Here is a 57,671-nt window from a genome sequence, read left to right on the forward strand (position 1 = left end):
CCAGCGCGGATCAACAGACTGAGCCACGCAGGGCGAGAAGTTCCACATCATATGACAGAGCTTTGCTTCGTCCGCGGTTATAAGTCCCACCTGATATGCAAGCTCCTCATCGTTTGCTGCACCCTGTCCGATATTGTGCGGGAAATATACTGCATCTCTGCAATAATTAACTCCGTGAACATCGTCCTGACCGTAGATATATGGTATACCTGCCTCTGATTCAACAGCTGCATTCTGAAAACTGTCAACGGTTTCGCGCCATGCGTCGGAATCAATACAGCCGACGGTAGAAAGTATGCTGCCGTAGTCATTGTTCTTCATGTCTTCCTCGGTGACATTATAAACGGCAGGCTGGACCATCTGAGCAGCTTTCTGTTTAGGTGTCAACAGTGCCACTATCTCCTCGGGAGTCATAGCAGCGTATGTCTTATACTTCAGCGTATCAGATCCGAACTCTGCCTTAGTCGTATTTTCAATTGCAGTTTCGGAAGCTGCTTCAGTTCCTGCTGCAGATGATTTTGTGCTTTTCTGCGAGCATGATACTGCTGAAGCAAGTAATGCCAGCGGAAGTAATAATGCTGTTGCTTTTTTCATGTTTTTTCCTTTCTGTGTTTTTATAATAATTTCGGACATTATGAATATTTAGTCTGTCAATAAATATTAATTATTATATCATATTTTGAAAATAAATGCAAATAATTGCGTTGTACTGTTATGATCTCCAAATAAGGATCGCCGCATAGCCTGAAGTCGTTAAGCCAAGAGGTGGGATTCTTCTTGCAGGAAGGAGATAAATTAAACCACTAACCGAAAAGTCAAGACCGCAGTCTTCGGGCTGCGGTCTGTTCTTATATGCGTTTCACAATAATCGTCAGTTAAGTTGAAGCTTATGCATTCGCACTGTTTGCAGCAGCTGCCGACGCAGCAACAGCAACACACAATACAGCTTCCTGTGCTGCAATGATTGCAAGTGCAGAAGTAGATACAGCAGCCTGCGTATTATCGGTATCTCCGTAAAGGTCAGCTGTAAGCATGGCTGCGTGCATGAGTCTTGTCTTCTTATCGAGGCTTAATGTTCCGTAGCCCTTCTGACCGCTGAGCTGACTGTCTATATCTATAACAGTATCTATAAGTTCCTTTTCGTCTGCTTCTATCAGGGATATTGCCGCAAGTGCCAACAACTCATAGTGCTTGCCGAACTTATGGCCTGATTTCGCTGACATATCAAACATTCTCAGCATTCTGCCCACCTTTTCCTCAGGGACTCCGTCTGTTATTGCAAGTATATGTGATACCGTCTGAACAGCATTCTTGTCGGAGAACTTCTTTCTGAGAAGATCATAGCACTTTTCAGCGTCGTCTGTGAGTTCATTATCGCTTTTTTCCGAAAATGCCATAAATCCAGCCATTATACTGTCCTCACTTGATGTGAGTATCGGGTGCTCTTTTTTCATCATGTCATAAATAGCACGTCCTCTTGCCGCAATACGGTCAGCTTCTTCCGTTGTTGCCTTCTCAGCAAGGAGAGCAGCCAGTAATGCAAGGTATTCCGATCTCCTGAAGTGACTCTTGAGTATACCGTACATATCCATTACCTTTTCAAACTGAGCTTCGGGCTCATCAGCAACACAAAGTTTTGCTGCAAGCACAGGAAGTATAGTTCCTTTAAGGTAAGACGCAAAACCTGCATTTTTCTTAATGATATTCCTGCATTCGCGAAGCTTTTCAGTGTCAGCCCTGACACCTGCCGCACAGAATACATTTGCTGCAACAGGGTAGATATATGAGCTTTCAAGTTTTATAGCCTTTCTGATAGTATCTCTGTTTTCTATAAATTCCTTTGTGATCTGCATTGCATTATCTTTCATTTTAATTACTCCTTTAAGCATCGTAAGTTTTCTGCCTCTGTGATCATAGTATACCACATCATTGCGATGTTGTCCTTTTTTTAATATTACCGTATATTACAATTCTGAAAGGATCCCGTCAGCGGCTATGATAAAAATACGGTCTCCTCATAGCTGACGCACCTGAAAAATGTGCAAGCTCTGAGGAAATCATTCCGTTTAAGGAGCAATTTGGAGATTACAATATGGTATTTTTGGGGAAAAGCAGCTAATATCTTACCGTCACTGCCGCGGATATAAAAATGCGGAACTGAACCAGGAGTTATGATCTTAACGACGCTTTCCAGCGTACCAGAAAGCAGAGCGGGACGGAAGTCCCATATATCATAGTCCTCATAATGTTGTTACCACTATAAAAATATTCTTCTTTGTGCGGTATGAATAGAGCTTTGTCATATAAAGTCAGATTTATGAATATTATTCAGTGACTAAATCGCTGCAAATGCGAAAGGAGCAACTGAAATGAGAAAGACACACAGAAAAATAGTCAGCGGAGCATTACTGTGCGGCTGTGCTTTGTTCACACTGTACGGAGCATCACGAATAGCTGAGAGAGCCGAGAACGGAGCATTGCCCGTATCAATTACAGATATGGAAAATGAAACACCCGTCGTGATTTTGGACGCCGGGCACGGAGGCATAGACGGCGGCTGTACCTCGGCTGAGGGCGTTCCCGAAAAGGGGATAAACCTTGACATACTGCTTCGGCTTCGTGATATGCTGGAAGTCAGCGGCTACGAGGTCAGGGTGACCCGTGACAGTGACAGATCGATACACGATGAGGGGATAGAGGGTATAGCGGCGCAGAAGAGCTCGGATATGGACAATCGCCTTGCTATTTTCAACGGTAGCAGCAATGCTGTGTGCGTGTCCATACATCAGAACCAGTTCACAGACCCTAAGTACAGCGGAGCACAGATGTTTTACTCCGGCAGCAACAGTACCAGCGAAGTTCTTGCGCGAATGCTCCAGGACCGCTTCAGGAGTCTTTTGCAGCCTGGCAATGACCGTGAGATAAAGCTTTGCGGCAAGGAGCTCTTTCTGTGCTATTTCAGTGAAAATCCCACAGTTATGGCTGAATGCGGCTTTTTGTCAAATCCTGAGGAGGCGGCTCTGCTGAATACGGAGGAGTACAGAGGCAAGGTAGCATTCACGCTTTTCAGCGGCATAAGCGATTTTATCAACAGGAAGAAATAGTCATTCGGGGAGCTGCTGTACATTCTTAAAACAGCTTTTTATTGACAAATAGGCGTAAAATGATATATAATGTTAGCAGAATCACACGGAATGCAGAGGTGACACTGTTGGAAGCATTTATCAAGTACCATGCAAAAGAGCTGATTATTGACGGACTGAAAACATATATTATTTCGCCTGAATATTATGAAAGCATTTTAAATGATGAGGATTTGTTTGAAAAGCTGGGTATTTGCGGCACTTTTAAGGACATGGTTCCCGTTCTGATAGGAAATGCAGGGCAGATAAGCTCGCCTGATGTAGGTTTTGCGTTTGTTAGGCATGAAAACCGGAAAAAGTTTATCTGGGAAGCGACAAATGTATGCGAATACAATGGACATTATTATCATGTGAGTATAGGAAACGGCTGGATGTGCAGAAAATGCGGATACGTCCACAAGGAAATGATGATAATGCCAAAGGCTGAATCCGAGCCGTCATTTCTTGAAATGAAATATCTTTCAGCTTTTGAGGTCCCTGATATTTTTCGGAAGCTTCCCTGCAAAAAATGCGGGAATATATTGCAGAATCATTTGCTGATTATCGGATAAACGCTGATTTACGCCAAAAGAAAGCGAAGGTGAAAGCTATGGGAATCAAATTTGTTACAATAGGCTATTATATCTGCGCCAAAACGGAAACGCCCTCATATTTGGGGATAAATTCCGACAGCTTCATTTCCGTGAGCGACTGCCTTTGTGACCATGAACCGCAGATAGTTTACAGTCACGGCTGGAAGCCCAACGGTGACAAGCCCGAATACATAAACAGTTATTTTTCCGACAAGGAAGAGTACTTGAAAATGAGTGATGAGGCAGAAACGCTTTTTGAAAATGATCTTCTGGGTATGGACGGAAGATTTATGCGTAAAAAGGACGCGGTTTACTTCTATGAGAAGTATTTCGCAAAATCCGGCTTTACGCTGGTCTCTGCAAGTACTAAAGAAGAGTATGCCGGACTTACTGCCGGAAATTTAGATATCAAAGTCTTTGAAAGCTGCACAGCCGAGGGAGAGCTTATCGGCTGCGACATAATAGGCTGGGATATATCGGGATTTCACTCATTCATGTGCAATTCTATACATAAGGACTTTGACGATATCAGCTTCAACAGATACGGTCTGCTTGAGGAAAGCTTTGAAAAAGCGGAACAAATATCAGAAAAGATACAGGGAAAGGGCGAACCTGTGGACTGGATACCGGTAATTATTCATAAGCTATAGCTTCAGGAGTAAAAAATGGGAAAACAGGTAAATTACTACATGGATTTCAATGATTTCCTTACGCTTGCCAAAACTGCACTGGACTGCGGCTGTCTGGCATACAAACAGGTGATGTCGGACGGAAAAGTCAAGATAATCGGCGGAAAGACCATGGATATGTTCACACCCGATCACAGCAACTATTATTTTCAGGTTCCCGGTACAGGTGGTATGGACATAGATGAATGCTTTGAAACTGAGGATATTTCCATGATAATGAGTCCTGATCTGATCCAGGCAGGCTTTTCTGTACCTATATTTTCAAAGCTTGAACTTTATAGGAACAGGATATATGTCAGCTCCGGAGCATACGATCAGAACGGCATCTGGATACCCCGTCCTGAAATTGTTACGAAGGTGTATGACAAGCTTGCAGGATCAGCAAAGAAAATAGCGCCCTATACAGAATTTGAGCATTACGTGGTCAACTCAATGTTTGAGGGGAAGCTTTTTAAAACCAGGACATACATTTCGCCTTCGATTTTAGAGCTTGTTGTAAAAAACAATTTCAAATTGGGCTGAAATAACAGCAAAGCCGCTCTGTATGTACAGAACGGCTTTGATTTTTATCCCTTATACATCAGCGCCACCGCATGAGCTGACATTCCAAGCTTTTCGCCTGTGAAGCCGAGGTGCTCCTCGGTGGTTGCCTTGACGCTTATCTGCGAAACGTCGCAGCCGCATACTTTTGCGATATTCTCGCGCATTGTCAGTATGTGGGGCGCAAGCTTCGGCGCCTGAGCGATAACAGTAGCGTCGATATTGCCGATCTCCCAGCCCTCGGCTCTGACTCTGCGGCAAACCTCTTCCATGAGCTTCATACTGTCCGCGTCCTTGAAGCTGTCGTCGTTGTCGGGGAAGAGATGACCGATATCGCCCATAGCGAGAGCTCCCAGCATTGCGTCCATAATGGCGTGAGCAAGAACGTCCGCGTCCGAGTGTCCGAGAAGTCCCGTGACGTGAGGTATCTCAACTCCTCCGAGGATAAGTTTTCTGCCCTCAACGAGCTTGTGAACATCATAACCGTGGCCTATTCTGAACATTTTTTTCTCCTTTCGTGGTCGTTTACCTGATGAGTATTCCTGTGGTAAATAAAACTTAACGCATTAATTATGCCGTGTCCAAGGCAAAGGGTTCATAACCCTTTGGACAGTCCTTGCAGAGTCCGGAGCAGCGCTCCGAATACGAAGGCGCCTTGCAGACAACAGAATCTTAGCTAATTCTTTGCTGTTTCAACTGCTTTTTCCGGGGCATTGTCCGTTTTCCCGAAAAGCAGCTTCAGAACTATCGGCGTTACAATGCTTGAAACTATGATAAGCAGTATAACTGCCGTAAAATACGAGGAATCTATGATACCGAGACCAAGTCCCTTGTTTGTGATGATAAGAGCAACTTCTCCTCTTGTCATCATGCCTGCGCCTATTTTGAGGCAATCCACCCAGCTGTACCTGAAACACTTTGATGCAAGTCCGCAGCCGATGATCTTACTGAGCATTGCCACAATGACAAATCCTATGGAAAAGACTATCATACTCGAGTCGATATTGCTGAAATCGGTCTTTAGTCCGATACTTACGAAGAAAACCGGAGCAAAGAACATATATCCGTTGATATTTACACGGCGGTCTATGTACTCAGCGTCACGGACGTTGCAGAGGATAATGCCTGCGATGTACGCGCCTGTGATGTCGGCGATACCGAAGTATTTCTCGGCAACATACGCCATGAGGAAGCAGAGGGTTATAGCGATTATAGGTATGCGCCTTGTATGAGTATGCCTGTCGTCGTAAAGCTTGAAGAGCTTATAGATAACGAAGCCAAGCACAACTGAAAGCACGAGGAACAGGAATATCTTTCCCGTAACAAGGAGAGTGTTGCTGTCAGGATCCTTGAAGCCCAGCACGAATGTGAGCACGATGATACCGATAACGTCGTCGATTATAGCGGCGCTGAGGATCGTCTGTCCCACACGGCTCGTGAGCTTGCCCATTTCCTTGAGCACCTCCACGGTTATGCCAACAGAAGTCGCCGTCATGATACAGCCGATGAACACAGCCTTGAAGAACTCGTCCGTACCGAATCCCGAGAAGCCGTAAACGCACATATACAGCAGACTTCCGCCCACAAGCGGGACAAAGACTCCCACGCAGGCGATAAGAAAGGCGGCAAAGCCCGACTTTTTCAGTTCCTGCAGATTTGTCTCCAGACCTGCTGAGAACATGATGAGTATAACGCCTATCTCAGCCATCTGACTGATGAATTCCGTTGGCTGTACCAGATTGAGCGTAAGACACGGACCGATAACAAGACCCGCTATTATCTCGCCCACCACCATAGGAGCCTTGCATTTTCTTGCAAGAAGTCCGGCGGCTTTGGCGAAAATGAAAATAAGTGCAAGATCCTTGAGGACCTTATAGGTTTCCATACATATTCATATCCTTTCACAAATAAAAGGAGCAAAAAGCTCCCCATTACTCCTTATTATACTATTAAACCTTACGTTTGTCAACATTAGTGAACAGTTAACAGCGAGTTTGGTGACCAGCAGGGAACGCCGCCATGCTTAGCTCTTGAATCTTAGTTCTTGGCTCTTTGTTATTAATTCTGAAATCTTTTTTTCTCAATGGACAAAAAAAGCTTGACAAGCTCCGGAAGAAATGATATAATAATTGAGTATCGTGTAAAAACGCTACTATTATTATCCTTGCCCGCAGTAAGTTGTCGGGCATGATCCCAGAAGGAGGTGTGCTAAATGGCAAAGGTATCCGCTAAGTATGAAGTAATGGTTGTTTTCAGCCTCAAGAACGGCGAGGAGCCTATGAAGGCTCTCGTAACCAAGTTCAAGGAGAGAATCGAGCGTCACGCCGAAGCTGTTGAAGTCAACGAGGATTGGGGTAAGCGTAAGCTTGCATATCCTATCGAGGACGAGACAGAGGGTTACTATGTGATCTATACATTCCAGTCACAGCCCGATTATCCCGCTGAGCTTTCAAGACGTCTCAACATCACAGACGGCGTTCTTCGTTCACTCGTAACAGTTGTTGAATAATTCTACTTCATTATTTAGGAGGCGGTCAGATGAATAAGGTCATTTTAATTGGAAGGCTCACTGCCGATCCTGAGCTCAGACAAACACAGAGCGGAATCGCTTCATGCAGATTCACCGTAGCTTGCGACAGAAGATTTGCCGACAAGAATACAGGTGAGAGACAGGCTGATTTTATCAGCTGTACAGCATGGAGACAGACTGCTGAGTTCGTTTCGAGATATTTCAGCAAGGGTAAGCTCATCTGCGTAGAGGGCTCCCTCAGAAATAACAACTATCAGGATAAGAACCACCCCGACGTAACACACTACACTACTGATGTGCAGGTGGATAATGTCGAGTTCGTAGGCGGCAAGGGCGAAAGCGGCGGCAATGGCGGCGGCTACCAGAACGGCGGCGGCTACAGCGCTCCCCAGAACAATTACAATAACAATTATTCCGCTCCTCCGCAGCAGGCAGCTCCACAGCAGCCCGCAGCAGGTAATGACAGTATGTCTTACGGCAACCTCAGCGATTTTGAGGAAATACTCAGCGACGGCGACGTTCCGTTCTGAGTGAGTTAACTTTACTTTATTACGATAGGAGGAAAAGTCATGGAAAAGGAAAGAAATGCCCGTCCTGCAAAGAAGCCCCGCAAGAAGGTTTGTATGTTCTGCGCAGACAGGATCGAAAAGATCGATTACAAGGATCTTACAAAGCTCAGAAAGTGCATGACTGAAAGAGCTAAGATTCTTCCAAGACGAGTAACAGGCACTTGCGCTTACCATCAGCGTGAGCTCACAGTTGCTATCAAGAGAGCAAGACACATCGCTCTGCTTCCTTATATCAGCGACTAATTCATAAATTCAAGGGAGGCATTTTGCCTCCCTTTTTGCATATTCATTTCTTTTGACGTTTTTATCATATGTATCCGCTCCTTACGGCATCGTTGAAGGAGCGTATTCGACAGGTCTATCGGTCGATATTCTGTACGGCGAGCTCTCCGTCCCTGCGGAAGAGAAGAGAGATGCACCATACTGCCGAGATAGCTACAAGAATGTAGACGGCACGGCTGAGAATGCTTCCTGCGCCTCCGAAGAGCCATGCTACCATATCAAACTCGAAAATACCGACCAATCCCCAGTTTATTCCTCCGATCACCAGAAGAATAAGAGCAATTTTGTCCCACATACTGAGAACACCTCTTGATTCGGGATTTCTGACGCACAGCGTCAGTGACCGCTGACTGCGGCATAGTGCGCGTTTCAGCGGTACAAAGGTATTATCACCGAAAAAATTCCGTCTATTCATTTTTGAAGGAGAAAATTATGGTTTCATCAATTTTTTCATTAACTGATATTGACAAAAAGACATGGATACTCATAGCAGTCGCCGCCGCAGCCGCTCTGCTCCTTGTTCTTTACATATGCGTCCACTTCAGCAAGGGCAAGCGAAAGGGAAGGGCTGCCGAGAAAAAGGTGGGAAAATTCCTGAAAAAGCTGGGGAAATCCGACCATATCAGGATAATAAACAATGCCTACCTCCCTCTTTACAACAAAGCCTGCGAGGTGGATCATCTCGTTTTCGGACGCTTCGGAGTCCTTGTTGTGGAGACTAAGGGCATTTCGGGCAAGGTAACAGGCAGCGGCAAGAACCTCACCCATACCATAGGCAGCAAGACCCACAAGCTCTACAATCCGCAGATGCAGAACAAGACCCATATCGACAATGTGGTACATCATCTGAAAAAGGGCGGTTTCGACAAGACTCCCGTAAACGGCGCGGTAGTCTTTGCCGCAAAGGATATCGAGTTTCCCTCAGAGCTCGGAACAGACCTGAAAGGACTGGAAAAGCTGTACAAGTCGCTTCCCGACGCAGGCTGCAACCAGGACGTGCTGTACAACTACTTCCACGATATGCAGGTAAGGAACCCTCTCAAAAAGGCGTGGATAAAGACCCGCAAGAAAAACGACTGATACAGGCAGTATGCCAAAGGAGTTTATTATGAAAGCAAAAAGGTTAATAGCAGCCGCAGCAGCTGCACTTATCGCGATTCCCTCAGCTTTTCACGCTGACTGTCTGAAAAAGACAGCAGATGCCGCAAATATCCCCTCAGTCACATTCACAAATTTTGACAGCCGCATAAACGGCGGCGAACCCATTCGCGGAGTTGATATATCGTCTGTTATCTCCGTTGAGGAAGCTGGCGTGAAGTTCTATGACGACAAGGGCAATGAACAGGATATCTTTCAGACCCTTGCCGACCACGGCGTTAACTATATCCGCGTAAGGATATGGAACGAACCTCACGACGACAACGGAAATACCTACGGCGGCGGACACTCAGACCTGGAAACTGCCGCAAAGATAGGCAAGAGAGCTGCCGAGCACGGTATGAAGCTCCTTGCGGATATACACTATTCCGACTTCTGGGCAGACCCCTCAAAGCAGACCCGTCCAAAGTACTGGCAGCCCCATGACCATAACAAGCTAAAGGGCGAGATATACAACTGGACATCATGGGTAGTGAAGTATCTTACCGAAAACGGCAGCGATATCGGCATGGTACAGGTGGGCAACGAGACCGAGTGCTTCTTCTGCGGAGAAAAGGATATGTACAAGATATGCGACCTTTTCTCCAGCGGCGAAAAAGCTATACGCGACTTCGACAAGAATATCCTCATAGCTCATCATTTTGCCAATGCAGGCAACGGACACTTCGGCTGGTATGCACAGGTAATGGACGAGTGCAAGCTCGATTATGATATTTTTGCCTGCTCGTACTACTCCTACTGGCACGGCTCTCTGGATAATCTGCAAAAAACTCTCACGGACATCGGAAACAAGTACAACAAGTACGTTATGGTAGTCGAGACCGCCTATCCCTACACTGATAACGACGGCGACGATTTCGGAAACAGTGTAAGCTCAAGCACCGGCGGAATCGACCTGAGATACGATATATCGGTTGACGGACAGGCAAAGGCTCTTGCAGACGTATTCCAAACCGTGGCAAACTGTAACGGACACGGTATCGGCGTTTTCTACTGGGAGCCTGCATGGCTTGGAGTTCCCGATATCTCATGGCAGGAGCAGAAGCAGCACTGGGAGCAGCAGGGCTCGGGCTGGGCGACAGTCTACGCTAAGGACTACGACAGCGGAGCTACAGAAACAGGAGGCTCCTCATTTGACAATCAGGCGCTTTTCGACTTCCACGGCAAGCCGCTGGAGTCCCTTGACCTGTTCCTCAACATCTATCCTCAGAAAAAGCCTGAAACAACAACTACTACGACAACGACCACTACCACTACGACAACAACAACTACTACAACGACAACAACGACCACTACTACCGCCGAGCCTACGGAAACAAGGGAGATAATACTCGGCGACATCAACAGCGACGGAGCTATAGACGTATTTGACGTAATAGCGCTGAGGAAGGCAGTACTGAAAGGGGAGAAGTCGGCAGAGCTTGACCTTAACGGTGATAATGAAGTCGGCACAGCAGACCTTGTAAAGCTGCAAAGTTATATCCTCGGAAATAAGGACAATGACCTCACAAAAAAGACCATAATCGTAAAGAAGAACGGATAAACGCAAAGCCGCTGCAATTGCAGCGGCTTTTTGTTACTATAAAATAAAAGCGGGGATATCTGACGGCTTTTCCGCAATAAACACAGCTCCTTCAGCTTCAAGCTCGGCGCGTCCGCGGAAGCCCCATGTACAGCCGATAGAACCGATATCTGCATTTTTGGCGGTCTGTATGTCAACATTGCTGTCGCCTATCATATAAACATCGAACTCCACATCCGGAAGGGCTTCGTATATCTCATATATAACGGCAATATCAGGTTTTTTCGGCCTTTCATCGGTTCCGCCCAGTATACGTATGAAATCTATATCCGGCAGCAGTTTTCCGATCATCTCTTTTGCAACTTTTTCGGGCTTATTGGTAGCTACAGCAAGGACGACTCCGTACTTTTGGAGCAGCCTGAGCGTTTCGTGTATACCGTCGTAGAGCCTGGTCTTGTCGAGATAATGGACTCCGTAGTACTCGCTGAACAGACTGTGGAGCTCCGCAGCCCTGTCCTTTTTGTCATCTGGGAGGGCTCTCTCGCAGAGCTTTTTTGCACCGTTTCCCACCATTTTCTTATACGCCTCGTAGTCATGGGTGGGACAGCCAAGCTGCTCAAGCCCGTAGTTTACCGCGTCACCCAGGTCACAGATAGTATCCGCGATAGTTCCGTCAAGGTCAAAAACAGTCAGTATCATACTTGTTCTCCCATGAGCCTGCGTATCTCATCGGGAGTAAAAACGTACTCCTTACCGCAGAAATGGCAGCTTACGGAAGTATCCTTGCCCTCCTCGGCAATTGACTTCAGCTCGTCCTTTCCGATACTGATAAGAACTCTCTCAGTGCGCTCGCGGCTGCAGTCGCATTTATATACAGGAGAAGCAGTATCGAGGACATTGGGCTCCAGCCCTTCAAGGAGCATATTCGCTATTTCCTCGGGAGTTATGCCCTCGTCCAGCATAGCCGATACGGGACGTATTTTCGCAACGTTCTTTTCGATTATATCTATGCATTTCTCGTCTGCAAATGGGAGAAGCTGCACAAGGAAGCCGCCTGCGGCTTTTACAGTAAGGTCGGGATTAACGAGGACACCGAGGCTGCAAACTGTAGGGATCTGTTCGCTTGTAGCGTAATAGCTTGCGATATCCTCGGCAATTTCGCCCGAAACGAGGGGGATAACACCCACATAGGGCTCTTTCAGTCCCATATCCTTGACTACCGAGAGAGTACCGTCCCTGCCCACAGCTCCGCCTACATCGAGTTTTCCCTGAGCGTTGAGTGGGAGCTCAACAATTGGGTTGTTCACGCAGCTTTTCACGTTTCCGCGGCTGTCCGCAACTGCCACGAGCTGTCCCGAAGGGCCTCCTCCGTCCACGCGGAGAGTAACGCTGTCATCGTCGCCCTTGAGCATATACCCCATGAGGGAAGCGGCTATAGTAAGCCTTCCGAGACCTGCTGTGATAACAGCTGAGGTCTTGTGTATGCGTTCGATCTCCGAAACTATATCCTTAGCGTCAAGTACCTCCGCAAAGGCTGAGCCGTCTGCGGATATCGCTCTGTATAAATTACCCATTTCCATTATCCTTTCAGTATTTCTGACCGCTTCTGATACATCTTGCGGCATAGACTATGCGCTGAGAATCGGCTTTCGGCGGCTCAAAGCTGTCGTCGCCGTACTTGCCGAGGACTTCAAAGCCGCATTCTTCAAGAAGTTTTTCGATATCCTCTTCGCTGTAAGCCTTTTCCGAGAATCCGTCAGAGCTTCGGGAGTAAAGCCCGTTTTCTTCCAGCTCAAAGAACTGCAGCTCCATTTTCACCTCAAGAGAAACGGGATCGAGAGTATTCTCCCAAACGCAGTAAACGTGCTCCGTTTCATATGTAAAGGTGTTATTTGCCAGTATTTCGCGGTGTTTGTAGGGAGTATTCACATCGAAGATGAAAAGCCCGTCCTGTTCCGAGAAAAAGGCAACTCCCTCAAATACCTTTCTCACGTCCTCAGTGCTTGCAAGGTGGTTTATGCTGTCGAGGGCGCAGATAGTGACATCTACCGTGCCGAACATATCCAGCTTTCGCATATCCTGACACAGGTACTGTATATTCGCGCCGCTGTCAAACTTCTTGTCAAGAGCTATACCCAGCATTTCGTCGGAATTGTCAACTCCAATGACGTCGTAGCCGAGACCTGCCATTACTTCTGAGATACTTCCCGTACCGCAGGCGAGGTCGAGGAGAATATTATCCTTAGTGGTCTTGAAGCGCTGTATTATCTCATGGAAGTATCTTCCGCGCCCGTTATAGTCTATATTTGCGGTAAGCTCGTCGTAATACCGCGCAAAAGCACTGTATCCGCTCAATGCTGACGCCTCCTTCGGTAGTTGTTTTCTGCGGCTGAAACAACGGGCTGCGACCATAGCGGCGCAGCCCGTCACGTTCTTCTCAGCACGGAGAAGTGATTATTTTTCTTCCTGGTCTACAGAAGTCGGCTCTGTAGGATCGGTAATAGGCTCGGTCGTAGGCTGATTGTTGTCTATGATCTCGCCTGCGAGGTTAGTGGTGTAGCTCTTTGTTACGTTGCCCTCGTCGTCATAATCGGTATAAGTGATGTATATGTCATCAGTTTTGTACTGATGTGCTGTACTTCTGAGGATAAGCTTTGAATCTCCGTCCCATTCGTAGGTCTTGAGCTCGTACTCGATCTCGTCCTTTTTGTCGAATACGATCATCTTGCCGTTTTTAAGGTCGTCGAGCTCCACAAGGTTTTTAAGGACATTCATTTCCTTCCATGATACATAAATACCCTTTTCAGGATCATAGCGGTAATACTTGCCCGTTTTGTTCTCCAGCTCGTCCTGCTTTTCGATTATGAAGACATCAGGATAGCTGTCGCCGTCGAAGTCGGCGCTTACGATGAAATCCTCGAGCTTTTTCTCCTCGTCGTTTTTGAGTTCCTTTTCGATATCGGTCGTATCAACGTCCTTTATCTGCTGGAACGTGGTTTCTTCCCCGTTTTTGTTTTTGCGTGATACCTTTATTTCATTAGGCTTTGTTCCAAGTGAAAAACTTATATTGCTGTAATCCTTAGGATCGAATGAAGTTGTCTGCGTTGTTGCTTCTTCAGTGGTTGAAGGTGCAGTTGAAGCCGACGTGGTAGTCCTGTGTACAGTAGGCACTGATCTTGTAGTACCGTGTACGACTCCGTCATTGCCCGGCGCCCTGGTAGCAGACACTATAATATTATTTGTTGTATGAACAGCAGTAGTTGTTCCCGATACCTTTTTGCCCGCAGACTTTGAGGTAGTTACATTTGACGTTGACATCTGACCTGTAGTAGCCTCGGTCTCGTATGTCTGCAGATCGGTAGTAGTACCGTTTGCAGTTTCCGAAACTGAGTTCAGATCCTTGTTGTCAGGCGTTCCTGTGACTATTCCGCAGCCTGAGAGAAGTGCAAGAAGAACAGCGGGAAAAATAAGCTTTTTCATATTGTCACCTCATAAAACCTTTCTTTCTCCATAAAACCGTCCGCTTGTGCAGACCTGACGAAAAACAGCTTTTCCGAGAAAAGCTCCTCCGCGGCAGCCCCCTGCCGTCCACAAAGCTATGAACGATATGGAAATCCATCCCTTTTTGATCTCTGATCCCGTTTAACGGCAGAATACTGCCGCTCATGTATTATTTGCCTGCCATGTCCTTTGCCTTGCAGCACTTTTTATATTTCTTGCCGCTTCCGCATGGACAAGGATCGTTATCGCCGATCTTCTTTGAACGTACAGGCTCGTCTGAGAAGCTTCCGTCGCCTGCGCCTGCATTCGGAGCGTCTGGCTGAGCCACCTGTTCACGCTCGGGAGCTTCATTTGTCTGAAGTCTTACTGTAAGGAGCATACGGATAGTATCCTCACGGATAGAGTCTACCATAGCGTCGAACATCTCGAAGCCCTCGTAACGATACTCGATAACAGGGTTCTTCTGACCGTATGAACGGAGACCGATACCCTTCTTGAGCTCTTCCATGTCGTCGATATGAGCCATCCACTTGGTATCAACGACCTTGAGAAGGATAACTCTCTCGAGCTCACGCATAACTTCCGAGCCGTACTCGGCTTCCTTTGCCTCGTAGATCTCGCCGGCCTTGCTGCTGAGAGCGTTGACGATATCTTCCTTGGATACTTCCTGGAGTTCCTCATCTGTGAAGTTGAGGTCCTCAGGACCGATGAGCCAGCCGAGGAAGTGCTCCTTGAGGCCGACCATGTTCCAGTCATCCTTGACCTCGTTATCAACAAGGTAGGTATCGACTGTGGTATTGATGAGATCCTCCATCATCTTGAGTATGCTCTCGTGGAGATCCTCTCCGTCGAGAACCTGTGATCTCTGTTTGTAGATGATCTCACGCTGTGTATTCATAACGTCGTCGTAGTTGAGGACGTTCTTTCTTATGCTGAAGTTCTGACCCTCGACCTTCTTCTGTGAGGACTCGATGATCCTTGTGAGCATTTTGCTCTCGATAGGAGTATTTTCGTCAACATTGAGGGTCTTCATGAGGTTTTCGAGGCGGTCGCCGGCGAATATACGCATGAGGTTATCCTCGACTGAAAGGAAGAAGCAGCTTTCGCCCTCGTCACCCTGACGGCCGGAACGTCCGCGGAGCTGATTGTCGATACGGCGTGATTCGTGACGCTCTGTACCGAGTATATAAAGTCCGCCTGCCTCCTTGACAGCAACAGCCTTTTCCTTTACCTCTGCATTGAACTTATCATAAAGCTCGCGGTAGAGCTTTCTTGCTGCAAGAACTTCTTCGTTGTCTGTATCAGCGAAGCCGATAGCCTCTGTGATGATCTCCTCGGGGATCTCGCGCTTTCTCAGCTCGGCTCTTGCCAGGAACTCGGCGTTACCGCCAAGCATGATATCGGTACCACGGCCTGCCATGTTTGTAGCGATGGTAACAGCGCCGTACTTACCTGCCTGTGCAACGATCTCGGCTTCCTTTGCGTGGTGCTTTGCGTTGAGCACTTCATGCTTGATGCCCTTTCTCTTGAGCATAGCGGAGAGAAGCTCTGATTTCTCGATAGAGACTGTACCGACGAGGATAGGCTGACCTTTCTCGTGGCACTCGATTATCTTGTTGATGATAGCGACATACTTGCCCTTTTCCGTAGTATATACCTGATCGTTGTGGTCGACACGGATAACGGGCTTGTTAGTCGGAACTGCAATAACATCGAGCTTGTAGATCTCCTTGAATTCGTCCTCTTCTGTCATGGCAGTACCTGTCATACCGGAGAGTTTTGTGTAAAGACGGAAGAAGTTCTGGAAGGTGATAGTAGCGAGAGTCTTTGATTCGCTCTTTATCTTAACGCCTTCCTTAGCCTCGATAGCCTGGTGGAGACCGTCGTTGAAACGACGTCCCATCATAAGACGGCCTGTAAATTCGTCAACGATGATGATCTCGCCGTCCTTGACAACGTAGTCGATATCGTTCTTCATTACGCCGTTAGCCTTGATAGCCTGATTTATGTGGTGGAGGAGGGTCATGTTCTCTGAATCCATAAGGTTCTCGACTCTGAACGCTTCCTCAGCCTTCTTTACGCCGCGCTGTGTGATAGTAGCGGTCTTGGCCTTTTCGTCGATGATGTAATCGGCAGTATCATTTATAGACTCCTGATCTACCTTGTCGTCCATTTCAACGACTGTAGTCGAAGTAAGAGTTTTAGCAAAGCGGTCAACAATAGCGTACAGGTCTGTGGACTTGTCGCCGCGTCCCGAAATGATAAGAGGAGTACGCGCTTCATCTATGAGGATAGAGTCGACCTCGTCCACGATAGCGAAGTTGGGGGCACGCTGAACGCGCTCCTCCTTGTGAGTTACCATGTTGTCACGGAGGTAATCAAAGCCTAGCTCGTTGTTGGTTGCGTAGGTAACGTCGCAGTTATATGCTGCACGGCGCTGGTCGTTGTTGAGACCATGGAGGATACATCCTACAGTAAGTCCCAGCCAGCGGAGCACCTTACCCATTTCCTCTGCCTGTGTCTTTGCGAGGTAGTCGTTTACTGTAACGACATGAACGCCGAGACCCGAGAGAGCGTTGAGGTAGGAAGCAACGCAGGCAACGAGAGTTTTACCTTCACCTGTTTTCATTTCGGCGATACGTCCCTGATGAAGAACGATAGCACCGATTATCTGCACAGGATAGGGCTTTTTCTCGAGTACACGCCAGGCAGCTTCTCTTACGGTAGCAAGAGCCTCGGGGAGGATATCGTCGAGAGTTTCGCCGTCCTCGAGTCTTTCCTTGAATTCCGCGGTCTTGGCTTTGAGCTCTGCGTCGGAGAGAGCCTGATATTCCTCGTCAAGCTCGAGAACTTTATTCTTTATCGGTTCGATACGCTTGAGCTCGCGGTTGGAGTAAGCATTCGCACCAAAAACGTTTTTGAATAAACCCATTTTTGTTTTCCGCCTTTACTTTATTATAATATAGGTCTGATAATCCATATAATTAGACATAATATATTTTACAACAAACGACAGTGTTTGTCAATACCTATTATACAGAAACAGCGGACAGAGTCCGCTATTTCATCATAATATCACAGTATACAGGCATTTGGACAAAAAATAAGTAATTATTACCCAATAGTGGGGCGTGGGATTGTTTATTACCCGAGCGCACCTATGCTATGGCATTCTGCAAGGCATGAATCGCAAAAAGAACAGAAGGCGGCGATAACAGCGTATACGGACAGGATAGAAACCAAAAGAACGATTCCGAGAATGAGCAGAACTGTTTTTACGGTACTTCCGCTGCTATTTGCATTGCTGTACGTTCTTTTGGGGGAATTTATACTGCAGTCAGCCATGATGATTATTATTCCGATGCTGATTACAATAAGTATCAAAAAAGGTATCATATTTATGCTCCTTATCCTCAATTATCCCAATATCATGCTCAGATGAGCTTGTTTATAAAAACTATATCATGATATGATAATACCATTTCCGCCGAATTTCCGCAAGGTGACAAATGTCACTTTAGGAGTGACATTTGTCACTTTCTCTTGTAAAAGTGCGGTCAATATGGTATAATGTTCGTGATACGAACATTATACTTTATTTAAAGTCCTTGCAGATACGCAAATCAGAGATTTGCTCCCTGCAATCGGACAATTATATCATAACGCTTCGCTTATATGATATAATGTTCGTGATACGAACATTATATTTTATTTAAAAGTCCTTGCAGATATGAAATCAGAGATTTGCTCCCTGCAATCGGACAATTATACAATAACGCTTCGCTTATGCATATGATGAGGTGATAAATATGCTTATGATCTCCATAAAGGACATGGACAAGCGGGAACTCCACAGCCACGCACACAGGCTGCTTAGGGAGTGCCTCCGCCCGTTCGGGATAGACTATACCGAGGAAACTCCCGTAATAAAGGGAAAAATGGGGAAGCCCTCCCTCGCTTCGCGCTCTGATATACATTACAACATATCCCATGCCGACGGAATAGCCGCCTGCATAGTTTCGGACTTCGAGTGCGGTATCGACTGCGAAAGGGTGAGGGAGCACCGACCTAATGTGATGAAAAGGGCTTTTTCGGAAAAGGAGCGGGAAATGGTGGAAAAAGCCCCCGAGGATATGAAAGACCAGCTTTTTTTCAGGCTCTGGACATTGAAAGAGGCTTATGTAAAGGCTATCGGCACGGGTATCTCCTATCCGCTGAATACTGCGGAGTTCGGCTTTTCTGACGGTGGGATAACAACGAACGTGCAGGGCTGCCGTTTCAGGCAGTATATAGCCTGCGGTGGTAAATTCGTGATATCTGTCTGCGAGATAACGGACAAGTGAGGAAAATGCCGGACAGACATGTTTTTGTGGAACTTCGGCGTAAAATGACATTTTTCTTAGTGTTATGGCTGTGCAATATTCATAAAATCAACAGTGAAATTCGTTCAAATCGGGAAAAATATGAGATTTCGCTTGCATTGCCGCAGTATTTAGGTTATAATATTAATACAAGCTTCTTGTTTGATCCGTTAGCGTTCCATCAGAAGTATTCCACAACAGCGGGAGGCTGATACTATGTTTGATAAAACCATGACTTTTTCTGTTAATGAGGACAGAGAGGCAGAACTCAAGAAAAATCTCACTATCATTTACGACGCGCTTACGCAGAAGGGCTACAACCCCGTTAATCAGATAGTAGGATATATACTTTCCGAAGACCCTACATACATTACGACATACAACAACGCAAGAAGCCTTATCCGTCACATCGACCGTGACGAACTTTTACAGGTACTTGTGAGGTCTTATCTCAACGCATAATGAAAAGGCGGTCTTTATGACCGCCTTGGTTTTTATAAGGAGCATATTATGGTTCATACAGAGGAAAAGCTGAAAGAAACAGCCTGTGAGCTTGAGCGCTTGACGGAAGAATACTCAGATTACTACAGGGTAAGAGACAATATCGGTCTGGAAAGTATTGATGAAAAAATATGGAGCAAGGGCTATATTGAGCCGTTCAGCTGTGATTATATCACCGATATGTTCGATAATACAGTTGATATGAGAAAGCTTATGAAAGCACCAAGGAAAAAGGAATATTTAGCCATGCATTATATGTGTGATGAACTGCCTGTTTATTCGGTTTATTACAAAAAAGACGACGAAATTTTCAGGGAAAAGCTGTATATCAATTCGTCGGAAAGACGGATAGAGCTGCTTTTCAGCTGTCCGCAGCATATACTCCTGCAGCTTTCTCTGACAGTTTTTGACGAAAAAGGCAGACCGGCGGAGTACAGCAGTATAGAAATAAACTCCAAAGGCTTGAAGATGATAAACAGCGTGGTTTACACCTATGAGGGCGACCGAATAGTGAAAGCGGACACTATCCGTGATTTCAATCCCGAAACAGATATAGTTATGTACGATGACGAGGCTTTTGACCCCGAATACCGTTTACAGTCAAAATACATGAATCCGCCCGATGTGAGCGATTATGACTTCCATTACACGGATAACGCTGCTGAGACATTTACGCGCACCGATTATGAGTACACAAGAGTGCACAAGAATACATGGAAGCTTCGCAGAGGCATTGTCAAAAGATATACCGAATGCGGTATAAAATGGTTCGGAGAGCAGTAAAGGCGGTATATTACCGCCTTTTTTTATACATAGGGGAGTTCCTGATACTTTTTGTATGCAATCCAGCCTACAGCGGCTGCAAAAACAATATCGAGGATCACGACTCCCTCCGTCGGTATGAGCCCGATATGCTCGAAATATGGCAGTATATCGGCAAGGGTATGAAGTCCGACCGCCAGCAGGAACAGCTTTTTCCAGTCAAACTGCTGCAAAGCCGCAAATACCAATACAGACAGTGCTATATGGAGGGCAGTTCCCGAAACAGCGCCGAGAGTGACGAAAAGACTGTGGAAAAAGCCGTTTCCGGCAAGGGAAGCGATACCCTCAACGACATTCTGGGCTTCTTCCTTGGGAAGTCCCTTTGTAAAAGCTTCGATACCAAGGCTTTTGGCGGTGGAAAGGTAGGAAACGTACTGAAAAGACGATATGCCTATGACCGTTATGCTCTCAAAGCCGTCGTGACCTATGCCGTGCATGACAGAAACGCTTCGGGAAGTCCTGTTTTTCAGTGGGTACCTGAAGCAGAGCAGACGCGCCGTTTCCTCAAGTATTCCCGATATCAGCGCATTTGTCAGGTAAAATGCAAAGGGGCTCTGCCGCAGGGGGCTTGATTTCCCCAGAAGCATGGCGCGCAGGAGTATCCTCACGGTCGCGGCACAGAAAAAGCCGAAAGCTCCCACAAACGCTGCAAAGTACTTTTCATCGGTGGTACGCTTCCATATAACGGCAAGGACAAACGGCAGAAGTACGGAAACTACGCCTGTTATCCCATAGCCGAGAATAGTTGAGCCGCTTATATTGATACTGTCCATAGTTTCTCCTTCAGTTAAGCCCTCAGACCTTGCAGCGCGGACGCTCGGGATCTGAGGGCTTTTAATCTGTTTTTTATCAGTATGGCTTGAAGCAGATGTTGAGGTCGACATCGCCGCCGATACCGGGTATCCTGCCTGTGTTGGAGTACTGCCATATCCTGAAATCATAGTAGTATATGGGCTTTTCATCGTATTCCGCAAGCCAGAAATCATAGTCCTTTACACGGGGAAGATCGAGCTTGTGCATAGCAGTTTCCCTGTTCTGATATATCATCGGCGTATATCCCGAGTCCTTGACTCTTTCGCAGAAAGCCACACAGCAGTCTGCAAGAGCTTCAACGCTTACACTGTCGGTACGTGCGGCGTCGTGGACTATCTCCCAGTCGTAAACAACGGGATATGTTATATCGTATGGCGCGAGAGCGTCGATAACGTGGTCGGCTTCCTCGACAGCTTCGTCAGCGTTCGTTGCCTGCGAGTAGAAGTAAGCTCCCACCTTTATTCCTGCTGCCTGAGCGCCCTCGATATTGCGCTGGAAAGCGCTGTCGTATGTAATAATGCCGTCACCGTAGGTACGGTAGCCTATGCGTATGAATGCGAAGTCGATACCGGCCTGCTTTACCTGAGTCCAGTCAATATCGCCCTGAAACTCCGAAACGTCTACACCGATCGTGGAAACGTTCTCGCCGTTTTCGGAGTAGAAAGCGTAGCCGTTCCGCATGGTGATATTATCGGTGCTGATAGTGCTTGCAGGAACGTCTGCATAAACAGGCACGAAGATCTCGCCGTATGTACTGTCATGCATGAGTATCTTCTTTCCGTCCAGCTGATAGAAGGCTTCTTCCTTTTCGATAACGGCTCTCTGACGGACCTGAGGCTTGTCGGAGTTTGCATTTGCAGGGACAGCCTCGGCTCTTCCTCGGATAAGAGTTGCCCATATCAGGGCTATGAAGAGAAGAAAGATAATAACAGCTTCAAGGATAGCGATACTCTTGAATTTTATTCGTTTTTTGTTGTCTGCCATTGTTTCCTCCAGATTTTCTGATTTTTTGTCTGTAAGTATATGATATCATATTTTTCGCTCTTTGTAAACCATTATTTGCAGGAAAAAATAACAGTTTTGTCACATTAGCGTCTTTTCACTCAGATTTCAGAAAACTTTCATTGACAAGTGCGGAATGATAGTATAAAATCTTATTATAAGGATAAAACCAAAGCAGAAAGGAAGAATACATATGAAGTATACATACAAGACAAAAATGGTCTGTTCACAGGAGATAAGCTTTGATATCAACGGCGATGTTATAACGAATATCGCTTTCGTAGGCGGCTGCAACGGCAACCTCAAGGCTATATCAAAGGTGCTTGACGGCTGGACCGTGGAGCAGATAGAGGCAAAGCTCAAGGGCAATACCTGCGGAGTACGTCCCACTTCCTGTGCCGATCAGCTGTGTATCGCTGTCCGCAAGGCTTATGAAGAGCAGAAGAACTCGTAAAACATGATATATACCCATAAAGGCGCACATTTTTGTGCGCCTTTTTTGGAACCTTTTTGCTTTTTGATTACAATATACAGCAGAAGATAGATAAATTGGAGGTGCACCGAATGACAGAGATTCAGTTTGAAAAACTGCTGGAACTGTATGGAGATTCTATCTTTGGCTTCTGCTGTCATCTTACAGGCGAAAGGAGCTCCGCTGAGGACCTTTATCACGATTCTGTTATGAAAGCTATAACACTGCTTGCAAGAATGGAATGTGAGGGTATGACCGTGAATGAGCTGAAGAAAGCGCGTAATTACGTAATAGGCATAGCCGTGCGGCTCAACAGGAACCGTCGGCGCAGAAAAAATGCAGCTTACTCACTCGATGACGAGAAGTCAGCGGCAGCTGTCAGCTCAGAATGTGACCTGATCGCAGAGACCGAACAAAAGGAAGTATTATACAATATAAAGGCCATTATCGCCAAATTGCCCGAAAAGCTGCGGATAGTCACGTATATGTTCTATTTTGCGGAAATGAAAGAGGGAGAGATAGCAAAGCAGCTCCGCATACCGCTCGGAACTGTGAAGAGCCGTCTTAACAGAGCGAGAAAAGCCATAAAAACAGGTCTGGAGGAAAAAGGCTATGAAAGATATTGATCTGCTTGTACAATATGCCCTTAAAAATGAAGAAAAAGCTCCTCAGGAGCTAAACGACGACTTTATCAAAGAGTTCAGCGAAAGGAGAGTTTCACGCCATATGAAACCAAAATTTGCAGCCGCAGTTGCTGTTCCGCTTATGCTTGCCATTGCAGGTACGGGAGCCTATGCGGTATCAAAAAACGGATATTTCCGTGATAAGACCAATGTGTTCGGTACGGTAACAGGGGAGACCTACGAAAATGCCAGTGAAGAGATAGATATTCAGGCAAAATATGATTCCGAAGCATTTGACGTAAAGGTGGTCTTCAAAGACCCGAATGCCGCACCGTACAAGTACGAAGAAACATTGGATATCGGCAGTTTCACTGTCATAGCTCAGGAAGACGGCTCGGAGGTAGTCTGCGGAGAGGTCGAGCCCGTTGCGGTAAACGGCGGCACGGCGGAGCTGAAAATACCTGTGGGGGAGCTGAAAAGCGGCAGCTATAGCATATGCATAAGCTCGTTCATCGGCGGCAAAAAAGCTGAGCAGCCTCTTGAAATAAAGGGAAACTGGTCATTGGGTATTGATATACCATAATACGCAGAAACGGGAGCAGAAATGCTCCCGTTTTTTGTATGTTTCGCTTTTTTCAGCCGTCAATGACAGGCTCAAGGCTCTGTATCTTATGGAGGAGGAACTCCTGTATACGCAGAGCGTCGTTTGTGGTGAGACCCTTGCTTGAGACGTCAACGTCTGCATTTGCAAGTCCCTTATCTGTGATATGCTTGCTGTCAGAGCCGCTAACGCCGTATTTATTGGGATTTGCAAGCGACTGCATGATGAGCACGGCGTCGGACATATCTATGATATCGTCGCAGTTTGCGTCGCCGTAAACAGGCTTTTCCTGCATTTCGGGCGTGGTTGTGGAAGTTGTTGATGAAGTTGTAGTCGTTTCGGAAACAGTGGTGATTGAAGAAGTTGTCGTTGATGAAGATGTTGTTGTAGTTGTTGTCTCGGCAGTAGTTGTTGTAGTTGTCGTTGTTGTGGTGATGGAAGTAGTTGTTGTAGTTTCAGCCTGCTGTTTTTCCTCTATTGGAGCCATGCTGGGCACACCGTCGCCCCACCAGTCCCAGCGGTCGGCGGTACGGTATTTATTGATCTTGTCGCCGTTTGCGGAGGTCCATGTGAACACGTTGTCGTAGAGGTGACCCTCATAGTAGTAGAACTGTGCCATCGCGCATATCTCATCGGCGTAGGTGGCATATGCGCCGTCGTCCTCAGCCTTTGTGCACCAGCCTGTGTTGAAGCCCTTGAGGCTGTTTCTTACTACCTGATAGTCGTGCATATCCTGTTCGTCTATGCATATCTCCGCAAAGTGGAGTATCTTTCTGATACCCATGTGATTGGAGATTATACAGTCGTAGAAATTGGATTCCGTAAAGGAATACTGGAACATCTCGGGAACGTTGTCCTCGGGCATGAACTTGGGGTCGCAGTCCTTGAATGCGGTAACAGCGGTCTGCAGTGTGCCGTATGCATGGGCGGAATTGACTCCCCAGCCGTCCTCGTAGGCGGTCTCATGGTCGGAGCCTATCTTACCCTCGCCGAGAGTGGATTCTCTCGAACCAAGTCCGAGGAAGAGAGCGTACATCTTCTCGCGGTCGGTCTGACCGAGACGTGTGGAAATGAGGTCCCAGTGCTCGTCAATCTCCTTGTAGAGAGCGTATTTTACCTCCTGAACGGTCATTTTGTGGTTTATAGCGCGTATCTCGGCAGTCGAAGCGTCGGCAGGAGTGTTTCTTTCGCCGAAATTCAGGGGATTGCCAACGCCCTCGGTCTGAACGTCACGGGAAGTATCATGGAGCGGTTCGCAGGTCTCTCCTGCGAAGCACCACTCGTCCGCAGAAGCTGTGAGCCCGTTTTCGCTGATATTCATGACGTTCACAGAGGTCGCGCAAAGCACTGCCGCTGTGAGAAGTCCGCAGATTTTTGTAATTTTCATAGTGATCACCTCAGAAGTTGGAGCCGTTCCAGCCCCATTCGTTCGTACTTGTGTATTTTACGTAAACTCTGTCTGACGGGATACCGATATTATCGGTAAGAATGCCTGTGATATGGCTTGTAAGCGTGGTCAGCGCATTTGAAGAAGCGCTGCCGAATATGGAGACCTCTACCATAGCCGCAGGAGCGTCCTCGCCCTTGAACCAAAGGTCGTAACCGGGCTCGATACCTACCATGAGCCAGCCCTCCGACTTGCCGGGGATAGCTGTGATAGCGCGTCCCATAGCGGATTTGATAGATATTTTCTGCTCGTCCGAAACAGAAACATTGGTCTTGACGTTGATGAATGGCATAATAAATCCTCCTCATTGTTATTAGTTTAGAGTTTCGAGTTAAAAGTTGTTAGTTTTGGAGTCGCCTGCGGTGACAGGATTTAAAAAATGTGAGCGAAGTGAACACATAAACTCTCAACCCTTAACTTTATTAAAATTCAGCTCTGCTGAATCATAGTTCATATTTTTATAAGTCCTTCCGAAAGCATTTCCTGCGCCGCCAGCATTACTCCCAGCTTACCGCTTGTATAGGTGATACCGCCCTGCATCCATACTGCATATGGGTCGCGGAGAGGAGCGTCTGCGGAGAGCTCAATAGAAGCGCCGTTTGTGAAAGCGCCTGCCGCCATGATGACCTGACTTGAATAGCCCGGCATATCCCATGGCTCGGGAGTTACAAATGAGTCAACGGGAGCTCCCTTCTGGATACCGCGGCAGAAAGCGCAGAGGTGCTTTTCGTCGCCGAGCTTTACGGCAGTGATGATATCACCGCGGGGCTCGTTTTTTCGCGGAGAACACTCGAATCCCAGAAGCGTGAAGAGCTCGCTTGCGAATGTGCAGGTCTTTATGGCGTTAGCCACAACATCGGGAGCAAAGAATATTCCCATGAGCATTTCGCGGTTCATGCCGAGGGTACAGCCTACTTCCTTACCCATTCCCACGCAGGTAAGACGATAGGAGCAGAGCTCCACAAGGTCGGCTCTTCCTGCGATATATCCGCCTGTACGTGCGATACCGCCGCCTGCGTTCTTTATGAGAGAGCCGATGATAACGTCTGCCCCGACAGCCGTCGGCTCCCTGTCCTCGACAAATTCGCCGTAGCAGTTGTCCACCATGACGATTACGTCGGGATTGCCTTTTTTAGCGGCATTTACCATTTTTTCTATATCTGCGATAGTGAAAGCTCCGCGGAGAGAATAGCCGCGTGAACGCTGTATATAGGCAACTTTTGCGCCATTTACGGCTTCTGTTATCTCATCGAGCCTGGGGCTTCCGTCTGTATTGAGGTCTACCTGACCGTACTCCACGCCATAGTCCATAAGAGAGCCGTTTCCCTTTTCGCCGCTTATGCCGATGACTTCCTCGAGGGTGTCGTAGGGCTTGCCTGTTATGGAAACTATCTTGTCGCCTGTGCGGAGCACACCGAAAAGGGCTACAGACAGAGCGTGAGTGCCTGATACGAAGTTGAAGCGCACCAGTGCGTCCTCTGCGCCGAGAGCCTGTGCGAAGACCTTGTCGATGACCTCGCGTCCCATATCTCCGTAGCCGTAGCCTGTTGAGCCGTAGAAGCATGGCTCGCTGACCTTGTTGTCGGAGAAGGCCTTTAGCACTTTAGCGCCGCAGTACTCGGTGTTTGCGTCTATTCTTTCAAAGGCTTCCGCGCAGTTTTTTTCTGCCTGAGCGGCAAGCTGGGCGAGCCTGCTGTCGAAGCCGTATAATTCGTTTATCTTATTATTCATGTTATATCCTTTCATTATTTGCAAGGCACTATTCACTTAGATTATAGCCTATTTGAGCGAATGTGTCAACCTCAGACCTTGTATTCTTCCGCTTCTTTCAGGAGCTTCACGTCCACAAGCGCGTCGATGAGAGTGCCGTTTTCGGCGTATTCCTCGGAGAATATCTTGCCGTCCTGACGTATCCTGCCGAGAAAACCGCCCTTGTCGTAGGGGATAAGGAGCTTCATGCGCTTTGCGGTCTCGGGCAGGTTCTTCATGATACATTCAAGGAGCCTGTCGAAGCCGGTGCGCTCCTTTGCGCTTATCATGACGGTATTGTCGTCCTCGAATACAGTATCCGTAAAGGGAGCGGCGTCCGCCTTGTTCATGACGTATATCTGCGGTATGCCCTCGCAGCCCAGCTCGTTCAGCAGACTTGCTGTTACCTCTGCCTGTTCCTTTATCTCGGGGGAGGAGAGGTCCTGCACGTTGAGGATTATATCCGCAGCTGCGGCTTCTTCCAGTGTGGACTTGAACGCCTCTACAAGATTATGTGGGAGTCTCCTTATGAGGCCGACAGTATCAATGAGCATGACGCTTCTGCCGTCGGGGAGCTCTATGGAACGTGAAGTGATATCGAGAGTTGCAAAAAGCTTGTTTTCCGCAAGAACTCCTGCGTCCGTGAGAGCGTTCAGCAGAGTTGACTTGCCTACATTGGTATAGCCGACGATAGCCGCACAGAGGACTCCGTCCTTTTTGCGGCGCGAGCGTGAGAAATTGCGGTGCTTTTTGAGCTCCTCCAGTTCTGCTTCAAGGTAGCTTATACGCTTTCTTATGTGTCTTTTATCGGTCTCCAGCTTTGTTTCGCCGGGACCTCTTGTGCCGATACCGCCGCCAAGCCTCGAAAGGGCAGTACCCATTCCCGTGAGCCGCGGCAGACGGTACTTCTGCTGAGCAAGCTCGACTTGCAATTTGCCCTCTTTGGTACGGGCTCTCTGAGCGAAGATATCGAGGATAAGGGTGGTCCTGTCGATAACGCGGACATCAAGTATATCCTCAATATTACGCACCTGTACGCCTGTGAGCTCATGGTCGAAGATGACCAGCTCTGCATTCAGGGCGTCAAGCTGTTCCTTCAGCTCCCCGAGCCTGCCTGCGCCCATACAGGTGGCAGGGTCGAAGGTGGGGCGTTTCTGTATAACAGAGCCGACCACATCCGCATTTGCAGTTGCAGCCAGCTCGGCAAGCTCGTCTATTGAGGCTTCCGCGTCAAATTCGCCTGTATCTACACAGGCGAGGACTGTTTTTACGGGAAGCTCTTCTGTTTTGTTTTCGTACATAGGGTACTCCTTATCATATAGCCTCACGGCGGAAAAGCTCAGAGAGCTCCTCGCCGAAGAACCGGGAAAAACGGGAATCATCAGAGATAAGCTCCAGCTTCTGCGCTTTTGTGAGCTGTTTTATGCGGTATTCGAGCTTTGAAGCGATACTGCGGTTTTCGCAGCTCCACAGCGCCTCGAGGGATATTGCCCTGTGAGAACGTGTGAACTTCGCACATTTTTCCGTTCTGCCGAAGTGCTCGTCCATACGGCGGTCAACGTCGTTGGTAATACCCGTATACAGCGTATTTCCCTCGCATTTTATGATATAGACGTAGTACATCATATCCAGAACGCGAACATACGCTGTACCTCGTAAGCCATTTCGGGGAAGCTCCTGTCGTATGCGTCATAGCGGAATGCCTGATTGAACTCCTGAACGCCGCCTACTATGAGAGCCCACATTACTGCAAAGCACATAAAACCGCTCAGCAGTTTTTTCTTGGTGGGGTCCTTTGTTTTACTGTACAGGAAGAATATTATGGCAAATGCGCCGAGGAGCGACTGCCATGCGAAGTCAGACATATAGCGTACTGCATAGCCGCTTTCCCATACGGAAGCTACTATGCCGAAGGGGACGAGCAGACAGGGAACGGCTATATATACCGCTGCTGCAAGCTTTTTCTTCTTGTCCTTCAGCTTCCTGAGGGCTCTGAATGACAGAAGATATGCGAACATCGGGAGTGCAAGGAAGAAAAGTCCCGAAGTATTGGCTGTAGACGGGAAATCAAAGTAGAAGAAGCCGCCTGCGCCCATTGACTGGAACTCAGTGCTGATTATGGGATACTTCATGGAAAATACGGGCGGATTGAAGAAGTAGTTGTATACTGGTATCAGCGAAAGACGGCTGTGGAACTGAGCTTTGGTGAAATCGTTGATAGTCAGTGAATACTGTATTCCGAACTCAAACGGATTGCCGAAGCGGTCATAGTTGTACCACATCTGTATAAGACCGATACAAGCCATAGGCAGCAGGGCGCAGAGCAGATAGCGGAAAGCTCCGCTGGCTGAAGACTTTTTGCCGCCTTTTTTGCCCGAAGCCTTTACCCTCGGGAGAGCCATGAGCATGAACAGAGCCGCTGTTATGCAGTAAAGCACGAGAGTAGGTCTGCAAAGTACTGCAACTGCGAAAAGCATGGAAGAAACAGCAGTACGCGGGAGCTTCGGCTTTTCATTGCCGAGGATATCGGCGGACAGCATGAAATATACTGCCCATGTAAGTGCTGCAAAGCCTGCCGCCATAGCTATTTCGTAGAATGCTGGACGTCCTATGCTGAACCATATGCCGCTTACGGTCTGTATTATGATAAGGCCGCAGATGGCGATACCGGCAGGCGTTTTCGGGAAGAGCTTTTTGAGGAACTCCATGTAGAGCTTTGTAAGACCCACGATACCGATAAGCGCAAACAGGAGAACTGCCAGCGAATCTGGGAAATAATAGCCTGTAAGTGCATGATACGGCAGGAAAAGCAGTACAACAGGCGCTATTCCGTAGTAGCTGTAGTAGTGACCGTTATAGTAGACGTGATCCCACTTGTATTTGAGCTCTGCCTTGTCACGGGCGTCGCCTGTATACGGGTTGGGGAAACTGTTCAGCTCCTCTGTGGGCTCGTCGAGTATGCGCGTACTGCCGTTTTCAAAGGCTTCTACGAGCTCCTGAGTCATCTGATTGCCTGCGGGGCGCTTCATGATATCTATGATAGAGTAGTTGTCAAGCTTTACAAAGGTAACGAGGACTGCGGCTATACAGGCGGCATCGGTGATGATGACGGAAGCTGTCCTGCACAGCTTTTTGCTGTCGGAAACGCTTTTTTCCGCCGCCTTGCTGCAAAGCATGAGCTTCACAAGACAGGCTCCGAACACAATAAGGAATAACCTCATCCATGAGATGCTCATGGGTATCTGACGGTTGAAGCCTATGCCCCTGACATTGACGATACCGTTGTCGAGGGGAGCTATCTTTACCTTTATACTGCTTGCATTTCCCGAAAGGTGCAGCTGCACATACTGTGAATGGAGCTTGTCCCTGGCGATAAGCTGAGTTGCAATGCCCTCGCGGTACTCATAGGCGTTGGTCTCGTCCATAGTATCTATGGTTACGAGGGCACCCTTTGTGGTCTTGGCACATTCGGTGTCGATGAAAACGTCCGCGACTTCTTCGCCTATATCGTCAAATTTGAATATAGCGGTATAGTTGCCCTGTACGGCGATATCCCTCTCATTGGTGCGGTACTGTACGTTCTCACTCCTTCTGCACTCATCAGCCGTGAAGTACATTTCGCCGTAATCTCCGAACCAGAGGCGGTATGTAGGGATATTGAAGAGAGTTACTTCAAGAACTGCTGCGGTGAGAATGGCTTTTACCGCAGTAAGGGCGATATTGTATCTGCGTTTCTTGTTGAGTATGCAGATGAACAGGGACAGGCCTGTCATGCCGCCGAGAAGCAGAAAAGCTCCCTTGTATTCGGCAATGCTGAAAATACCGAGAGCCTCGGCAGCTGCCGCAAATACAAGGAGCAGCGCAGCGCAGCGGGAGACTGCACGTACCGCAGAGCCCTTCTTTTCGGACTTTTTGTCACTATTGAGGTCGTTTCGTATTTCACGCAGAAAAACAGCGGTCACAGCGACAGAGACCGCAAGCATCAGTAAAAACAGGAAAGTATTCATATAAACTCCATCCGTTTATCGGCAGAAAGCCGTTATTATATCCTTGTGGCAAGAAGCCCGGAATATTTTCCGCGGAACTGCTCGAAGCGGTCCTCGTCAATGGCTTCGCGTATCTTTTCCGTAAGGGTGTTGTAGAAGTAAAGGTTGTGCTGCACCGCAAGTCTGCCTGCGAGCTGTTCGTTCGCCTTGAAAAGGTGGCGTATATAGGCTCTGCTGAAATTGCGGCAGGTGGGGCAGTCGCACTGCTCGTCAACAGGCCGTGGGTCGGTCTCGTAGCACTTGTTATTGAGGTGCATGATGCCGCTCCATGTGAAGACCGTGGCGTGACGGGCGTTTCTGCTTGGCATTACGCAGTCGAACATATCCACTCCGCGGGCGACGGCTTCGATGATATTGGAGGGAGTTCCCACTCCCATGAGGTATCTTGGCTTATGTACAGGCATATACGGCTCTACAACGTCGATTATGCGGTACATCTCCTCTGTCTCCTCGCCGACGGCAAGTCCGCCTATAGCGTAGCCGTCGAGGTCGAGCTTTGCGATGTCCTCCATATGCTTTATGCGGAGGTCATCGAAGGTGGAGCCCTGATTTATGCCGAAAAGGAGCTGATTCTTATTGATAGTATCGGGGAGGCTGTTGAGTCTTGCCATTTCCTCCCTGCAGCGTATGAGCCAGCGCGTTGTGCGCTCTATGGAAGCTGCTACATACTTATAAGGGGAGGGATTTTCGATACATTCGTCGAAAGCCATAGCTATCGTCGAGCCGAGATTTGACTGTATCTGCATACTCTCCTCGGGTCCCATGAATATGCGGTGACCGTCGATGTGCGAGGCGAAGTATACGCCCTCTTCCTTTATTTTCCGCAGCTGAGCCAGCGAAAACACCTGAAATCCTCCGCTGTCGGTGAGAATGGGCTTGTCCCAGTTCATGAACTTATGAAGTCCGCCCATCTGCTTTACAACGTGGTCGCCGGGGCGCAGGTGCAGGTGATAGGTATTGCAGAGCTCCACCTGGGTCTTCAGGCCTTTCAGGTCTACAGAGGAAATACCGCCCTTTATTGCTGCGGCGGTTCCGACATTCATGAAGCACGGGGTCTGAAATGTGCCGTGAACGGTCTCAAAGCTGCCTCGTCTGGCTTTTTTGTCTGTTTTAAGAAGTGTGAACATAGCTTCTCCTTTTATTTTCAGTGATTAGTGAACAGTAATTAGTGCTTAGCATAGTTGCAGCTTCTGTCAGCCGACTAATCACTAAAAACCGATAACGCGGATCAGTCAAGGTCGAATTCCTTACCCTGATCGGGAGTCCTGTCCTCGCGGCGTCCGTAGAAGCCGATAAGCTCACCGTTTGTGTTTCTTATGGCGAGAATGTACATATCCATATTGTTCTTTTTGTCATGGAACGCAAATACCTTATTGTTTTTTCTGTCTTCCTTGAACCATTCAACGCTCATTACCACCTTGCTCATCATCTCCTCGTCCATGAGAGTAGACAGGAGCTTGCCTGTGATAGGCGACGTAGGAGCGTAATATCTCTCCGCCGAGGGATTTTCGTAGATGACCCTGTAATCAAGATTGCAGAGTACGATAGGTCCTTCTTCGGAATCGATTATACCCTTGAAATAGTCAAAAAGTTCAAATTCAGCCATTATATATCTCCTCAGATTTTTTCTTTTTATAATATGCACATACTGTCGCCGAAGCTGAAAAAGCGGTAGCGCTCCTCAACGGCGGTCTTATATGCGTTCATTGTATTCTCATAGCCCATGAAAGCTGATACCAGCATTATCAGCGTGCTTTCGGGCAGGTGGAAGTTGGTGATAAGTCCGTCTATACACTTGAACTCATATGACGGGTAGATGAATATATCTGTATAGCCTTCTCTCTCGGAAATATCACCGTAAAATGAAGCCACGCTCTCGAGGGTGCGGCAGGTAGTTGTACCCACTGCAATGACTCTGCCGCCGTTTTTCTTTGTTTCGTTTATGAGGTCGGCAGTCTCCTTCGGGAGGTAGTAGTGTTCGCTGTGCATTTTGTGGTCAAGGACGTTGTCCTCCTTTACGGGACGGAACGTGCCGAGTCCCACATGAAGGGTCACAAAAGCCGTCTTTATGCCACGTGAGCGTATATCGTCCAGCATTTCGGGGGTGAAGTGAAGTCCTGCCGTAGGAGCGGCAGCAGAGCCAAGTTCCCGTGAATATACGGTCTGATAGCGCTCGCGGTTCTCGAGTTTTTCTTTTATGTAAGGCGGGAGCGGCATTTGTCCAACGTCCTCGAGGGCTGTGAAGAAGTTGCCCTCGCACTGGAACTGCACTATGCGGTTGCCGTCGTCCTTTACTTCAACGACCTCGGCAACGAGCCTTCCTCCGCCGAATGAGAAACGGGTCCCCACCTTTGCTTTTTTTCCGGGGCGGCAGATTATTTCCCACAGCTTGTCGCCCTTCTGCTCCAGCAGAAGGAACTCGATAAAGGTCTGATTGCCTATTTTTTCGCCGTAGAGCCTTGCAGGGATAACTCTTGAGTCGTTCATTACCAGCAGGTCACCTTCCCTGAGGTGGTCGCATAGATTATAGAAGTGGTCGTGAGTTATTTCTCCCGTCCTGCGGTCAACGCACATCATTCGCGAGGCGTTCCGCGGTTCTATGGGAGTCTGGGCTATGAGCTCCTCGGGAAGCTCATAGTAAAAATCGGATTTGAGAAGTTCCATTAATATCTCCTTCTATACAAATCAACTTTTGCTGCGCAAAACTTGATTCAGTTTAGAGTTGAAAGTTATAGAGTTTTACCTGCGGCAATCTTTTTTAGATAATGTGAGCATAGCGAACACATTAACTCTTAACTGTCAACTTTGCGTAAAAATATTATTTGCGCGAATTTTTTTAAAGAATGTATTGACAATAGCTGATTTAAGTGCTATTATAATTACAAGGTAGAGGCGCGGCTGCGAAAAGTACCTGCACACGGGACGACCCGTCCGATGGTGTTCAGCGAAAGGCAATGCCGCCGAAGGGCTGTCTTTGGTAAATTCAGTTCTGGCTGTATGCTCAACAGGCTTGCAGCTGTCATCATGCTTTTGATGGAGAGCTATCGGCATATTTTTCATAATGATATGTCAACATTTCTATTATAACGCATGATGAGCCGGTTTGCAACCGGTTTTTGTTATTTTATGGAAAAATTTTTCAAGGAGAGGTAAGTATGAAACAGTATAACGTAGGTATTATAGGCGCAACGGGCATGGTAGGACAGCGTTTTGCAACGCTTCTTGAGAACCACCCGTGGTTCAATGTCAAGGTGCTGGCAGCTTCGCCGAGAAGCGCAGGTCAGACATATGAGCAGGCAGCAGGCAGCCGCTGGAAGATGTCGGTCCCTATGCCGGCATCCATGAAGGATATGGTCCTTATGGACGCTACAGGCGATATCGAGAAGATCGCAGGCATGGTAGACTTCTGCTTCTGTGCGGTCGATATGAAAAAGGACGAGATAAAGGCTCTCGAGGAGGCTTACGCAAAGGCTGAGTGCCCTATCGTTTCAAATAACTCCGCTCACAGATTTACTCCCGACGTTCCTATGGTAGTTCCGGAGATAAATCCCGAGCATATTGAGATAATCAAGGCTCAGAGAGAGCGTCTCGGCACAAAGAGAGGATTTATCGCTGTAAAGTCAAACTGCTCAATACAGAGCTATGTTCCTGCACTTCATCCGCTGAGAAAGTTCGGTCTGAAGAACGTCCTTGCCTGCACATACCAGGCGATCTCGGGCGCAGGCAAGAACTTCGAGACATGGCCTGAAATGGTTGACAATCTTATCCCTTATATCGGCGGCGAGGAAGAAAAGTCCGAGCAGGAGCCTCTCAAGGTATGGGGCGAGATAAAGGGCAACGAGATAGTTAAGGCAACATCTCCCAATATCACGACTCAGTGTCTCCGTGTTCCCGTATCTGACGGACATACGGCTGCTGTTTTCGTAAGCTTCGAGAACAAGCCCTCAAAGGAAGAGATACTCAAGCTCTGGGCTGATTTCAAGGGCGTTCCTCAGGAGCTGGAGCTCCCCAGCGCTCCGAAGCAGTTCATACACTATTTCGAGGAGAATGACCGTCCGCAGGCTAAGCTGGACAGGAACCTCGAGGGCGGTATGGCAGTATCAACAGGCCGTCTCCGTGAGGATACGCAGTACGATTACAAGTTCGTATGCCTTTCACACAATACTCTCAGAGGCGCAGCAGGCGGCGGAGTGCTTCTTGCTGAACTCCTTGCAGCCAAGGGCTACTTTGATTAAGCGGGGAGCCCACGCGGGCTTCCACGTTGACGCTCGTAAACTCGCTGACTTTTAATAAATACTAAAGTCTGCTATCGCTTACGGCACAGAATATACTTGCAGGGGCGGATATTATCCGCCCGAGAAAAAAGTCGATTGTAGGGGAGGGCGCCCTCGCCCTTCCGTAATACAACAACAGCAATCTTTCGGGAGCCCGAGGGCGGGGTTCCCCTACAGTTCAATACTCAAAATTTGTAACATAATGGGCGAATGCGTAGAATTATGCATCATGCATTATGAATTATGAATTAGACGAAAGGATTTGAGTCTATGAAGAACACAATTTTCACCGGCGCTGCTGTGGCTATTATAACCCCCATGAACGCCGACGGTTCAATAAACTATGACGAGCTCGGCCGCGTTATCGACGATCAGATCGAAAAGGGCACCGACGCTATCGTTATCTGCGGTACTACAGGCGAGTCCGCAACCATGACGGACGACGAGCACCGCGACTGTATCAAGTTCGCTGTTAAGCATACCGCAGGCAGAGTTCCTGTTATCGCAGGCGCAGGCAGCAACGATACCCACTATGCTGTGGAGCTTTCAAAGGAAGCCGAGGCAGCAGGCGCAGATGCTCTGCTCCACGTTACTCCCTACTACAACAAGGCTACTCAGAAGGGACTTATCGCTCATTTCACGGCTATTGCCGACGCAGTAAATATCCCGATAATCCTTTACAACGTTCCAAGCAGAACAGGCTGCGGATTTGACGTTGCCACAGTTAAGGAGCTTGCAAAGCACAGGAATATCGCCGCTATCAAGGAAGCGAGCGGCAATATCAGCTATGTTGCAAAGATAGCTGCCGAGTGCGGAAACGATATCGACATCTACAGCGGCAACGACGATATGGTAGTCCCTGTAATGTCTCTCGGCGGAAAGGGCGTAATATCCGTAGCTTCTCATGTTATCCCAAAGGAAATGCATGATATGGTGCAGCTCTGTCTCGATAACAATTTCACAGAGGCTATGAAGCTCCAGCTGAAGTACCTTGGCCTTATCAATGACCTGTTCATCGAGGTAAATCCCATACCTGTCAAGGAAGCTATGAACATGGTGGGCTGGAACGCAGGTCCATGTCGTCTGCCGCTCTGTGAGATGACTGACGAGCACAGGGCAAAGCTCAGGGCAACACTTGCAAAGCACGGTCTCATCAAATAATTCGTAATGCAAATGCATTGATAATAAAGGAAGTGTAATTATGACAAATATAGCAATTTGCGGCGCTAACGGCAAAATGGGCAAGACCATTTACAACTGTATCAAGGAGCGTGACGACTGCGAGGTAGTTGCAGGCATAGATATGTATACCGAGCAGTATGCGGATTTCCCCATAGTTGAAACTCCTGCACAGCTTCCCGTAAAGCCTGATGTTATCATTGATTTTTCAAATCCCGCAGGACTTGACGGACTTATCGAATACTGTATGTCAACGGGAACTCCTATAGTTATCGGTTCTACAGGCTACAACGAGGCTCAGACTGCAAAGATAAAGTCTGCCGCCAATCATGTGCCGATATTCTTTACTTTCAATATGTCGCTTGGTGTCAACCTCCTTGTACAGCTTGCAAAGAAGGCGGCTTCCATACTGGGAGACCAGTTCGATATAGAGATAGTTGAGAAGCACCACAATCAGAAGGTGGACGCTCCCAGCGGTACAGCTATCATGCTTGCAGACGCTATAAACGAGACACTTGACAATTCAAAGCATTTCGTTTACGACCGCCACTCGCGCCGTCAGAAGCGTGAAAAGACCGAGATAGGTATGCACTCTATCCGCGGCGGCACTATCGTAGGCGAACATGACGTTATATTTGCAGGTCACGATGAAGTGCTTACACTTTCACATTCGGCAGCTTCCAAGAGCGTTTTCGCCGAGGGAGCTATAAATGCGGCTCTTTTCCTCAAGGATCAGCCCGCAGGACTCTATGATATGTCAAAACTTGTATAAGACACGATTCCCCTGATATAGCTGCTATGTCAGGGGAAAGATATTTTAATATGGAATAAATGAAAGGAGCATAATATGCTGACGCATATCGGAACACAGACAATAGAGACAGAAAGGCTCATACTCAGGCGCTTTGAATATACAGACTGCGACGCGGTATTCAGGAACTGGGCAAGCGACGAGCACGTACAGACCATGTACTCCGAGCCTACTTACCGCACACTGGAAGAGGTCAACGGACTTCTTGAAAAGTATATCGGGAACTATGAACGCGAGGACTACTACCGCTGGGCGGTAATCGACAAGGAAAACGGGGAATGTATAGGTCAGATAGCCTATTTCCTCGTTGACAGCAAGAACCACTTCGCGGAGATAGAGTACTGTATCGGTGCGGATTTCCAGTGCAGGGGATACTGCACAGAGGCTGCAAAGGCAGTTATTGCCTTCGGTTTTGACAAAATGAACCTGCATAAGGTGCAGATATGTACAAAAACCATCAATGCGCCGTCAAAAAAAGTCATCGAGAAGTGCGGATTCACCTACGAGGGAACTCTCAGGGACTATTTCTACATGAGCGGAAAGTACGTAGGCAGGCTTTATTTCTCGATATTAAGGGAAGAATATGAAAGCAGGAGATAACCTATGGCTGATATCGGAACACTTGAAAAAGTAAGGGAAATGTTCAGAAATGACCGCTTTGCCACGGAAATGGGAGCTGTCATCGACGAGTTGGGCGACCATTACGCCAGGGTGAGCCTTGTTATAAACGAACACCACAAAAACGCGGTGGGAGGCGTAATGGGCGGAGTTTACTTCACCCTTGCGGATTTTGCGTTCGCGGTCGCTTCAAACTGGCAGCAGCCCGGAGTTGTGGGTCTCAACTGCGACGCTTCGTTTATCGGAGTTCCCAAAACGGAGCGTATTATCGCGGAGGCAAGGCTTATAAAGGACGGCAGGACCATATGCTGCTACAACGTGGAGATAAAAGACGAAAAAGATAACCCCATAGCCGCTGTACAGTGCGTGGGGTTCAGAAAGGCATAAAAAAGCTGCCGCTAAGTGTAATTCTGCATGAGCGTTACACTTAGCGGCGTTTTTTCATATTCTTTCCGACTGACGCGCGTTTTTCTTTGACTTTTTGACCTCGTACATCTTGTCGTCGGCGAGCTTCACAATGCTGTAAAGCGTATCGCCTGCCTTTGCGACTGTGACAACGCTTCCGATACTTGCGGAAATGGTGTAGGGCTTCTGGAGAAGCTTGTTTATGTTGTCAAGAGCCATATTGATCTTGCGCGCGAGCGTTAATGCGTCGCCTTCAGTGGCGTTCGGACTGAAATACACGAACTCGTCGCCGCCGAAACGGGCGCAGATACAGTTCTTTTCGCAGCTGTTGTGGATAATGCTGGCTAAACGCTGTATAGCGAAATCTCCTTCATTGTGTCCGTAGTTGTCGTTGATGAACTTGAGACCGTCCATATCAATGAAGCTTATCATTATCTGATTGCCCTTTGCGATGCACTCCTTGAACATATCATCGGCGATATTGATAAAGCCGTTGCGGTTGTAGATATTACAGAGCTGATCTATGACGTAGAGACGGTTCAGCTCGTCCATAGCCTTGTTGAGGTGAGTGAGCTTGCGGATATTTTCCAGCGAGTTGCTCAGCACCATCGAAAGAGTGTGGCACAGGAGGCTGTAAGTAGGGAATTCGCTGTTTGTGAATATATAGTAACCGAGGCAGCGGTCGCTGAAATGCAGGGGCAGGAAATAGTTCACGCAGCCGCGCTGCTCGAAGCCCTCGGGGAACATATTCCTGCTCGGGAAGTAGCTGACGCTTCTCCGCACGCCCTTGTCCCATATGAGGGGAGCTGTCATGTAATCCGAATAGCTTGTCTGTATAAGGGCTGTGGAAGCGGTAGCGTAGGCTTCCTGCCAGTCCTCGCAGAGACACAGCGAGAATTTTTCGCAGTCGAGCTCTCCTATGAGCCCCGAGATGACATTAAAGAACTCGGAGGGCATCGTGGCTTCCGCAAGACCTGCTGTAAGGCGGTTTATCATGTGGATATTGTTGTTTGTGTCCTCAGATTTGCGGTAGGTGAGCTTCTTGTACTCTTTGAGGTCGTCGGTGCTGTCGTTGCTGCAGCCGCAGCTCTCGTAATATGCAGGTTCTGCGTCGAGTATCACGCTCTTTTCCTGAGGGAGTCCCTCGATGACGTTGAATATCATCTGAGCAGCCTTTTCACCCGCGAGGTAAAGGGGTCTCTTTACCGAAGTGATGGACGGCGTGGAATTACGTGCGCTGAAAGTATTGTCAAAGCCCGTAACCATAACGTCGTCGGGTATCTTATATCCCAGCTTTTCGAGAGAAGAGGCGACTGTGAGAGCCATACTGTCGTTGGCGCAAATAAATGCGTCGGGGAGCTCAAGTCCCGAAGCTGCGAATTCGTCAACGGCAAGTTTTCCGTCGTAGCTCTTGAAATCACCATAGAATATACGGTCATTATCGAGAGTAAGCCCGTTTTCCTCCATTGCGCTCACGAAAGCGTCATATCTTGCCTTGCCCTCGGGGTTCCCGAGAGGTCCCGACACGTAGTTTATGACCTTTGCGCCGTGGTGCTGTATCATATGGTTTACAAGAGTTTTCATAACTCCGAAATTATCGATGCTTATGTCGTAAAACTCGGGATTTTCGCGGCTCTCAAAGACTACCGCAGGTATTTTAGCGGCGAGAACACGGGCGAAAATGCGGTTTCTCATTTCCGTGTCGCCGAAGGTGTTGGTCATAAGGAGCGCTCCGTCGAACTGCGTATAATCAATGAGATTATAGATACTGCTCTCACCGATGTCAAAGGTGGCACTTCCGACCATTCCGCCGAATCCCGCGACATAGGAGATATTCATATTATGAGCATAAGCGAATGTATTGATACCCTTGAAGATGTTGTACTGGTATTCCTCGTCGAGACCTGAGACAACGACGACTATTCTTTTCGTTTTCTCGCTTTCCATATGTTATATCCCCTCTTTTTAGTATAATGGTATATCAAAATTATATACTACTATTATTATATATCATTTTCAATAAAAAATAAAGGGATAAAATGATTTTTGTAGGAACTTACATGAAACAGACTGCATTTTTGTGCACACCGATAATCGGAAGGAAAGATATTCGACGGAGCGTAATTTCCTGCGCTGGGCAAGTGGTCGGACAATCCCTATTTTTCGCATTTTCAGGTAGTATTTTGCAAAATCATGATTACTTTCTGTATAGGGCAGAACAAGGCTAAAAACCGTTGGCCGTGAGTGGCTGCAAATACGCTTTAGCACAATAGTACCATAATTTTTGCCAGTGAGCAGTAAGAAAAAGTGTGGAAATATAACGAAAAATCGAGAATGTATAAAAAATGCATGAAATCAGGAGCTAAAATGTGCAAAAAGAGCAAAAAATGAGCAAGGGTCATCATTGTTAGCAAGAATTGACTTGTAATGTTCATAGAAATGTAATAAAATATAGACAAGAGTTGAGGAAGAGGAGGGACGCAGGAGCAGATTGGTGCTTTTGTGCTTTTTCTCAGCGAAAAGGATGGAAAAATCACGAAATTGGAAAGTGAGGAATGATCGACATGAAAAAAGGCATCTTCAAGAAGATCGTCGGCGCAAGCACGACCGCTATGATGATCGCCGCAAGTATTCCCGCTGTACCCGCAACAGTTGCACAGGCAGCTGATCAGCAGGTCAGAGGAAACGTTGGCGGTTATGACTACGAGATGTGGAATCAGAACGGACAGGGTAACGCTCAGATGAATCCAGGCGCAGGTTCCTTCACCTGCTCATGGAGCAACATTGAGAACTTCCTTGCACGTATGGGCAAGAACTTCGACAGCCAGAAGAAGAACTACAAGGCTTTCGGAAATATCGTTCTTACATATGATGTTGAGTACACTCCAAGAGGAAATTCGTATATGTGTGTATACGGCTGGACAAGAAATCCTCTTATGGAATACTACATCGTTGAAGGCTGGGGCGACTGGCGTCCACCCGGAAACGACGGTGAGAGAAAGGGCAATATAACTCTCAATGGCAATACATATGAAATTGCCAAGACAATGCGTTATAACCAGCCTTCTCTCGACGGTACTGCTACATTCCCACAGTACTGGAGCATCAGAACCACAAGCGGTTCACAGAACAACACAACAAACTACATGAAGGGCACTATCGACGTATCCAAGCACTTCGACGCATGGAGCCAGAAGGGCCTCGACATGTCAGGTACTCTCTATGAGGTTTCTCTCAACATCGAGGGCTACAGATCAAACGGACAGGCTAACGTTAAGAGCGTAACTGTTACTACAAATGCTTCCGAAGAGGAAACAGGCAACAATAACAACAACAATAATAACAACAACAATAACAATGATACAAATACAGTTGAAGTTGCCGGCGGCTCTGAGGGCGTAGCAGCTCACCAGAACCTCAACTACAAGTATGAAAAGGGCGGCAGCGGCTTCAAGGATGTTATGGGACCGTACTTCCGTCTCGGTACTTCCGTAAGCGGCTATGAAATCGGTAATTCACAGGCTCAGGAGTTCATCAAGAAGAACTACAACTCACTTACCTGTGAGAACGAAATGAAGCCTGATTCTATCGTTAAGGGCGTTAACGGTGATGAAGTTCAGATCAGCCTTTCTTCTGCAAACAGCATTCTCAAGTTTGCTGAGCAGAACGGAATCGGCGTTCGTGGTCATACCTTCGTTTGGTACAGCCAGACCCCTGAGTTCCTCTTCAAGGACGGCGGTGGATATGTATCAAAGGACAGAATGAACAAGCGTCTTGAGAGCATGATCAAGAACACATTCTCACAGCTCAAGTCCAACTATCCTAACCTTCTTGTTCACTCATACGACGTTTGTAACGAGCTCTTCGAGAACGACGGCGGCGGAATGAGAAACTGGTCCAAGTGGAAGGATGTTTACGGTGCTGGAAATTACGACTTCGTAATCAATGCGTTCAAATATGCAAGACAGTATGCTCCTAAGGAGACAAAGCTCTACCTGAACGACTATAACGAGTATATGTCCAAGAAGACAAACGACCTCGTTAACATGGCTAAGAATGTCATGAAGGAAGGCGACTATATCGACGGTATCGGTATGCAGGCTCACCTTGACTCCAAGTATCCTTCAGCAAGCGAATTCGAGACAGCTGTAAAGGCTTTCGAGGCTCTCGGACTTGACGTTCAGATCACAGAGCTCGATATCACAAACAGCACAGGTACTAACGGACAGCTTTATCCTCAGATCTTTGAGGTTGCTATGAAGCACGCAGCTAATATCTCTACTGTAACTCTCTGGGGTACAACAGATGAGAGAAGCTGGAGAGCTAACGAGAACGGCGGTTCACCGCTTCCGTTCAGCAACTATCAGCCTAAGTCATTCTACAATGACATTGTGGCTCTTGCTAAGAAGATCCCTGCTCCTGATCCGTCAGGCGCTACAACAACCACAACAACTACTACAACAACCACAACTACTACATCAAAGACTACAACAACCACAACTACAACAGTTAAGGTTGATCCTAAGGATGCCCTCAATGCAAAGGTTTCAAGATGGGGCGACGGTAACTGCGATAACGGCATAGATATGGCTGACGCAGTAATCATCATGCAGTCACTTGCTAACCCGAACAAGTATTCACTTACAGATCAGGGCAAGTACAATGCAGACGTTTACGAGGCTGGTTCAGGTATCACATCTAACGATGCATACACGATCCAGAAGTACCTCCTCGGTACTATAAAGACTCTCCCTGAGAGCTATGCAGAAAACATCAATACTGTTGTTACTGAGGCTGTCAAGACAGAGGCTACAACAACAAAGGCTCCTGAGGTAGTTACTACAACTACAGCTAAGCCTGCAGCAAAGACAATATTCAAGAGCTCATTCGATTCCAGCTCTGACAGCTGGTCAGGCAGAGGCGCAGCTTCTGTAGACGTAAGCTCAGACAGCTTCTATTCAGGCAAGTCACTTTACGTATCCGGCAGATCAGCTGAGTGGAACGGCGCAGCTTATACACTTGGTTCTGACTTCAAGGCTGGCGAGACATACAGCTTCAGCGCTGCAGTTCTCCAGCAGTCAGGCAGCACAGCTACAATCCAGATGTCACTCCAGCAGGGCGAAGGCGACAGCGCTTCATACACAAGCATCGCTAAGGCTGACTGTAAGAGCGGCGAGTGGACAAAGCTCGAGAACACATCATTCACTATCCCTGAGAATTCAGGCGATATGATCCTCTATATCGAGACAATCCAGGATTCCGGCGACCTTATGGACTTCTATGTTGATGAAGTAGTTGCTGGTACTGAGGGTGTCGCTTCAGAGGTCGTAACAGGTAAGGGTACTGTAGGCGAGGTCAAGACTCCTTCACAGGGCAGCACACAGATCCAGTCAGGCAAGAAGCTCTGCGCTATCTCATTTGACGACGGTGCTTCAGCTCAGTCTACATCTGATCCTGGTTACAGAATCATCAATGCTCTTATCAAGAACAACATGACAGCTACATTCTTCAACGTAGGTAGCTGGATCAAGACAAATCAGCAGATCACATACGAGTTTGAGAATGGCATGGAAGTTGCTAACCACACCCAGACACATCCTCACCTCGGTTCTATGGGTTCATCTCAGATCAGAAGTGAGTGGGAGCAGTGCAACAGCAAGCTCAAGAGCATTATCGGCACTGAGCCTTCACACCTCATGAGATTACCTTACCTTGAGAGCAATGGTACAGTTCAGTCCGCTCTTAATGATGTACCGCTTATCAGCTGTGCAATCGACACAGAGGACTGGAACAATGCTTCAAAGGATGCTATCGTAAACAAGATCAAGCAGGCTGCACAGAATGGTTCACTTGAGGGTGCTATCGTACTCTGCCACGAGAACTATGCTACAACAGCAGCAGCTATGGAAGAGGTTCTTCCTTGGCTCGCACAGAATGGTTACCAGAACGTAAACATCTCTGATATGGCAAAGGCACACGGCAAGACACTTGCTGGTGGTCAGGTTCATACAAGAGCTTAATCAAATAAGATAGTATTTACAACAATACGTGCCGGTCACAGGATCGGTGATCGGCACCTTAATTAAGATTTCTCCAAATTTTAATATCCCCTGAAAGGCAGTCGGTGTAAATCGGCTGTCTTTTCATTTTATCACGTATTTGACATTGATGAAAAAAATGATATAATATTTGTGACCATACTGCAAACTCATACGTGTTTACAGTGAAAGGAGTTGATGATACGATGCTTAAAGACGGCTGCGCTCGCGAGGCGGTCGGGAAATACGGAGATATGCTGTACAGAGTATGTCTGCTTATGCTGAGAAATACAGCTGACGCAGAAGACGCTGTGCAGGAGACATTTATAAAATTTGTAACAAAAGCACCTGATTTTGCCGACAGCGAGCATGAAAAAGCATGGCTCATCACTGTAGCGGCTAATAAATGTCGCGATATGCTAAGATATCGCACACGCCATTACACAGAGAGCGAGGAACTGCTGGACGGATACGCTGTTTCCAAAGAGGAAAGCGGTATTCTCGAAGCACTTATGGAGCTTCCCGAGAAGTACAGGATAGTTCTCGAGCTTTTCTATATAGATGAATATAAGGCGGCAGAAATAGCGGAGATAGTCGGCATAGGAGCTTCAGCGGTAAAAATGCGCCTTTCAAGGGGCAGGAAGCTGCTGGAGAAAAAATACAGAAAGGAGTATATGTAGTATGGATAAAAAGCTGAAAAATGCGGGCGGCAAAATAACAATGCCCGAGGATATGAAAGAGCGTATAATCAAGGCTTGTGAGACTGCGGAGAAAAACAGGATAACACGTACCGACAGTGACGACGGATATACAGAGGTCGCAAGCGGTACAGAGCGCGTCAGCTCAAGAAATCGCATAATCAGGACTGTCAGTGCAGCTGCGGCTTGTGCAGTGCTTATGGCAGGTATCGGAACTACAGGATTTCTGCTCCACAAGCAGAACAACAAAATGGCAGGCAGTGATATAGTTGAGGAAATAAATAGTCCATTCGGCGATTTCAGTACATTCGAGTACAGATTTGACGCAGGCGACGGAAAATACGGCAAATACTCAGCCGAGACCTACTCAAGGCTCTCTGATTTTCTCAATAAGTTCAACTGGGGCGAACCTGTAGAGAAACCTGAGGGCAGAGACATAGACGCTGATGTTGAGGAAACGGTATACGATATCAAGTGGACAAAAGGCGATACTCCGCCGATAGAGTGCAATCTTCACATTGCAAACGACGGCTATGTGTCCTATCAGGAGAGTATGATGAGCTTTGAGACAGGGGCGATGGCTTCTCTTGGCGACATAAAATGGTACCTGATAGACTTTGATGCTTTTGACAGCGGAATACAGGCGATACTGGCTCAGGATACAGAAAAGATATCGCCATTTGGAAATTTCAGAGTGCTGGACTTTGAGCTCCAGTCAGGAATAGGCATATATAATAAATATAATTCAAGTAAGCTTTATGGCGGACTGGCAGATATGCTCAATAACTTTGACTGGGGCGAGGGAGTTTACGAGCCTGTATCTGAGGAAAGTGTACTTGACTTCTCGGATTCTGCCTATACTGTTTCGTGGGAATTAGATGGTCTTATCTCATGGATAAATATTGAATCTACAGGACGTACAGTATACGTAGATCTGAAATATGACGACGATCATTTAAAGGCTGAGGAGCTCTGTAGAAGGATATATCAGATAGATATCGAGGATTTCCGGAATAAATTCAGTAAGATCGTCAGCGAGGACGAATATATTGACCAGAACGAGATCGACAGGCTCACAAGAGGCAAATGCAAATATGCAGTAATCCAGAAGTACGGATACGGTTCTTTGATTCCCGAGGACGAGGAAGATAAGGAGAGGCTTGACGATTTACTGAAAAACAGATTTGTACATATGCTGAAAGTAAATATCCCCTCTGAAAGTTATGATTCTGAACAGACCTTGTGCGATATAACGTTTGAATATAAAATAGATGAAAAAAACAGCCGCACAATGTATTTTACGGTACTGAACAACGGCGTGGTAAGTATGTCCGAATATACGCAGACCGACGATGGTTCCGAACCTTCAGGCAGTGCGACATATGCTATCAACATTGAGGAGTTCAAGGACAGACTTGCAGACGCAGGCATTGATATTGACAGTTTCGCGTCTGAAGAGGCAGAAGAAACGTCGGAAAATAACGGAATAACATTTACGGGTGATATGATCTCACCATTTGATAATAAGGTAATATACGACGCTGACGGCAAATACGACCCTGTAGCTAATATTAAGCATATGGATCAGAATATAGAGAAATTTATCAGCCAATTCCCCGATATTAGAGTAGATGTCTGCTTTGAGGACGAAAATATGAAAGAACTCGTTCCTGCAGATGAACAGACGAGAGAACAGATAGAAAGTTTTATAAGAAATGATTTTGAATCCATGCTGAAATATGATTCCTACAGTTCAGATTTCAACAGTGACGCGGAACACAGAAAATTTTTCGTAGTATACAGCTATATGTCAGGCGATAAGGAAATATTCCATAAAGGATATTCCGTTTCAAGCAGCAATCTGACAACACGTTCTGACTGCTTGAAAGTAGAAGGCGGGAATGATGAATGGCGCGGTCCTTATTCATGTACGATAGATTATAACGCATTTGCTGCCAAGCTTGCAGAATTCGGACTGATATAATCCAAAAGAGGGTGTGATAAGAATCACACCCTCGTCTTTTACATAAAAAAACCATAAAGAAGCAATTGCTCCTTTATGGTTTTGCTTTTACCTCAATGCATACAGCTTTTTGAAGTCTGTAGGCGTACAGTGCTTTATTTCCTTGAAGATACGGTTGAACGTGGTCAGGCTCTTGAAGCCCGAGCGCATTGCGACTTCTGTAATAGGCACGCTTGGGTCGAGCAGAAGAAGCTCTGCCGCCTTGGTACGTCTTGCATTTATGTACTGCAGATAGGACATAGCGTTGTACTGCTTGAAGATACGGGAGAAATGGTACTTGCTGTAGCCAGCCACGTCGGCAAGCTGTTCAAGCGTGATATCGTACATATAGTTATTGTCGATATACTTAAGGACAGTTCCGAACTTCTCGCTGTATTCGTCGATCTTCTCGTCGTCGCAGTCCATAACGATCTTCTGCTGTTCGAGCTGATACTCGCGGAGAGCCATGAAGAGCTCGATGACCTTGACATATATCTTAACGTCTGCGAGCTCCGATTTGGAGTTGTACAGCGAAAGAATATCAAGCATGGTCTTTTTTGCCAGCACATGGAGCTCCTTATCCATATCCGCGCAGATGAGAACAGGTGCGTTGAGTGAGCGCATTACGGGCTCCAGCGCAGTTATCTCACCGAGTATACTGTTGTCGCACTGAAAGATGATACGCCGTCCGGGAATAGCGGGCATACTGTGGAGCTCGCAGGGCGGAACGATAAGGACATCATTTTCGGGAATGAAGTAATCTGTTCCGTTGACTGTGACAGTGTATTCATTTTTCATAGGCATGATAAGCTCGACTGCGTTATGCCAGTGTACGGGATATTCCTCAGTCTGAACATTATCGTACAGCATTGCATATTTTTGAGTGTCATACTCAACAGTTTCAAATTCACCCGAAAGATGTTTAATCATTATAATCCCCCCCCTCTGAACCTTGTTTCAGAGGATTTGACCAAAAATTGCTATCTTTGAGATTGAATCACGCTTTGATGCTACTATCATTATAACCTATATTTCGTCTTTTGTAAATGCTTTTTGTACAACTTTGTGAAAACTATACAAATAGACTAACCAAAATTTGCTCAATATGGAAGTGGAAAGAGTTAGAAAATTACAGAGATATTGCGGTAATATTACAGCAAAACGACAATAATCCCCTGACGACCGCATATCGTCAGGGGATAATGTTTTATGCAAAATATATTACAGTTCAGGCACATCAGGATCGGTGTTGGTGTCAGTATAGTAGTCCGTATCAGTCGGGGTGTATTCTGTGTAGTCTGTATCCACCGATGAAATATCCTCTGTATCTGTATTGTCTGCAGCGCTTGGAGCAGCTGCCTTTCCGCCGAGGAAGCCGGCCAGCAGAGCTCTTATGTCAACGCCTGTTGCAGCGGTGAGACCGTCGGTGATCTTAGTGGTCGAGCCGATGATATCGCCTACGAGTCTGCTTGAATTGCCGTCGCCGTACATTGTGATCTTGTCAACATTGGCAAGAGGAGTAGCAGCGTTCTTTACAACCTCAGGCAGAGCCTTGAAGTACATTTCGAGTACGGCAGCCTCGCCGTATTTTTTCATAGCCTCAGCTTTGGCGTTGATACCCTCAGCCTCAGCAAGACCCTTTGCGCGGATAGCGTCCGCTTCGGCCTTACCTACGGCAGCGATACCTTCAGCCTCCTGCATTTTGGCAAATTTCTGAGCTTCAGCCTCAGCCTTCTGAGCTTCAGCCTCCTGTTCTCTCTGGAAACGGTCAGCCTCAGCCTCTTTCTTGAGCTGATAGAGCTTTGCGTCGGCTTCCTGCTGAGCCTTGTAGCGGTCAGCTTCAGCCTTTTTCTTGATCTGAGCTTCGAGAGCCTTTTCTGTAACCTCTGCCTCGCGAGCCTTGAGCTCTACGTCCTTTTCGGAAGCGGCGATGTTTGCGTTGGCCTTTGAAACCTCGATAGATTTACGCTGCTCTTCCTTCTGGATCTCGTATGCAGCGTCTGCAATAGCGAGCTGTGTGTCGGCTTCCTTTTTCAGTTCAGCCTGACGGATAGCGAGCTCGTTGTTCTTCTGAGCGATCTCGGTCTCAGCGAGTATCTTGGCGTCGTTAGCTTCTTTCTTAGCCTGAGCCTTGGCGATCTCGATCTCCTTTTCGGACTCAGCGCGTGCGATAGCAGCTTTCTTCTGGATTTTAGTGGTATTGTCGATACCGAGATTTTCGATAAGGTTCTGGTCGTCAGTGAAGTTCTGAACGTTGAATGAAACTATCTCAAGTCCCATTCTGTTCAGGTCGGGAGCAGCGTTCTCCTGAACCTTTTCGGCGAATGCCTTACGGTCGTTTACCATAGCCTCGAGGGACATCTGACCAACGATCTCACGCATATTACCTTCAAGAACCTCTCTTGCGACCTTAGCAACATAAGCTGTGTCCTTGTTGAGGAAGTTCTCAGCGCCCAGCTTGATGAGGTTGGGGTCGCTGCTTACCTTAACGTTAACGTTTGCGTCAACGTTGATGTTGATGTAGTCCGCGGTAGGAACAGCGCTTGAAGTCTTTACGTCAACGGCGATGAGCTGTAATTTCAGCTTATCCACACGCTCAAAGAAAGGTATGCGTATGCTTGCCTTACCGATGATTATTTTCTTTCTCAGACCTGAGATGATGTATGCAGTATCCGGGGGAGCCTTGATATATCCGGAGAAAATGATTATTAACAATAGGATGATACCTATTCCGGCAGGGATGATGACGCCCCAGTTGAAGTCCTCAAATGAGAGAGCCATAAGATTGATCTTGTTGAACATATAAACCTCCATATCATAGAAAATGTGCTTATGCGGAGCACCGATCGTAGCAGCTGACGTGTTTCAACTGCATGATATTATTATATATTATTTCTATTTATCTGTCAATACCCGACAATTTTTTACCTCTTGTATAAATGAGAAGTGTTCTTTATGCATAATGCACAGAAGAATATATCATTTCAAGAGGTTCATATGAACTCTTTGAATAGTTTACGGAACTTATAAGCCCTGCAACGACCTTTTTTTATCCTCTTCGGCTAATTATTACAGTTTGATTACAGTTTTTCATATGCCTTGACTTTGCAGCTTATCACGATTTATAATAGACCCATATTCTACGAAAGGACGGTGAACACCATGACAATGTTCAAAAAATACCCTCAGATGCCGGAATTTAATATCAATAAGAATAAGCATGGAGTTTGCCCGGAATGTTCAGCCATGTGCTGAGCTTTTGCGTATACAGAGCATTATGCACTCCTGCGGGAGTGCTTTTTTTATTTGCCCGGGCAGCTTCGGAAAGGAAAGAATATGATAGAACTCAACGGAAAATACAATTCTGCGAAGGTCTTCACCGAGGTTATCGAACAGGACGCCATTACGCAGATAATCGCGTTCTGCAGCCAGCCCGTGAGCGCAGGCTCGCAGATACGCATAATGCCTGATGTCCACGCAGGCGCAGGCTGTACCATAGGTACTACAATGACCATTACCGACAAGGTCATACCAAATCTTGTGGGAGTCGATATCGGCTGCGGCATGGAGACCGTAAGGCTCAGGGAAAAGCACATAGAGCTCCAGAAACTGGACAAGCTTATTTACGGGAAGATACCCTCGGGCTTTGCGATACGCGAAAAGCCTCACCGCTACTGTGAAAAGATCAATCTTGCAGAGCTTTACTGCATAGAGCATATCGACCCGCTCCGTGCAGAAAAGAGCATAGGTACTCTCGGCGGCGGAAATCACTTCATCGAAGCCGACAAGGGCGAGGACGGCAGCATTTACATCGTTATCCACTCAGGCTCCCGCCACCTCGGAGTTGAAGTCGCCAGGTACTATCAGAACGAGGCGTACAGACGTCTGAACAAGAGCTCTGACAAGGAGGTAAGCGAGCTTATCGCCCGTCTGAAGGCGGAGGGAAAGCAGAAGCAGATACAGTCCGAGCTGAAAAAGCTTGAAAACACCAAGACTACCGACGTTCCAAAGCACCTTGCCTACTGCGAGGGTGAGCTTTTCGACCGGTATATCCACGACATGAAGATAGTGCAGCAGTTCGCAATGCTGAACCGTCAGGCGATGATGGACGAGATTATCAAGGGTATGCACGTTCATGCCGAGGAGCAGTTCACAACTATCCACAACTATATCGACACGGAGACAATGATACTACGCAAGGGAGCAGTTTCTGCGGCGGCAGGTGAGAAACTCCTGATACCTATCAATATGCGCGACGGAAGCCTTATCTGCACAGGAAAGGGCAATCCCGACTGGAACTGTTCCGCACCTCACGGTGCAGGCAGACTTTTGTCCCGTTCACAGGCGAAGCAGAGCTTCACAGTGTCGGAGTACAGAAAGCAGATGGACGGTATCTACACGACTTCGGTAAATGCACAGACGCTGGACGAGTGCCCCATGGCGTACAAGTCAATGGAGGATATAGTTGACAATATCGGCGATACAGTTGAAATAAACGAAATAATCAAGCCAATATACAATTTTAAGGCAGGGGAGGAGTAAATCAAAATTCAGCTTGGCTGAATTTTGATTTAGTTGAGAGTTGAAAGTGGAGAGTTAATGAGTTCGCTGCGCTCATATTATTAAAATCATATCGACGCAGGCGATACCACAACTGTCAACTCTAAACTCAATCATATTTTTGCTTCGCAAAATCATGATTTACAGGAGGAAAAATGGAAATATATACAATGACAGATACACATCAAAAATGGGGAAATGTTGCGGATTATGCTGAAAAATGCTCATGGAGCGCCGGAAAGTATCTCGCAGAGCTCATGCGGAGCAATTCCTTCAAGGACACGGAGCGCATCTTTGCCGCCTTTGAGGGCGGCGAGCCTGTAGGCTTCTGCACTCTCACGGAAAAGGACGAGCTCGACCCGAAATATCCTTATTCTCCGCTGATAGGCTTCATTTTTGTTGATGAAGCTTACAGGGGCAGAAGGCTCTCGGAGAAGATGATAAGGAAGATATTCGGGTATTTAAGGATAATCGGCAGCAGCAAGGTATACATAATGAGCGGCGAAAAGGGACTGTACGAGAAGTACGGCTTCGTTCGCATGGGCGAATATGATACCATATACGGCGGCAGGGAGCAGCTTTTCGTGAAAGTCATATGAATGGAGGTAATCATGGACAAATTCGTTTCATACGACAAAATGAGCAAGAAGGAGAAAAAGAAGATAGACTCCACAAAGCGGGGAAGCTGGAACGGCGTCGATCCTGCCACAAAGGTAGTGGACACTGACAAAAGGCGCTACAGGCGCAAGCCAAAGCACCCCGAAAGCTTCGATGAATAATTGTCACAATGCACAGTCACGCGGCTGTGCATTTGTTTATTTTTCCATGTGAAAACTTCGTTGACATTGCTCTGCAAACAGGATATAATTTTATTAACAGCAAGTGGCAAGGGGAGTTTTTATGAAGCTTATACATTTATCCGATCTTCACCTCGGAAAGAGGCTGAACGAGTTTTCACTTACCGTGGATCAGGAGTATATCCTGAACGAAATATGCAGCGTAATAGCCAGAGAAAAGCCTGATATGGTCATTATAGCAGGGGACATATACGACAAGCCCGTACCGTCTGCGGAGGCAGTGCGGCTTTTTGACGATTTCCTCACAAGGGTCTCGTCCCTGACGGAGCATATCTTTGCCATAAGCGGAAATCACGATTCCGCGGAGCGTATCGCTTTCGGCAGCCATATAATGGCAAAGAGCGGCATACATATGTCTCCCGTATACAGCGGAAGCACCGTTCCCACCGTCCTTGCCGACGATTACGGTGAGCTCTGCGTGTATATGCTCCCATTCATAAAACCTCTGTCAGTGCGCAGATTTTTCCCCGAAGCCAATATCGAAAGCTATACCGACGCGGTAAATGCTGCTGTCGACGCAATGGACATAGATTTTACAAAGCGCAATATAATTATCACTCACCAGTTCGTAACGGGAGCTCAGAAAAGCGACTCCGAGGAGATATCGGTGGGCGGTTCGGACAATGTGGACAGCTCCGCCTTTGACGGCTTTGACTACGTAGCCCTCGGACATATCCACGGACCTCAGAACGTAGGCAGCGAGCGTATCCGTTACTGCGGAACTCCGCTGAAATACTCGTTCTCGGAGGAAAAGCAGACCAAGTCAGTAACAGTTGCGGAACTGCGTGAAAAGGGCAGCCTTGAAATAAGGACGGTACCGCTCACGCCCATGCGTGATATGCGCGAGATACGCGGCACATTTGAGGAGATAAGCTCCGCGGAGTTCAGCAGGAGCGGCAATACAGAGGACTATATCCGTGCTGTCCTCACCGACGAGGAGGAAGTTCCCGAGGCTATGGGAAAACTCAGGGCAGTTTACCCGAATATAATGATGATAGAGTACGATAACCGCCGCACAAGGAGCTCTCATGACAGCATGGGTACGGCGGAGGCTGAAAAAAGGCAGCCCATAGAGCTTTTTGAGGAGTTTTACAGATTCAGCAACGGTGGCGAAATGTCAGAGCAGCAGCGGCAGCTGGCACAGTCACTCATCGAGAGGATATGGAGGGGAGAGGCATGAGACCAATAAGGCTTGAAATATCGGGCTTCGGACCATATTCGGGGCTTACCGCACTTGATCTCGGAGCTCTCGGCGACAGGGGACTTTACCTGATAACCGGAGACACGGGCGCAGGCAAGACCACTATCTTCGACGCCATAACCTATGCTCTCTACGGTACTGCCAGCGGCGAGAACCGCGACGATGACAGTATGCTCAGGTCGAAATACGCGGCTATAGACACTCCCACATATGTTGAGCTGGAATTCGATTACGCAGGCAAGCGCTACAAGATAAACCGTAATCCCTCATATACTCGTCAGGCGAAGCGCGGCGGCGGAGTTGCACAGCAGCCTGCAAACGCGGTATTCACCTATCCCGACGGCAGGACGGTCTCGGGAAAAAGGGACGTTGATGCGGCAGTTGCGGAGGTCATCGGACTTTCCGAGAAGCAGTTCAAGCAGATAGTCATGATAGCACAGGGCGACTTTATGAAGCTCATAACGGAGGACACTTCACAGCGCCGCGAGATACTCCGCCACATATTTAAGACGAGGAACTATCAGACCCTGCAGGAGTCTCTCAGGCAGGAGAGCGTGGCGCTGAAAAGCGAGTGCGACAAGCGCCGCGAGGGGCTGAGGCAGTACGTCGGCGGCATATCCTGCGGTGAGGACGATGAGTACTTTTCAGAGGTGGAGAAGCTGAAAGCCGAACTTCCCCCCGTTGAGTTCATAAAGGAGACCGTCACGAAGCTCATCACCCGTGACAAGGCTCAGACGGAGATATTCACCCGTGAGAGCGAGGAAACAGACGTAAAGCTTGGAGAAGTCAACGGACGTATCTCCAGGGCGGAGGAAAAGAACAAAATGCTCGGTGAGCAGGAGAGGACTGCCCGTCAGCTGGACGATACAGTCAGGCGCGGCAGGCTTCTTTCGGAGCGGCTCGGAAAGGAAAAAGTCCGTCAGCCCGAGCTTGAAAAGCTAAGGGGCGATATTGCGGCTCTTGAAGCTGAAATGCCGCAGTACGCAAAGGCTTCCGAGCAGGAAAGCCAGATATCGGCAGTGCGGAAAGAGCTTTTATCGCTGGACGAGCTTCTTGAAAACAGGATAAAAGACAAGGAAAAATGCGAAAAAAGGCGTGCGGAGCTGAAAAAGGAGTACGCAGCCCTTGAAATAACAGGTGAAAGCGCCGCAAAGCTCGCAGCCGAGCGCGAGGAGCTCGTCCGCAGAGCTTCCGAGCTGTACAATCTTGCCAAGGTCATAGGCGACTATGAGAGCGGGAGCCGCTCGTTAAGGGAAAAGACTGCCGAATACAAGGAATATCAGGCTGAACACGACAGCCTTGTGAAAAAATGCGAAGCTCTCACAGGGGAGGTCTACGCGCTGAAAAAGAGGCGGGCAGGGATAGAGGGCGCCGACGCCGAGAAGGAAAAGCTCCTGCACAGTCAGGAGAGCACGGGAAAGCGCCATGCAGAGCTGAAAAAGCTTTCGGCAGACATAAGCGAGTGGGAAAAGCGCCGCAGCGAGCAGGAAGAAGCCGCAGAGCTATACCGCGAAGCCGCCGAGAGAGTAGCTCGCCTTTCAGAGAACTATGAACGCGGCTACAGGGCTTTCCTTGACGACAGGGCAGGCGTACTTGCGGACTCCCTGAAAGACGGGGAACCATGCCCCGTGTGCGGCTCGACACAGCACCCATCTCCTGCGAAAAAACAGGTGGGCGCTCCAACGGAAAAAGAGCTTGAAGCAATGAAATCGGAGCTTGAAAAGGCGCGCCGTGCTGCCGAAAAGAACAGTACAGAAGCCTCTTCCATGAAAGCAAAGGCGGACGAGCTTGAAAAGTCTCTGACTGCAAGGCTTGAGGAACTCCTTGGATGCGGTATGGACCAGGGGGCGGAGCTTTGCGGAAAAGCCCTTGAAAGCTGTACTGCGGAGCTGAACGTGCTTTCAAAGAAGCTGACCGAAGCCGAAAAGCTCATAGCTGAAAAGAGCAGGCTCGACAGGAATATAGAGTCCCTCGAAAAGCAGGAAGTCGGCACGATGACTGCTGTTTCCGACTCCGACAAGGCTCTTGCGGAGCTCCGCAGCAAATGCGACACCGCTGAGGGAATGCTGAAGCAGCTCCGCGCTGACGCGGAAAAGGGCATCGGTGAAACTCTTGGCGGCTGCCCGATGGAGAACGCCCGTGAAAGGATAGTTTCCGAGCGTGTTGCCCTCAAAGCGCGAATGGCAGGCATAGAGGCGCAGCTTGCGGCTGAAAAGGAGAGAACCGCCCGAAAGGAGGAGCTCGAAAAGCTCATACCCGAGGCGGAGGAAGAGATAAACGGACACAACGGGGCTCTCACGGATATTACCGTGAAGAAAGCGGCTTCCGAGAGCAGACTTTCGGAAATGACTGACAGACTTATGGAACTCCGCAGCGGACTGAGGTTCGAGAACGGCGAAAACGCAGGGATTTACATTTTATCGCTGCAAAAACGCTGTGCCGAGATAAAAAAAGCCTATGAAGCAGCCGAAACAGCTGTGAATGAGAGCGAAAAGGAACGTTCCGCGCTGTCGGGAAAGCTTGACCAGCTCAGTTTGCAGCTCGACGACCTCAACGACATAGACGGTGAAAAGGAGCTTGCGGAAAGAGCGCGGCTTACCGCTGAAAAAACGCAGCTCACGGCGAAGCTGAGACAGCTTCATACAAGGATAACTGTAAACAGCACAGCTCTTGAGAATATAGTGAACGGCTCCTCGGAACTGTCAGAGCTTGAATCACGCTATTCGTGGGTGAAAAATCTGTCTGATACCGCAAACGGAAAGCTTTCCGAGCAGAGCAAGTTCATGCTGGAGACCTACATACAGACCGCCTATTTCGACAGGATAATACAGCGTGCAAATCAGCGTCTGAGGGTGATGTCCGACGGGCAGTACACTCTCACAAGGCGGACGGAGTACGACGACAAGCGGACGCAGGTGGGACTCGACCTGGACGTTATTGACCACTACAACGGCTCAGTGAGAAGCGTAAAGACCCTTTCGGGCGGCGAGTCATTCAAGGCTTCGCTGTCTCTTGCGCTGGGGCTTTCGGACGAGATACAGTGTTCGGCAGGCGGAATACAGCTCGATACCATGTTTGTGGACGAGGGCTTCGGCTCGCTGGACGAGAACTCCATCGAACAGGCAATGCGCGCCCTTGCAGGGCTTTCCGACGGCAACCGTCTTGTGGGAATAATTTCTCATGTCCAGTCGCTGAAACAGCGCATTGACAAGCAGATAGTGGTGACCAAGGAAAAGGACGGCGGCAGCCGCGCGGAGATAATCGTGTAAAAAGCCTCTGCTTATGTGCGATATGTATACGGGAGGTTTATGTATATTTATCGGGGGGAACCCTTTTTCAAAAGAATTTCCCTCAATAAATACTCATAGACTTCCCTATACGTATTGCATATAAAGCAGAGGCTTTGTGCACAATGTCCAATGAGGATACAAAAAATGGGTGTTAAATCCCTGTTTTTAGGGCATGGGGAAGACATATTCTGTTATTTTTTACAAAAATTCAGTGACAGCGGCTGTGTTTGTTGATTTTTTATCGACGAAATGATATAATTATATTGTTGAATTCATTTTTTGGTAAAAATTTGAAATGCAGAAAATGATACATGGAGTGATAACAGAATGAAAATGACAAGATGTCCCGAAAAGCATCTTTACGATGCTGATAAATACGAGACCTGTCCCTACTGCTCAGGCGAGATCAGAGCAGCAGAGAGTGGTAAAGCTCCCAAGAAAGCAAAGATCGTAAAGGTGAGAGCAGTAAGAGCTCATCATAATTCAGATATTGAGGAAAAGCCTGCTGAGACCAAGCCTGAGGTGAAGTCTGAGCAGAAGCCCGAGCCGTCCAAAAAAGAGGAGAAGCCTGAGGCGAAAATGCCTGAACTCCCGAAAAAGGAGGAAAAGGCGGAGGAAGAGAAGCCCGAAGCTCTCAAAAAGGACGCAAAGGCGGAAGTAAAAATGCCTGAACTCCCGAAAAAGGAGGAAAAGGCAGAGGAAAAGAAGCCCGAACCTCCTAAAAAAGAGACAAAGGCGGAAGAAAAGAAGCCCGAAACTCCTAAAAAAGAAGCAAAGGCGGAAGAAAAGAAGCCC

53 protein-coding genes and 1 riboswitch (1 of these 54 running past the window's edge) are annotated in these 57,671 nt (G+C 47.7%); of the genes, 29 read left to right on the top strand and 24 right to left on the bottom strand.

Translation table 11 applies throughout. The annotated features are described in order from the left end of the window. Together IKW96_RS02520 and IKW96_RS02525 are read right to left on the bottom strand one after the other, a co-directional pair. A partial coding sequence (locus IKW96_RS02520) for a glycoside hydrolase family 3 N-terminal domain-containing protein (RefSeq protein ID WP_296569935.1) occupies positions 1-594 on the bottom strand: 594 nt, incomplete at its 3' end. A 293-nt stretch (positions 595-887) separates the two neighbouring features. Next, positions 888-1,868, bottom strand: a complete 981-nt coding sequence (locus tag IKW96_RS02525) for a DUF4003 family protein (protein ID WP_296569937.1) — start codon at positions 1,866-1,868, stop codon at positions 888-890. Positions 1,869-2,369: 501 nt separating this feature from the next. On the opposite strand from IKW96_RS02525, the gene IKW96_RS02530 reads away from it, so the two are divergent. The 4 genes from IKW96_RS02530 (at position 2,370) to IKW96_RS02545 (ending at position 4,926) form a co-directional block, all read left to right on the top strand. Beyond that, entirely contained in the window at positions 2,370-3,104 is a 735-nt protein-coding gene (locus IKW96_RS02530) for an N-acetylmuramoyl-L-alanine amidase (protein ID WP_296569939.1), read from the top strand. Positions 3,105-3,211: 107 nt separating this feature from the next. After that, the gene (locus IKW96_RS02535; RefSeq protein WP_296569944.1) at positions 3,212-3,694 is read left to right on the top strand and encodes a hypothetical protein; all 483 of its coding nucleotides are present in this window, start codon (positions 3,212-3,214) and stop codon (positions 3,692-3,694) included. 38 nt (positions 3,695-3,732) lie between these two features. Beyond that, positions 3,733-4,365: a hypothetical protein gene (locus IKW96_RS02540; protein WP_296569946.1), complete on the top strand. Its 633-nt coding sequence runs from the start codon at positions 3,733-3,735 to the stop codon at positions 4,363-4,365. A gap of 15 nt (positions 4,366-4,380) precedes the next feature. Then, complete coding sequence (locus IKW96_RS02545) at positions 4,381-4,926, top strand: hypothetical protein (RefSeq protein WP_296569948.1); 546 nt, start codon at positions 4,381-4,383, stop codon at positions 4,924-4,926. A 44-nt stretch (positions 4,927-4,970) separates the two neighbouring features. On the opposite strand, the gene ispF is transcribed toward IKW96_RS02545, so the two are convergent. Both ispF and IKW96_RS02555 read right to left on the bottom strand, forming a co-directional pair. Then, positions 4,971-5,447 carry a 2-C-methyl-D-erythritol 2,4-cyclodiphosphate synthase gene (ispF, locus tag IKW96_RS02550; protein WP_296569950.1) on the bottom strand — a complete coding sequence of 159 codons (477 nt, stop codon included), beginning with the start codon at positions 5,445-5,447 and terminating at the stop codon, positions 4,971-4,973. 173 nt (positions 5,448-5,620) lie between these two features. Next, a complete protein-coding gene (locus tag IKW96_RS02555) occupies positions 5,621-6,829 on the bottom strand; it encodes a cation:proton antiporter (protein ID WP_296569952.1) in 1,209 nt (402 codons plus the stop codon). 327 nt (positions 6,830-7,156) lie between these two features. Here IKW96_RS02555 and rpsF point away from each other — a divergent pair, with 327 nt between their 5' ends. From rpsF to rpsR, 3 genes are read left to right on the top strand one after another with little or no spacing between them, the layout of a single operon-like run. Further along, a complete protein-coding gene (gene rpsF / locus IKW96_RS02560; protein ID WP_296569954.1) occupies positions 7,157-7,453 on the top strand; it encodes a 30S ribosomal protein S6 in 297 nt (98 codons plus the stop codon). 29 nt (positions 7,454-7,482) lie between these two features. Continuing rightward, the gene (locus tag IKW96_RS02565) at positions 7,483-8,004 is read left to right on the top strand and encodes a single-stranded DNA-binding protein (RefSeq protein ID WP_296569955.1); all 522 of its coding nucleotides are present in this window, start codon (positions 7,483-7,485) and stop codon (positions 8,002-8,004) included. Positions 8,005-8,043: 39 nt separating this feature from the next. Further along, the gene (gene rpsR, locus IKW96_RS02570; RefSeq protein ID WP_295077096.1) at positions 8,044-8,286 is read left to right on the top strand and encodes a 30S ribosomal protein S18; all 243 of its coding nucleotides are present in this window, start codon (positions 8,044-8,046) and stop codon (positions 8,284-8,286) included. Between the two features lie 115 nt (positions 8,287-8,401). On the opposite strand, the gene IKW96_RS02575 is transcribed toward rpsR, so the two are convergent. Beyond that, positions 8,402-8,620 carry a DUF378 domain-containing protein gene (locus IKW96_RS02575; RefSeq protein WP_296569958.1) on the bottom strand — a complete coding sequence of 73 codons (219 nt, stop codon included), beginning with the start codon at positions 8,618-8,620 and terminating at the stop codon, positions 8,402-8,404. A 137-nt stretch (positions 8,621-8,757) separates the two neighbouring features. Between IKW96_RS02575 and IKW96_RS02580 the strand changes: the two genes are divergently transcribed. Together IKW96_RS02580 and IKW96_RS02585 are read left to right on the top strand one after the other, a co-directional pair. Beyond that, entirely contained in the window at positions 8,758-9,405 is a 648-nt protein-coding gene (locus IKW96_RS02580) for a nuclease-related domain-containing protein (RefSeq protein ID WP_296569960.1), read from the top strand. Positions 9,406-9,433: 28 nt separating this feature from the next. Then, positions 9,434-11,026, top strand: coding sequence for a glycosyl hydrolase 53 family protein (locus IKW96_RS02585; RefSeq protein ID WP_296569963.1), 1,593 nt, complete (start codon positions 9,434-9,436; stop codon positions 11,024-11,026). 36 nt (positions 11,027-11,062) lie between these two features. Here the strand turns inward: IKW96_RS02585 and IKW96_RS02590 are convergent, their stop codons facing one another. The 5 genes from IKW96_RS02590 to secA all read right to left on the bottom strand — a co-directional run bounded on the left by IKW96_RS02590 (position 11,063) and on the right by secA (position 17,438). Next, on the bottom strand, positions 11,063-11,704 hold the full coding sequence (locus IKW96_RS02590) for an HAD family hydrolase (protein ID WP_296569965.1): 642 nt from the start codon (positions 11,702-11,704) through the stop codon (positions 11,063-11,065). Next, positions 11,701-12,579, bottom strand: a complete 879-nt coding sequence (gene hslO / locus IKW96_RS02595; protein WP_296569966.1) for an Hsp33 family molecular chaperone HslO — start codon at positions 12,577-12,579, stop codon at positions 11,701-11,703. Before hslO ends, IKW96_RS02590 begins: the two co-directional genes overlap by 4 nt. Positions 12,580-12,592: 13 nt before the next feature. Next, positions 12,593-13,360 (bottom strand): class I SAM-dependent methyltransferase, encoded by a 768-nt coding sequence (locus tag IKW96_RS02600; RefSeq protein WP_296569968.1) that lies wholly within the window; start codon positions 13,358-13,360, stop codon positions 12,593-12,595. Positions 13,361-13,459: 99 nt separating this feature from the next. Beyond that, positions 13,460-14,485: a membrane lipoprotein lipid attachment site-containing protein gene (locus tag IKW96_RS02605; protein ID WP_296569971.1), complete on the bottom strand. Its 1,026-nt coding sequence runs from the start codon at positions 14,483-14,485 to the stop codon at positions 13,460-13,462. Between the two features lie 190 nt (positions 14,486-14,675). Beyond that, a complete protein-coding gene (gene secA / locus IKW96_RS02610) occupies positions 14,676-17,438 on the bottom strand; it encodes a preprotein translocase subunit SecA (protein ID WP_296569972.1) in 2,763 nt (920 codons plus the stop codon). Positions 17,439-18,315: 877 nt separating this feature from the next. On the opposite strand from secA, the gene IKW96_RS02615 reads away from it, so the two are divergent. From IKW96_RS02615 to IKW96_RS02625, 3 genes are all read left to right on the top strand, one after another. Beyond that, positions 18,316-18,849: a 4'-phosphopantetheinyl transferase superfamily protein gene (locus IKW96_RS02615; RefSeq protein ID WP_296569975.1), complete on the top strand. Its 534-nt coding sequence runs from the start codon at positions 18,316-18,318 to the stop codon at positions 18,847-18,849. 234 nt (positions 18,850-19,083) lie between these two features. Then, a complete protein-coding gene (locus tag IKW96_RS02620) occupies positions 19,084-19,329 on the top strand; it encodes an IreB family regulatory phosphoprotein (RefSeq protein ID WP_028516792.1) in 246 nt (81 codons plus the stop codon). Positions 19,330-19,377: 48 nt separating this feature from the next. Beyond that, a complete protein-coding gene (locus IKW96_RS02625; RefSeq protein ID WP_296569977.1) occupies positions 19,378-20,151 on the top strand; it encodes a hypothetical protein in 774 nt (257 codons plus the stop codon). A gap of 23 nt (positions 20,152-20,174) precedes the next feature. Here IKW96_RS02625 and IKW96_RS02630 read toward each other — a convergent pair whose 3' ends face one another. Beyond that, entirely contained in the window at positions 20,175-20,963 is a 789-nt protein-coding gene (locus IKW96_RS02630; protein WP_296569979.1) for a YhfC family glutamic-type intramembrane protease, read from the bottom strand. Positions 20,964-21,039: 76 nt separating this feature from the next. Next, positions 21,040-21,987, bottom strand: coding sequence for a glycoside hydrolase family 25 protein (locus tag IKW96_RS02635; protein ID WP_296569981.1), 948 nt, complete (start codon positions 21,985-21,987; stop codon positions 21,040-21,042). Between the two features lie 211 nt (positions 21,988-22,198). On the opposite strand from IKW96_RS02635, the gene IKW96_RS02640 reads away from it, so the two are divergent. The 3 genes from IKW96_RS02640 to IKW96_RS02650 all read left to right on the top strand — a co-directional run bounded on the left by IKW96_RS02640 (position 22,199) and on the right by IKW96_RS02650 (position 23,683). Then, positions 22,199-22,459 (top strand): TIGR03905 family TSCPD domain-containing protein, encoded by a 261-nt coding sequence (locus IKW96_RS02640; protein WP_296569982.1) that lies wholly within the window; start codon positions 22,199-22,201, stop codon positions 22,457-22,459. A gap of 110 nt (positions 22,460-22,569) precedes the next feature. Further along, positions 22,570-23,103, top strand: a complete 534-nt coding sequence (locus IKW96_RS02645; protein ID WP_296569983.1) for an RNA polymerase sigma factor — start codon at positions 22,570-22,572, stop codon at positions 23,101-23,103. Then, complete coding sequence (locus IKW96_RS02650; RefSeq protein ID WP_296569984.1) at positions 23,090-23,683, top strand: hypothetical protein; 594 nt, start codon at positions 23,090-23,092, stop codon at positions 23,681-23,683. Before IKW96_RS02645 ends, IKW96_RS02650 begins: the two co-directional genes overlap by 14 nt. 52 nt (positions 23,684-23,735) lie before the next feature. On the opposite strand, the gene IKW96_RS02655 is transcribed toward IKW96_RS02650, so the two are convergent. From IKW96_RS02655 to queA, 9 genes are all read right to left on the bottom strand, one after another. Further along, entirely contained in the window at positions 23,736-25,088 is a 1,353-nt protein-coding gene (locus tag IKW96_RS02655) for a dockerin type I repeat-containing protein (RefSeq protein WP_296569985.1), read from the bottom strand. Positions 25,089-25,098: 10 nt separating this feature from the next. Further along, positions 25,099-25,440: a phenylpyruvate tautomerase MIF-related protein gene (locus IKW96_RS02660; RefSeq protein ID WP_296569987.1), complete on the bottom strand. Its 342-nt coding sequence runs from the start codon at positions 25,438-25,440 to the stop codon at positions 25,099-25,101. A gap of 158 nt (positions 25,441-25,598) precedes the next feature. Continuing rightward, a complete protein-coding gene (locus tag IKW96_RS02665) occupies positions 25,599-26,879 on the bottom strand; it encodes a methionine gamma-lyase family protein (protein WP_296569988.1) in 1,281 nt (426 codons plus the stop codon). Between the two features lie 71 nt (positions 26,880-26,950). Then, positions 26,951-28,198 (bottom strand): GTPase HflX, encoded by a 1,248-nt coding sequence (hflX, locus tag IKW96_RS02670; RefSeq protein WP_296569989.1) that lies wholly within the window; start codon positions 28,196-28,198, stop codon positions 26,951-26,953. A gap of 13 nt (positions 28,199-28,211) precedes the next feature. Then, entirely contained in the window at positions 28,212-28,523 is a 312-nt protein-coding gene (locus tag IKW96_RS02675; RefSeq protein WP_296569991.1) for a GIY-YIG nuclease family protein, read from the bottom strand. Further along, the gene (locus tag IKW96_RS02680) at positions 28,520-30,904 is read right to left on the bottom strand and encodes a hypothetical protein (RefSeq protein ID WP_296569993.1); all 2,385 of its coding nucleotides are present in this window, start codon (positions 30,902-30,904) and stop codon (positions 28,520-28,522) included. The genes IKW96_RS02675 and IKW96_RS02680 overlap by 4 nt, the downstream gene beginning before the upstream one ends. Positions 30,905-30,939: 35 nt before the next feature. Continuing rightward, positions 30,940-32,070 carry a tRNA guanosine(34) transglycosylase Tgt gene (gene tgt / locus IKW96_RS02685; protein WP_296569995.1) on the bottom strand — a complete coding sequence of 377 codons (1,131 nt, stop codon included), beginning with the start codon at positions 32,068-32,070 and terminating at the stop codon, positions 30,940-30,942. A gap of 101 nt (positions 32,071-32,171) precedes the next feature. Then, a complete protein-coding gene (locus IKW96_RS02690) occupies positions 32,172-32,549 on the bottom strand; it encodes a hypothetical protein (protein WP_296569997.1) in 378 nt (125 codons plus the stop codon). A 26-nt stretch (positions 32,550-32,575) separates the two neighbouring features. Beyond that, positions 32,576-33,607: a tRNA preQ1(34) S-adenosylmethionine ribosyltransferase-isomerase QueA gene (gene queA, locus IKW96_RS02695; protein WP_296569999.1), complete on the bottom strand. Its 1,032-nt coding sequence runs from the start codon at positions 33,605-33,607 to the stop codon at positions 32,576-32,578. A gap of 215 nt (positions 33,608-33,822) precedes the next feature. After that, a riboswitch (Lysine riboswitch) is annotated at positions 33,823-33,995 on the top strand. 103 nt (positions 33,996-34,098) lie between these two features. Here queA and asd point away from each other — a divergent pair. The 5 genes from asd (at position 34,099) to IKW96_RS02720 (ending at position 38,212) form a co-directional block, all read left to right on the top strand. After that, complete coding sequence (asd, locus tag IKW96_RS02700) at positions 34,099-35,178, top strand: aspartate-semialdehyde dehydrogenase (RefSeq protein WP_296570001.1); 1,080 nt, start codon at positions 34,099-34,101, stop codon at positions 35,176-35,178. A 309-nt stretch (positions 35,179-35,487) separates the two neighbouring features. After that, on the top strand, positions 35,488-36,378 hold the full coding sequence (gene dapA / locus IKW96_RS02705) for a 4-hydroxy-tetrahydrodipicolinate synthase (RefSeq protein ID WP_296570003.1): 891 nt from the start codon (positions 35,488-35,490) through the stop codon (positions 36,376-36,378). Positions 36,379-36,418: 40 nt separating this feature from the next. Further along, positions 36,419-37,168: a 4-hydroxy-tetrahydrodipicolinate reductase gene (gene dapB / locus IKW96_RS02710; RefSeq protein WP_296570004.1), complete on the top strand. Its 750-nt coding sequence runs from the start codon at positions 36,419-36,421 to the stop codon at positions 37,166-37,168. Positions 37,169-37,243: 75 nt separating this feature from the next. Beyond that, positions 37,244-37,807: a GNAT family protein gene (locus tag IKW96_RS02715; RefSeq protein ID WP_296570006.1), complete on the top strand. Its 564-nt coding sequence runs from the start codon at positions 37,244-37,246 to the stop codon at positions 37,805-37,807. 3 nt (positions 37,808-37,810) lie between these two features. Beyond that, positions 37,811-38,212 (top strand): PaaI family thioesterase, encoded by a 402-nt coding sequence (locus IKW96_RS02720; protein ID WP_296570008.1) that lies wholly within the window; start codon positions 37,811-37,813, stop codon positions 38,210-38,212. A 54-nt stretch (positions 38,213-38,266) separates the two neighbouring features. On the opposite strand, the gene IKW96_RS02725 is transcribed toward IKW96_RS02720, so the two are convergent. Beyond that, the gene (locus IKW96_RS02725; RefSeq protein WP_296570010.1) at positions 38,267-40,177 is read right to left on the bottom strand and encodes a GGDEF domain-containing protein; all 1,911 of its coding nucleotides are present in this window, start codon (positions 40,175-40,177) and stop codon (positions 38,267-38,269) included. A gap of 608 nt (positions 40,178-40,785) precedes the next feature. Here IKW96_RS02725 and IKW96_RS02730 point away from each other — a divergent pair. The 3 genes from IKW96_RS02730 (at position 40,786) to IKW96_RS02740 (ending at position 46,950) form a co-directional block, all read left to right on the top strand. Continuing rightward, a complete protein-coding gene (locus IKW96_RS02730) occupies positions 40,786-44,250 on the top strand; it encodes an endo-1,4-beta-xylanase (RefSeq protein ID WP_296570012.1) in 3,465 nt (1,154 codons plus the stop codon). Positions 44,251-44,474: 224 nt separating this feature from the next. Beyond that, complete coding sequence (locus IKW96_RS02735; protein ID WP_296570015.1) at positions 44,475-44,948, top strand: sigma-70 family RNA polymerase sigma factor; 474 nt, start codon at positions 44,475-44,477, stop codon at positions 44,946-44,948. Position 44,949: 1 nt separating this feature from the next. Then, positions 44,950-46,950: a hypothetical protein gene (locus IKW96_RS02740; RefSeq protein WP_296570018.1), complete on the top strand. Its 2,001-nt coding sequence runs from the start codon at positions 44,950-44,952 to the stop codon at positions 46,948-46,950. 87 nt (positions 46,951-47,037) lie between these two features. Here IKW96_RS02740 and IKW96_RS02745 read toward each other — a convergent pair whose 3' ends face one another. Together IKW96_RS02745 and IKW96_RS02750 are read right to left on the bottom strand one after the other, a co-directional pair. Beyond that, positions 47,038-47,898 (bottom strand): AraC family transcriptional regulator, encoded by an 861-nt coding sequence (locus IKW96_RS02745; protein ID WP_296570021.1) that lies wholly within the window; start codon positions 47,896-47,898, stop codon positions 47,038-47,040. A 291-nt stretch (positions 47,899-48,189) separates the two neighbouring features. Beyond that, complete coding sequence (locus tag IKW96_RS02750) at positions 48,190-49,770, bottom strand: SPFH domain-containing protein (protein ID WP_296570023.1); 1,581 nt, start codon at positions 49,768-49,770, stop codon at positions 48,190-48,192. 534 nt (positions 49,771-50,304) lie between these two features. Here IKW96_RS02750 and IKW96_RS02755 point away from each other — a divergent pair. The 6 genes from IKW96_RS02755 to IKW96_RS02780 all read left to right on the top strand — a co-directional run. Beyond that, on the top strand, positions 50,305-51,510 hold the full coding sequence (locus tag IKW96_RS02755) for an RtcB family protein (protein ID WP_296570025.1): 1,206 nt from the start codon (positions 50,305-50,307) through the stop codon (positions 51,508-51,510). Between the two features lie 173 nt (positions 51,511-51,683). Continuing rightward, positions 51,684-52,127 carry a GNAT family N-acetyltransferase gene (locus IKW96_RS02760; protein WP_296570027.1) on the top strand — a complete coding sequence of 148 codons (444 nt, stop codon included), beginning with the start codon at positions 51,684-51,686 and terminating at the stop codon, positions 52,125-52,127. A 12-nt stretch (positions 52,128-52,139) separates the two neighbouring features. After that, the gene (locus tag IKW96_RS02765) at positions 52,140-52,307 is read left to right on the top strand and encodes a hypothetical protein (RefSeq protein ID WP_296570029.1); all 168 of its coding nucleotides are present in this window, start codon (positions 52,140-52,142) and stop codon (positions 52,305-52,307) included. A gap of 121 nt (positions 52,308-52,428) precedes the next feature. Then, a complete protein-coding gene (locus IKW96_RS02770; RefSeq protein ID WP_296570031.1) occupies positions 52,429-53,565 on the top strand; it encodes an exonuclease SbcCD subunit D in 1,137 nt (378 codons plus the stop codon). Beyond that, positions 53,562-56,855: an AAA family ATPase gene (locus IKW96_RS02775; protein WP_296570033.1), complete on the top strand. Its 3,294-nt coding sequence runs from the start codon at positions 53,562-53,564 to the stop codon at positions 56,853-56,855. The genes IKW96_RS02770 and IKW96_RS02775 overlap by 4 nt, the downstream gene beginning before the upstream one ends. A gap of 348 nt (positions 56,856-57,203) precedes the next feature. Then, on the top strand, positions 57,204-57,671 hold part of the coding region annotated (locus tag IKW96_RS02780) for a hypothetical protein (protein ID WP_367112940.1) (this coding region is incomplete at its 3' end). The annotated region continues 99 nt past the right edge of the window; 468 of 567 annotated nt are visible.

It is taken from the genome of Ruminococcus sp., assembly GCF_017549005.1.
GTDB lineage: Bacteria > Bacillota > Clostridia > Oscillospirales > Ruminococcaceae > Ruminococcus.

Coding starts and splice junctions, on each gene's coding strand:
- IKW96_RS02580 (WP_296569960.1), top strand. CDS start 8,758: ATGGTTTCATCAATTTTTTCATTAACTGATATTGACAAAAAGACATGG.
- IKW96_RS02555 (WP_296569952.1), bottom strand. CDS start 6,829: ATGGAAACCTATAAGGTCCTCAAGGATCTTGCACTTATTTTCATTTTC.
- IKW96_RS02770 (WP_296570031.1), top strand. CDS start 52,429: ATGAAGCTTATACATTTATCCGATCTTCACCTCGGAAAGAGGCTGAAC.
- IKW96_RS02575 (WP_296569958.1), bottom strand. CDS start 8,620: ATGTGGGACAAAATTGCTCTTATTCTTCTGGTGATCGGAGGAATAAAC.
- IKW96_RS02755 (WP_296570025.1), top strand. CDS start 50,305: ATGATAGAACTCAACGGAAAATACAATTCTGCGAAGGTCTTCACCGAG.
- IKW96_RS02745 (WP_296570021.1), bottom strand. CDS start 47,898: ATGATTAAACATCTTTCGGGTGAATTTGAAACTGTTGAGTATGACACT.
- IKW96_RS02650 (WP_296569984.1), top strand. CDS start 23,090: ATGAAAGATATTGATCTGCTTGTACAATATGCCCTTAAAAATGAAGAA.
- ispF (WP_296569950.1), bottom strand. CDS start 5,447: ATGTTCAGAATAGGCCACGGTTATGATGTTCACAAGCTCGTTGAGGGC.
- rpsR (WP_295077096.1), top strand. CDS start 8,044: ATGGAAAAGGAAAGAAATGCCCGTCCTGCAAAGAAGCCCCGCAAGAAG.
- IKW96_RS02760 (WP_296570027.1), top strand. CDS start 51,684: ATGGAAATATATACAATGACAGATACACATCAAAAATGGGGAAATGTT.
- IKW96_RS02655 (WP_296569985.1), bottom strand. CDS start 25,088: ATGAAAATTACAAAAATCTGCGGACTTCTCACAGCGGCAGTGCTTTGC.
- IKW96_RS02775 (WP_296570033.1), top strand. CDS start 53,562: ATGAGACCAATAAGGCTTGAAATATCGGGCTTCGGACCATATTCGGGG.
- IKW96_RS02615 (WP_296569975.1), top strand. CDS start 18,316: ATGCTTATGATCTCCATAAAGGACATGGACAAGCGGGAACTCCACAGC.
- IKW96_RS02625 (WP_296569977.1), top strand. CDS start 19,378: ATGGTTCATACAGAGGAAAAGCTGAAAGAAACAGCCTGTGAGCTTGAG.
- IKW96_RS02740 (WP_296570018.1), top strand. CDS start 44,950: ATGGATAAAAAGCTGAAAAATGCGGGCGGCAAAATAACAATGCCCGAG.
- IKW96_RS02690 (WP_296569997.1), bottom strand. CDS start 32,549: ATGGCTGAATTTGAACTTTTTGACTATTTCAAGGGTATAATCGATTCC.
- IKW96_RS02620 (WP_028516792.1), top strand. CDS start 19,084: ATGTTTGATAAAACCATGACTTTTTCTGTTAATGAGGACAGAGAGGCA.
- IKW96_RS02630 (WP_296569979.1), bottom strand. CDS start 20,963: ATGGACAGTATCAATATAAGCGGCTCAACTATTCTCGGCTATGGGATA.
- dapA (WP_296570003.1), top strand. CDS start 35,488: ATGAAGAACACAATTTTCACCGGCGCTGCTGTGGCTATTATAACCCCC.
- IKW96_RS02730 (WP_296570012.1), top strand. CDS start 40,786: ATGATCGACATGAAAAAAGGCATCTTCAAGAAGATCGTCGGCGCAAGC.
- IKW96_RS02590 (WP_296569965.1), bottom strand. CDS start 11,704: ATGATACTGACTGTTTTTGACCTTGACGGAACTATCGCGGATACTATC.
- IKW96_RS02565 (WP_296569955.1), top strand. CDS start 7,483: ATGAATAAGGTCATTTTAATTGGAAGGCTCACTGCCGATCCTGAGCTC.
- IKW96_RS02725 (WP_296570010.1), bottom strand. CDS start 40,177: ATGGAAAGCGAGAAAACGAAAAGAATAGTCGTCGTTGTCTCAGGTCTC.
- IKW96_RS02640 (WP_296569982.1), top strand. CDS start 22,199: ATGAAGTATACATACAAGACAAAAATGGTCTGTTCACAGGAGATAAGC.
- IKW96_RS02765 (WP_296570029.1), top strand. CDS start 52,140: ATGGACAAATTCGTTTCATACGACAAAATGAGCAAGAAGGAGAAAAAG.
- IKW96_RS02675 (WP_296569991.1), bottom strand. CDS start 28,523: ATGATGTACTACGTCTATATCATAAAATGCGAGGGAAATACGCTGTAT.
- IKW96_RS02660 (WP_296569987.1), bottom strand. CDS start 25,440: ATGCCATTCATCAACGTCAAGACCAATGTTTCTGTTTCGGACGAGCAG.
- IKW96_RS02530 (WP_296569939.1), top strand. CDS start 2,370: ATGAGAAAGACACACAGAAAAATAGTCAGCGGAGCATTACTGTGCGGC.
- IKW96_RS02635 (WP_296569981.1), bottom strand. CDS start 21,987: ATGGCAGACAACAAAAAACGAATAAAATTCAAGAGTATCGCTATCCTT.
- IKW96_RS02605 (WP_296569971.1), bottom strand. CDS start 14,485: ATGAAAAAGCTTATTTTTCCCGCTGTTCTTCTTGCACTTCTCTCAGGC.
- asd (WP_296570001.1), top strand. CDS start 34,099: ATGAAACAGTATAACGTAGGTATTATAGGCGCAACGGGCATGGTAGGA.
- IKW96_RS02645 (WP_296569983.1), top strand. CDS start 22,570: ATGACAGAGATTCAGTTTGAAAAACTGCTGGAACTGTATGGAGATTCT.
- rpsF (WP_296569954.1), top strand. CDS start 7,157: ATGGCAAAGGTATCCGCTAAGTATGAAGTAATGGTTGTTTTCAGCCTC.
- tgt (WP_296569995.1), bottom strand. CDS start 32,070: ATGTTCACACTTCTTAAAACAGACAAAAAAGCCAGACGAGGCAGCTTT.
- hslO (WP_296569966.1), bottom strand. CDS start 12,579: ATGGGTAATTTATACAGAGCGATATCCGCAGACGGCTCAGCCTTTGCG.
- IKW96_RS02540 (WP_296569946.1), top strand. CDS start 3,733: ATGGGAATCAAATTTGTTACAATAGGCTATTATATCTGCGCCAAAACG.
- IKW96_RS02720 (WP_296570008.1), top strand. CDS start 37,811: ATGGCTGATATCGGAACACTTGAAAAAGTAAGGGAAATGTTCAGAAAT.
- IKW96_RS02750 (WP_296570023.1), bottom strand. CDS start 49,770: ATGTTCAACAAGATCAATCTTATGGCTCTCTCATTTGAGGACTTCAAC.
- dapB (WP_296570004.1), top strand. CDS start 36,419: ATGACAAATATAGCAATTTGCGGCGCTAACGGCAAAATGGGCAAGACC.
- IKW96_RS02735 (WP_296570015.1), top strand. CDS start 44,475: ATGCTTAAAGACGGCTGCGCTCGCGAGGCGGTCGGGAAATACGGAGAT.
- secA (WP_296569972.1), bottom strand. CDS start 17,438: ATGGGTTTATTCAAAAACGTTTTTGGTGCGAATGCTTACTCCAACCGC.
- IKW96_RS02585 (WP_296569963.1), top strand. CDS start 9,434: ATGAAAGCAAAAAGGTTAATAGCAGCCGCAGCAGCTGCACTTATCGCG.
- hflX (WP_296569989.1), bottom strand. CDS start 28,198: ATGTACGAAAACAAAACAGAAGAGCTTCCCGTAAAAACAGTCCTCGCC.
- IKW96_RS02715 (WP_296570006.1), top strand. CDS start 37,244: ATGCTGACGCATATCGGAACACAGACAATAGAGACAGAAAGGCTCATA.
- IKW96_RS02680 (WP_296569993.1), bottom strand. CDS start 30,904: ATGAATACTTTCCTGTTTTTACTGATGCTTGCGGTCTCTGTCGCTGTG.
- IKW96_RS02525 (WP_296569937.1), bottom strand. CDS start 1,868: ATGAAAGATAATGCAATGCAGATCACAAAGGAATTTATAGAAAACAGA.
- IKW96_RS02665 (WP_296569988.1), bottom strand. CDS start 26,879: ATGAATAATAAGATAAACGAATTATACGGCTTCGACAGCAGGCTCGCC.
- queA (WP_296569999.1), bottom strand. CDS start 33,607: ATGGAACTTCTCAAATCCGATTTTTACTATGAGCTTCCCGAGGAGCTC.
- IKW96_RS02545 (WP_296569948.1), top strand. CDS start 4,381: ATGGGAAAACAGGTAAATTACTACATGGATTTCAATGATTTCCTTACG.